At 64.0% G+C, this 52,333-nt stretch carries 67 protein-coding genes, 1 tRNA gene and 2 pseudogenes (2 of these 70 only partly in view); 36 read left to right on the forward strand and 34 right to left on the reverse strand.

Translation table 11 applies throughout. The features are described from left to right. The 17 genes from ACTTAI_RS19265 to ACTTAI_RS19345 form a co-directional block, all read right to left on the reverse strand. Window positions 1–243 carry the beginning of an N-acetylmuramoyl-L-alanine amidase gene (locus ACTTAI_RS19265; RefSeq protein ID WP_444453155.1) on the reverse strand. The gene continues 636 nt to the left of window position 1, outside the view, so only the first 243 of its 879 coding nucleotides appear in the window; its start codon is at window positions 241–243; the stop codon falls past the left edge of the window. 73 nt (window positions 244–316) lie between these two features. Continuing rightward, window positions 317–706 carry a hypothetical protein gene (locus ACTTAI_RS19270; protein ID WP_444453156.1) on the reverse strand — a complete coding sequence of 130 codons (390 nt, stop codon included), beginning with the start codon at window positions 704–706 and terminating at the stop codon, window positions 317–319. Further along, window positions 703–1,341: a regulatory protein GemA gene (locus ACTTAI_RS19275; RefSeq protein WP_444453157.1), complete on the reverse strand. Its 639-nt coding sequence runs from the start codon at window positions 1,339–1,341 to the stop codon at window positions 703–705. The genes ACTTAI_RS19270 and ACTTAI_RS19275 overlap by 4 nt, the downstream gene beginning before the upstream one ends. Then, window positions 1,341–1,496: a hypothetical protein gene (locus ACTTAI_RS19280; RefSeq protein WP_444453158.1), complete on the reverse strand. Its 156-nt coding sequence runs from the start codon at window positions 1,494–1,496 to the stop codon at window positions 1,341–1,343. Before ACTTAI_RS19280 ends, ACTTAI_RS19275 begins: the two co-directional genes overlap by 1 nt. Beyond that, window positions 1,493–1,738, reverse strand: coding sequence for a hypothetical protein (locus ACTTAI_RS19285; RefSeq protein WP_444453160.1), 246 nt, complete (start codon window positions 1,736–1,738; stop codon window positions 1,493–1,495). Before ACTTAI_RS19285 ends, ACTTAI_RS19280 begins: the two co-directional genes overlap by 4 nt. After that, window positions 1,738–1,983: a hypothetical protein gene (locus tag ACTTAI_RS19290; RefSeq protein WP_444453161.1), complete on the reverse strand. Its 246-nt coding sequence runs from the start codon at window positions 1,981–1,983 to the stop codon at window positions 1,738–1,740. The genes ACTTAI_RS19285 and ACTTAI_RS19290 overlap by 1 nt, the downstream gene beginning before the upstream one ends. After that, window positions 1,983–2,198, reverse strand: coding sequence for a hypothetical protein (locus ACTTAI_RS19295; RefSeq protein ID WP_444453163.1), 216 nt, complete (start codon window positions 2,196–2,198; stop codon window positions 1,983–1,985). Before ACTTAI_RS19295 ends, ACTTAI_RS19290 begins: the two co-directional genes overlap by 1 nt. After that, window positions 2,198–2,734, reverse strand: coding sequence for a host-nuclease inhibitor Gam family protein (locus ACTTAI_RS19300; RefSeq protein WP_444453165.1), 537 nt, complete (start codon window positions 2,732–2,734; stop codon window positions 2,198–2,200). Before ACTTAI_RS19300 ends, ACTTAI_RS19295 begins: the two co-directional genes overlap by 1 nt. Beyond that, window positions 2,724–3,179 (reverse strand): hypothetical protein, encoded by a 456-nt coding sequence (locus ACTTAI_RS19305; protein WP_444453167.1) that lies wholly within the window; start codon window positions 3,177–3,179, stop codon window positions 2,724–2,726. Before ACTTAI_RS19305 ends, ACTTAI_RS19300 begins: the two co-directional genes overlap by 11 nt. Continuing rightward, window positions 3,176–4,183 carry an AAA family ATPase gene (locus tag ACTTAI_RS19310; protein ID WP_444453168.1) on the reverse strand — a complete coding sequence of 336 codons (1,008 nt, stop codon included), beginning with the start codon at window positions 4,181–4,183 and terminating at the stop codon, window positions 3,176–3,178. The genes ACTTAI_RS19305 and ACTTAI_RS19310 overlap by 4 nt, the downstream gene beginning before the upstream one ends. A gap of 34 nt (window positions 4,184–4,217) precedes the next feature. Then, on the reverse strand, window positions 4,218–6,164 hold the full coding sequence (locus ACTTAI_RS19315) for a transposase domain-containing protein (protein ID WP_444453169.1): 1,947 nt from the start codon (window positions 6,162–6,164) through the stop codon (window positions 4,218–4,220). After that, the gene (locus ACTTAI_RS19320; RefSeq protein WP_444453171.1) at window positions 6,164–7,042 is read right to left on the reverse strand and encodes a ParB N-terminal domain-containing protein; all 879 of its coding nucleotides are present in this window, start codon (window positions 7,040–7,042) and stop codon (window positions 6,164–6,166) included. The genes ACTTAI_RS19315 and ACTTAI_RS19320 overlap by 1 nt, the downstream gene beginning before the upstream one ends. 45 nt (window positions 7,043–7,087) lie before the next feature. Then, window positions 7,088–7,366, reverse strand: a complete 279-nt coding sequence (locus ACTTAI_RS19325; protein ID WP_444453173.1) for a hypothetical protein — start codon at window positions 7,364–7,366, stop codon at window positions 7,088–7,090. Window positions 7,367–7,448: 82 nt separating this feature from the next. After that, complete coding sequence (locus ACTTAI_RS19330) at window positions 7,449–7,652, reverse strand: hypothetical protein (protein ID WP_444453174.1); 204 nt, start codon at window positions 7,650–7,652, stop codon at window positions 7,449–7,451. Next, window positions 7,645–7,926 (reverse strand): hypothetical protein, encoded by a 282-nt coding sequence (locus ACTTAI_RS19335; protein ID WP_444453176.1) that lies wholly within the window; start codon window positions 7,924–7,926, stop codon window positions 7,645–7,647. The genes ACTTAI_RS19330 and ACTTAI_RS19335 overlap by 8 nt, the downstream gene beginning before the upstream one ends. A gap of 1 nt (window position 7,927) precedes the next feature. Next, window positions 7,928–8,800 carry a BRO-N domain-containing protein gene (locus tag ACTTAI_RS19340; RefSeq protein ID WP_444453177.1) on the reverse strand — a complete coding sequence of 291 codons (873 nt, stop codon included), beginning with the start codon at window positions 8,798–8,800 and terminating at the stop codon, window positions 7,928–7,930. Continuing rightward, on the reverse strand, window positions 8,797–9,054 hold the full coding sequence (locus tag ACTTAI_RS19345; RefSeq protein ID WP_444453179.1) for a hypothetical protein: 258 nt from the start codon (window positions 9,052–9,054) through the stop codon (window positions 8,797–8,799). The genes ACTTAI_RS19340 and ACTTAI_RS19345 overlap by 4 nt, the downstream gene beginning before the upstream one ends. A gap of 110 nt (window positions 9,055–9,164) precedes the next feature. On the opposite strand from ACTTAI_RS19345, the gene ACTTAI_RS19350 reads away from it, so the two are divergent. Together ACTTAI_RS19350 and ACTTAI_RS19355 are read left to right on the forward strand one after the other, a co-directional pair. Then, complete coding sequence (locus ACTTAI_RS19350; protein WP_444453181.1) at window positions 9,165–9,872, forward strand: XRE family transcriptional regulator; 708 nt, start codon at window positions 9,165–9,167, stop codon at window positions 9,870–9,872. Window positions 9,873–10,424: 552 nt separating this feature from the next. Further along, window positions 10,425–11,657 carry an acetate/propionate family kinase gene (locus tag ACTTAI_RS19355; RefSeq protein WP_444453183.1) on the forward strand — a complete coding sequence of 411 codons (1,233 nt, stop codon included), beginning with the start codon at window positions 10,425–10,427 and terminating at the stop codon, window positions 11,655–11,657. A gap of 147 nt (window positions 11,658–11,804) precedes the next feature. Here the strand turns inward: ACTTAI_RS19355 and ACTTAI_RS19360 are convergent, their stop codons facing one another. Both ACTTAI_RS19360 and ACTTAI_RS19365 read right to left on the reverse strand, forming a co-directional pair. After that, window positions 11,805–12,725, reverse strand: a complete 921-nt coding sequence (locus ACTTAI_RS19360; RefSeq protein WP_444453185.1) for a hypothetical protein — start codon at window positions 12,723–12,725, stop codon at window positions 11,805–11,807. 153 nt (window positions 12,726–12,878) lie between these two features. After that, the gene (locus ACTTAI_RS19365; protein ID WP_444453186.1) at window positions 12,879–13,196 is read right to left on the reverse strand and encodes a hypothetical protein; all 318 of its coding nucleotides are present in this window, start codon (window positions 13,194–13,196) and stop codon (window positions 12,879–12,881) included. Window positions 13,197–13,431: 235 nt separating this feature from the next. Between ACTTAI_RS19365 and ACTTAI_RS19370 the strand changes: the two genes are divergently transcribed. From ACTTAI_RS19370 to rpmG, 3 genes are all read left to right on the forward strand, one after another. Then, window positions 13,432–13,818: a DUF302 domain-containing protein gene (locus ACTTAI_RS19370; protein WP_444453188.1), complete on the forward strand. Its 387-nt coding sequence runs from the start codon at window positions 13,432–13,434 to the stop codon at window positions 13,816–13,818. A gap of 61 nt (window positions 13,819–13,879) precedes the next feature. Next, window positions 13,880–14,590: a DUF533 domain-containing protein gene (locus ACTTAI_RS19375; protein ID WP_444453190.1), complete on the forward strand. Its 711-nt coding sequence runs from the start codon at window positions 13,880–13,882 to the stop codon at window positions 14,588–14,590. A gap of 131 nt (window positions 14,591–14,721) precedes the next feature. Next, entirely contained in the window at window positions 14,722–14,889 is a 168-nt protein-coding gene (gene rpmG, locus ACTTAI_RS19380) for a 50S ribosomal protein L33 (RefSeq protein ID WP_011750518.1), read from the forward strand. A 66-nt stretch (window positions 14,890–14,955) separates the two neighbouring features. Here rpmG and ACTTAI_RS19385 read toward each other — a convergent pair whose 3' ends face one another. The 6 genes from ACTTAI_RS19385 to ACTTAI_RS19410 all read right to left on the reverse strand — a co-directional run bounded on the left by ACTTAI_RS19385 (window position 14,956) and on the right by ACTTAI_RS19410 (window position 22,373). Further along, the gene (locus tag ACTTAI_RS19385) at window positions 14,956–15,693 is read right to left on the reverse strand and encodes a hypothetical protein (RefSeq protein ID WP_444453192.1); all 738 of its coding nucleotides are present in this window, start codon (window positions 15,691–15,693) and stop codon (window positions 14,956–14,958) included. A 57-nt stretch (window positions 15,694–15,750) separates the two neighbouring features. Next, window positions 15,751–18,825, reverse strand: a complete 3,075-nt coding sequence (locus tag ACTTAI_RS19390) for an efflux RND transporter permease subunit (RefSeq protein WP_444453193.1) — start codon at window positions 18,823–18,825, stop codon at window positions 15,751–15,753. After that, window positions 18,822–19,862: an efflux RND transporter periplasmic adaptor subunit gene (locus ACTTAI_RS19395; RefSeq protein WP_444453195.1), complete on the reverse strand. Its 1,041-nt coding sequence runs from the start codon at window positions 19,860–19,862 to the stop codon at window positions 18,822–18,824. The genes ACTTAI_RS19390 and ACTTAI_RS19395 overlap by 4 nt, the downstream gene beginning before the upstream one ends. After that, on the reverse strand, window positions 19,859–20,941 hold the full coding sequence (locus ACTTAI_RS19400; RefSeq protein WP_444453196.1) for an efflux RND transporter periplasmic adaptor subunit: 1,083 nt from the start codon (window positions 20,939–20,941) through the stop codon (window positions 19,859–19,861). The genes ACTTAI_RS19395 and ACTTAI_RS19400 overlap by 4 nt, the downstream gene beginning before the upstream one ends. A gap of 175 nt (window positions 20,942–21,116) precedes the next feature. Next, window positions 21,117–22,232, reverse strand: a complete 1,116-nt coding sequence (locus ACTTAI_RS19405) for a sulfate ABC transporter substrate-binding protein (protein WP_444453198.1) — start codon at window positions 22,230–22,232, stop codon at window positions 21,117–21,119. Window positions 22,233–22,244: 12 nt separating this feature from the next. Further along, window positions 22,245–22,373: a hypothetical protein gene (locus tag ACTTAI_RS19410; protein WP_444453200.1), complete on the reverse strand. Its 129-nt coding sequence runs from the start codon at window positions 22,371–22,373 to the stop codon at window positions 22,245–22,247. Between the two features lie 763 nt (window positions 22,374–23,136). Between ACTTAI_RS19410 and ACTTAI_RS19415 the strand changes: the two genes are divergently transcribed. Beyond that, a tRNA-Phe gene (locus ACTTAI_RS19415) sits at window positions 23,137–23,212 on the forward strand. Window positions 23,213–23,413: 201 nt separating this feature from the next. On the opposite strand, the gene ACTTAI_RS19420 is transcribed toward ACTTAI_RS19415, so the two are convergent. Next, window positions 23,414–23,929: a hypothetical protein gene (locus ACTTAI_RS19420; RefSeq protein WP_444453201.1), complete on the reverse strand. Its 516-nt coding sequence runs from the start codon at window positions 23,927–23,929 to the stop codon at window positions 23,414–23,416. 8 nt (window positions 23,930–23,937) lie between these two features. Between ACTTAI_RS19420 and ACTTAI_RS19425 the strand changes: the two genes are divergently transcribed. Continuing rightward, window positions 23,938–24,177, forward strand: a complete 240-nt coding sequence (locus ACTTAI_RS19425) for a hypothetical protein (RefSeq protein ID WP_444453203.1) — start codon at window positions 23,938–23,940, stop codon at window positions 24,175–24,177. A gap of 159 nt (window positions 24,178–24,336) precedes the next feature. On the opposite strand, the gene ACTTAI_RS19430 is transcribed toward ACTTAI_RS19425, so the two are convergent. Then, a complete protein-coding gene (locus tag ACTTAI_RS19430) occupies window positions 24,337–24,861 on the reverse strand; it encodes a transposase (RefSeq protein ID WP_444453205.1) in 525 nt (174 codons plus the stop codon). Window positions 24,862–24,885: 24 nt separating this feature from the next. On the opposite strand from ACTTAI_RS19430, the gene ACTTAI_RS19435 reads away from it, so the two are divergent. Beyond that, window positions 24,886–25,740: a DNA-binding protein gene (locus ACTTAI_RS19435; RefSeq protein WP_444453207.1), complete on the forward strand. Its 855-nt coding sequence runs from the start codon at window positions 24,886–24,888 to the stop codon at window positions 25,738–25,740. A gap of 296 nt (window positions 25,741–26,036) precedes the next feature. Here the strand turns inward: ACTTAI_RS19435 and ACTTAI_RS19440 are convergent, their stop codons facing one another. Next, window positions 26,037–27,236 (reverse strand): Fic family protein, encoded by a 1,200-nt coding sequence (locus tag ACTTAI_RS19440; RefSeq protein ID WP_444453209.1) that lies wholly within the window; start codon window positions 27,234–27,236, stop codon window positions 26,037–26,039. Window positions 27,237–27,370: 134 nt separating this feature from the next. Here ACTTAI_RS19440 and ACTTAI_RS19445 point away from each other — a divergent pair, with 134 nt between their 5' ends. Further along, window positions 27,371–27,640, forward strand: a complete 270-nt coding sequence (locus tag ACTTAI_RS19445) for a hypothetical protein (protein ID WP_444453211.1) — start codon at window positions 27,371–27,373, stop codon at window positions 27,638–27,640. Between the two features lie 329 nt (window positions 27,641–27,969). On the opposite strand, the gene ACTTAI_RS19450 is transcribed toward ACTTAI_RS19445, so the two are convergent. Further along, window positions 27,970–28,221 carry a transposase domain-containing protein gene (locus ACTTAI_RS19450; protein WP_444453212.1) on the reverse strand — a complete coding sequence of 84 codons (252 nt, stop codon included), beginning with the start codon at window positions 28,219–28,221 and terminating at the stop codon, window positions 27,970–27,972. Between ACTTAI_RS19450 and ACTTAI_RS19455 the strand changes: the two are divergent. The 5 genes and pseudogenes from ACTTAI_RS19455 to ACTTAI_RS19475 form a co-directional block, all read left to right on the forward strand. Continuing rightward, window positions 28,193–28,626 (forward strand): annotated as a pseudogene (locus tag ACTTAI_RS19455) (transposase); the annotation flags it as partial. The gene ACTTAI_RS19450 and the pseudogene ACTTAI_RS19455 sit on opposite strands and share 29 nt — an antisense overlap. Before the next feature lie 252 nt (window positions 28,627–28,878). After that, window positions 28,879–29,085 (forward strand): cold-shock protein, encoded by a 207-nt coding sequence (locus ACTTAI_RS19460; protein ID WP_444453214.1) that lies wholly within the window; start codon window positions 28,879–28,881, stop codon window positions 29,083–29,085. Window positions 29,086–29,111: 26 nt separating this feature from the next. Continuing rightward, window positions 29,112–29,321: a hypothetical protein gene (locus tag ACTTAI_RS19465; protein ID WP_444453215.1), complete on the forward strand. Its 210-nt coding sequence runs from the start codon at window positions 29,112–29,114 to the stop codon at window positions 29,319–29,321. 41 nt (window positions 29,322–29,362) lie between these two features. Continuing rightward, window positions 29,363–29,569, forward strand: a complete 207-nt coding sequence (locus ACTTAI_RS19470) for a hypothetical protein (protein ID WP_444453216.1) — start codon at window positions 29,363–29,365, stop codon at window positions 29,567–29,569. 118 nt (window positions 29,570–29,687) lie between these two features. Next, complete coding sequence (locus ACTTAI_RS19475; protein ID WP_444453218.1) at window positions 29,688–29,864, forward strand: hypothetical protein; 177 nt, start codon at window positions 29,688–29,690, stop codon at window positions 29,862–29,864. Window positions 29,865–30,148: 284 nt separating this feature from the next. Here ACTTAI_RS19475 and ACTTAI_RS19480 read toward each other — a convergent pair whose 3' ends face one another. After that, window positions 30,149–30,370, reverse strand: coding sequence for a hypothetical protein (locus ACTTAI_RS19480; RefSeq protein WP_444453220.1), 222 nt, complete (start codon window positions 30,368–30,370; stop codon window positions 30,149–30,151). A gap of 304 nt (window positions 30,371–30,674) precedes the next feature. Here ACTTAI_RS19480 and ACTTAI_RS19485 point away from each other — a divergent pair, with 304 nt between their 5' ends. Genes ACTTAI_RS19485 through ACTTAI_RS19520 form a run of 8 tightly spaced genes read left to right on the forward strand, consistent with a single transcriptional unit; the run spans window position 30,675 to window position 38,608 of the window. Then, the gene (locus ACTTAI_RS19485) at window positions 30,675–30,968 is read left to right on the forward strand and encodes a hypothetical protein (RefSeq protein WP_444453221.1); all 294 of its coding nucleotides are present in this window, start codon (window positions 30,675–30,677) and stop codon (window positions 30,966–30,968) included. An 8-nt stretch (window positions 30,969–30,976) separates the two neighbouring features. Beyond that, a complete protein-coding gene (locus ACTTAI_RS19490) occupies window positions 30,977–31,558 on the forward strand; it encodes an AMP-binding protein (RefSeq protein WP_444453222.1) in 582 nt (193 codons plus the stop codon). Beyond that, window positions 31,444–32,769: a fatty acyl-AMP ligase gene (locus ACTTAI_RS19495; protein ID WP_444453224.1), complete on the forward strand. Its 1,326-nt coding sequence runs from the start codon at window positions 31,444–31,446 to the stop codon at window positions 32,767–32,769. Before ACTTAI_RS19490 ends, ACTTAI_RS19495 begins: the two co-directional genes overlap by 115 nt. Beyond that, entirely contained in the window at window positions 32,762–33,970 is a 1,209-nt protein-coding gene (locus ACTTAI_RS19500; protein WP_444453226.1) for a cytochrome P450, read from the forward strand. The genes ACTTAI_RS19495 and ACTTAI_RS19500 overlap by 8 nt, the downstream gene beginning before the upstream one ends. Before the next feature lie 40 nt (window positions 33,971–34,010). Beyond that, entirely contained in the window at window positions 34,011–34,259 is a 249-nt protein-coding gene (locus ACTTAI_RS19505; protein ID WP_444453228.1) for an acyl carrier protein, read from the forward strand. Next, window positions 34,256–36,028: a TylF/MycF/NovP-related O-methyltransferase gene (locus ACTTAI_RS19510; RefSeq protein WP_444453230.1), complete on the forward strand. Its 1,773-nt coding sequence runs from the start codon at window positions 34,256–34,258 to the stop codon at window positions 36,026–36,028. Before ACTTAI_RS19505 ends, ACTTAI_RS19510 begins: the two co-directional genes overlap by 4 nt. A gap of 22 nt (window positions 36,029–36,050) precedes the next feature. Then, window positions 36,051–37,505, forward strand: coding sequence for a CmcI family methyltransferase (locus tag ACTTAI_RS19515; protein WP_444453232.1), 1,455 nt, complete (start codon window positions 36,051–36,053; stop codon window positions 37,503–37,505). Continuing rightward, window positions 37,502–38,608 carry a hypothetical protein gene (locus ACTTAI_RS19520; RefSeq protein WP_444453233.1) on the forward strand — a complete coding sequence of 369 codons (1,107 nt, stop codon included), beginning with the start codon at window positions 37,502–37,504 and terminating at the stop codon, window positions 38,606–38,608. The genes ACTTAI_RS19515 and ACTTAI_RS19520 overlap by 4 nt, the downstream gene beginning before the upstream one ends. A 433-nt stretch (window positions 38,609–39,041) precedes the next feature. Here the strand turns inward: ACTTAI_RS19520 and ACTTAI_RS19525 are convergent. After that, window positions 39,042–39,350, reverse strand: a pseudogene (locus ACTTAI_RS19525) (transposase); the annotation flags it as partial. A 274-nt stretch (window positions 39,351–39,624) separates the two neighbouring features. On the opposite strand from ACTTAI_RS19525, the gene ACTTAI_RS19530 reads away from it, so the two are divergent. The 3 genes from ACTTAI_RS19530 to ACTTAI_RS19540 are packed head-to-tail and all read left to right on the forward strand — an operon-like array spanning window position 39,625 to window position 42,508. Then, complete coding sequence (locus tag ACTTAI_RS19530) at window positions 39,625–40,134, forward strand: DNA-binding protein (RefSeq protein WP_444453234.1); 510 nt, start codon at window positions 39,625–39,627, stop codon at window positions 40,132–40,134. A 60-nt stretch (window positions 40,135–40,194) separates the two neighbouring features. Continuing rightward, window positions 40,195–40,665 carry a hypothetical protein gene (locus tag ACTTAI_RS19535; RefSeq protein WP_444453236.1) on the forward strand — a complete coding sequence of 157 codons (471 nt, stop codon included), beginning with the start codon at window positions 40,195–40,197 and terminating at the stop codon, window positions 40,663–40,665. 13 nt (window positions 40,666–40,678) lie between these two features. Continuing rightward, window positions 40,679–42,508, forward strand: coding sequence for a P-loop NTPase fold protein (locus ACTTAI_RS19540; RefSeq protein WP_444453238.1), 1,830 nt, complete (start codon window positions 40,679–40,681; stop codon window positions 42,506–42,508). A 271-nt stretch (window positions 42,509–42,779) separates the two neighbouring features. On the opposite strand, the gene ACTTAI_RS19545 is transcribed toward ACTTAI_RS19540, so the two are convergent. Beyond that, window positions 42,780–43,972 (reverse strand): IS3 family transposase gene (locus ACTTAI_RS19545; RefSeq protein ID WP_444453239.1). Its coding sequence is split into 2 segments (ribosomal slippage): window positions 42,780–43,732 and window positions 43,732–43,972, totalling 1,194 coding nucleotides; the frame shifts between segments, so codons are not numbered across the junction. 157 nt (window positions 43,973–44,129) lie between these two features. Here ACTTAI_RS19545 and ACTTAI_RS19550 point away from each other — a divergent pair. From ACTTAI_RS19550 to ACTTAI_RS19575, 6 genes are all read left to right on the forward strand, one after another. After that, complete coding sequence (locus ACTTAI_RS19550; protein ID WP_444453241.1) at window positions 44,130–44,342, forward strand: hypothetical protein; 213 nt, start codon at window positions 44,130–44,132, stop codon at window positions 44,340–44,342. 469 nt (window positions 44,343–44,811) lie between these two features. After that, window positions 44,812–45,234 carry an acyl-CoA transferase gene (locus ACTTAI_RS19555; RefSeq protein WP_444453243.1) on the forward strand — a complete coding sequence of 141 codons (423 nt, stop codon included), beginning with the start codon at window positions 44,812–44,814 and terminating at the stop codon, window positions 45,232–45,234. A gap of 24 nt (window positions 45,235–45,258) precedes the next feature. Next, window positions 45,259–46,197, forward strand: coding sequence for a phage tail tube protein (locus ACTTAI_RS19560; protein WP_444453244.1), 939 nt, complete (start codon window positions 45,259–45,261; stop codon window positions 46,195–46,197). A 75-nt stretch (window positions 46,198–46,272) separates the two neighbouring features. Then, on the forward strand, window positions 46,273–47,172 hold the full coding sequence (locus ACTTAI_RS19565) for a DUF1186 domain-containing protein (protein ID WP_444453245.1): 900 nt from the start codon (window positions 46,273–46,275) through the stop codon (window positions 47,170–47,172). An 83-nt stretch (window positions 47,173–47,255) separates the two neighbouring features. Next, window positions 47,256–47,693: a hypothetical protein gene (locus tag ACTTAI_RS19570; protein WP_444453246.1), complete on the forward strand. Its 438-nt coding sequence runs from the start codon at window positions 47,256–47,258 to the stop codon at window positions 47,691–47,693. Window positions 47,694–47,734: 41 nt separating this feature from the next. Next, the gene (locus ACTTAI_RS19575) at window positions 47,735–47,932 is read left to right on the forward strand and encodes a DUF7697 family protein (protein WP_444453247.1); all 198 of its coding nucleotides are present in this window, start codon (window positions 47,735–47,737) and stop codon (window positions 47,930–47,932) included. On the opposite strand, the gene ACTTAI_RS19580 is transcribed toward ACTTAI_RS19575, so the two are convergent. After that, window positions 47,922–48,302, reverse strand: a complete 381-nt coding sequence (locus ACTTAI_RS19580) for a type II toxin-antitoxin system VapC family toxin (RefSeq protein WP_444453249.1) — start codon at window positions 48,300–48,302, stop codon at window positions 47,922–47,924. The genes ACTTAI_RS19575 and ACTTAI_RS19580 overlap by 11 nt on opposite strands. Continuing rightward, window positions 48,302–48,514 (reverse strand): AbrB/MazE/SpoVT family DNA-binding domain-containing protein, encoded by a 213-nt coding sequence (locus ACTTAI_RS19585; protein ID WP_444453251.1) that lies wholly within the window; start codon window positions 48,512–48,514, stop codon window positions 48,302–48,304. The genes ACTTAI_RS19580 and ACTTAI_RS19585 overlap by 1 nt, the downstream gene beginning before the upstream one ends. Window positions 48,515–48,583: 69 nt before the next feature. On the opposite strand from ACTTAI_RS19585, the gene ACTTAI_RS19590 reads away from it, so the two are divergent. The 5 genes from ACTTAI_RS19590 to ACTTAI_RS19610 form a co-directional block, all read left to right on the forward strand. Next, window positions 48,584–51,025 carry a phage tail tape measure C-terminal domain-containing protein gene (locus ACTTAI_RS19590; RefSeq protein WP_444453253.1) on the forward strand — a complete coding sequence of 814 codons (2,442 nt, stop codon included), beginning with the start codon at window positions 48,584–48,586 and terminating at the stop codon, window positions 51,023–51,025. After that, entirely contained in the window at window positions 51,025–51,651 is a 627-nt protein-coding gene (locus ACTTAI_RS19595; protein ID WP_444453254.1) for a phage distal tail protein, Rcc01695 family, read from the forward strand. Before ACTTAI_RS19590 ends, ACTTAI_RS19595 begins: the two co-directional genes overlap by 1 nt. Further along, a complete protein-coding gene (locus ACTTAI_RS19600) occupies window positions 51,648–51,839 on the forward strand; it encodes a hypothetical protein (protein ID WP_444453256.1) in 192 nt (63 codons plus the stop codon). Before ACTTAI_RS19595 ends, ACTTAI_RS19600 begins: the two co-directional genes overlap by 4 nt. Window positions 51,840–51,989: 150 nt before the next feature. After that, window positions 51,990–52,121, forward strand: coding sequence for a hypothetical protein (locus ACTTAI_RS19605; protein ID WP_444453258.1), 132 nt, complete (start codon window positions 51,990–51,992; stop codon window positions 52,119–52,121). A 4-nt stretch (window positions 52,122–52,125) separates the two neighbouring features. Beyond that, window positions 52,126–52,333, forward strand: partial view of a lysozyme gene (locus ACTTAI_RS19610; RefSeq protein WP_444453259.1) — the beginning only. The gene runs 353 nt beyond the window's last position; the window shows 208 of its 561 coding nt (coding positions 1–208); the start codon lies at window positions 52,126–52,128; its stop codon lies off the right edge, out of view.

Below are 52,333 nucleotides of genomic sequence, written 5' to 3' on the forward strand. Positions count from 1 at the left end.
CTTGCCCGCGTGGTTCGCCATGCGGTTTGTCGGCACGAGCTGCGTCACCGTGCCATCGCGCTCGATCACGAAATGAACGCTGGCTTTGGCCACGTTGGCGGACGCGAGATAGGCAGCCGAATTGCCCTTGTCGAGCCGCCCGGCCGTGTCGTGCACGACGACGATTTCGGGGGTAATCTCACCCCCGGTGAAGGCCGCGGCCAGAAACGGCACGCCTTCGATCTTGTGGTTTTTCAGGCGCAAATCCGGCCCCTCCGATCCATGTCGGGGGCACCTTAGGCGCGGTCTTTCAACTGGGGTTTGGTAGCCGTGCTACCTAGTCGAAGAGCGATCCCTGGCGGGGGTCGATAAACTTGCCCTGCCGGGCTTGTTGCCGGAACACGGTGGTGCGGTGCACCTGCAGTTCTACGGCGATCTTGTCTGCTGATACCCCGCGGGCCAGCAATTCGTCAATGCGCTTGCGCTTGAGCGCGGCCGCGCCCACCGGCAGCTCGATCAGCGCGCCGCTGTTTCCGCCGCGGAAGTGCTCGGCCAGCGCCTGGGCGTGCGCCATGCCGATTGTACGGGCGATCCAGTGATCCTCGGTCATCCGCGCAGGAATGGAAATGCGGCTGCCCCCACGCTTTTCGGCCAGCGCGAGCGCTGCATCGAGGCTGGTCACCTCGGCGATCTCTGCCAGCAGGGGGGGCAGCCAGTCGTATTTCACGCCCGGGCCTCCGATTGCTCGGACATGGCCGACCGCTCGCGCACCCGGGGGCCGAGCGCGTTCATCAGCGGGATCCAGTCCTCATAGTCCATCGCACCCACGGTCTTCCCGGCCTGCGCCGCGACCCAGCCGAAGAAATCCAGACCGCCATGGACGATGCGAAACTGCGCCAGCGTGATCTGGAAGCCGGGCAGACGCACATGCGGGGGCTCGAACTTCGCGAACGACCAGCGCACACCGCGCCGCTCCATCATCGCCTTCAGCGCCTCGATCACCTTGCGCGCATCCTCGGCGTCCCGCATCCAGCCCGGGTTGTCGATCCCGGTCTGCCGTTTGACGAAGGCCGTCAGCGCCGCATCCGACGACGACGCCACAAGACCAAGGTTCCAGGCACCGATCCAGAGCGCGCGGATCTTCGAAACATAAGGCCCTTCAAGCCCCTTTCGAACCGGCTTCGAAGCCCCCTTGGAGCCCAGCGTTTCGGACAGCTTGTCCAGCACCGCCGCCTGTTCCCGCGGGGTCATTTCGGTCAGACGCCGCTTCGCCGTCTGCAAGAACAGGAAGTCGCGCCAGTCATCGTCATCGACCAGACCCGCTTGGCGTCGCTTCGCCTGAATGGCTTTGATCATGCTCATCACCGGGAAACCTCCTCAGTGCACTCGTGCTGTCTGACGACGGTCCGGCAGAGTTCCGCCGCCATGTCACCCAGTGCGAGGCGGAACATCATCCCCAAGGCCGCGATAGTCAGAATGGCCATGATGAAACTGTAGACGTTCTGACGGTCCGTCATGCGGCACCGCCTTTCGGGGGCAGCGACGCCTTCGCCTTGCGCAGCCACGCCTTGACGGCAGCAAGCTCCCCTTCGGTGCAGCTCGCGGTGATCCGGCACAGCCGCGCCGTATAGGTGCCGCTGGAGAACCTGACGCTGCCGCCATAGCCCTGAAACACGTTGAGCAGGCACTCGTCCGGCGCACCGGCCAAGCCGACGGTCACAGTCTCAAGCACCTTTTCCCTGCTGTCATCCAAGCGCATCATCCCCTCCCTTCGACGGCGTAGAGTTCCGCCGACACGACGCCATCTGGCACGAACAGGCGCGCGGGAAGCTTGGTCTGGCCGGGCTGGATCGCGACGACGCCAAGGCAAGCCAGCGTCAGCGCCATCGCCTCGATCTCATCCATGCTCGCCAGCGTGATCCCGCGTCGACCAAGCAGATCGACCTTGCCGACGCCGCGCGCCGCGCGTTCCAACATCTCGCGAGTGGTAATGGCGTCGGTCATCACGCACCGCCTTTCTCGATGGTCTCGGCCATGGCGCGCAGAGAGGCAGCGACAATGTCGTGTCCGAACGGCAGGAAACCGGCGACCTTGGCACCCAGTTCCTCGCCGTCCCACTCGCTGATTTCGGCCAGCGCATAGGCCAGTTCTTCCGGATTTTTCGCCAGCGCCGCACCGACCTCTTCGCCGCCCAGTTCGGCCTTGAAAGTGATCGGCATCACACACCCTCCGGAAGTTCGGTCTCGAACGGTTCGATCTGGAAATCTTCCCCCTCGCTGCCGATGGTCACTCCGGGCACCGTGCGCGCCTTCGCAGGATCGGCCAGCATGGCTTCCTTGTTGACCTCTTCCTTCGAGCGCAGAAACTTCTTGGACAGCCCGAGACGCTTGATCTCAGCGATCACGTCCTCGACCTTGCGCAAGGCCACCTTGGCCGGGCGCAGCCGCCAACTGACCTCGCCAGTGGTCCAGCGGACGGTCTTGGTCTTGCCACCATTGGTCAGCCGGTCCCGGTTAACCTCGCAGAACATTTGCACGCCCTGCGTCAACTCCAGCACGCGCGCCTGCAGCGGCTCGACCCTGTGGCCGACCTCCTCCTGAAGGGCCGCGATCGCGTCGTTCAGATCCGCCTCTTCCCGCGCGATCTGGCGGTTCAGATCGCCGATCTCGCGGATGGCGCTGCGCGCCTCGCTATCATCTTTCGGGATCGGCAAGGCGCTTGCCTTGGCCTTGGTTTTCTTCGGCTTAGTGGACATGGCGGTCCCCTTCCTTGGCGCTTGTTTTGTTGCTGATCTGGCTGAAGAGGTGGCGGATGGAGCTGCTGTCGCGGGCCAGCGCGCGCCCGATCTGAGCGCTGGAAAAGCCTGCAGCCATCATCTCGCCCACCGCATCGCGGCGGGCGTCGACCAGGTGTGGCGCCTTCAATCGCCCCACCAGCTCCGCGAACGTGATGCCGTGCCGGACGGCAACCCGCTCCGCGATCGCACGCAAGGTCGTCGGCTGCCGCGCGGCCGCGATCAGCCGTACGATGGCGGCGGGCGTCGGCGCGGCGTCATTGCTGCGCACCCATTCGGCCAGGGCCATTTCCGCGTTGGCTCCGAAGGGCTCCAGCGCCAGAACCCACAACGACACCTCGGCAGCCGTCGGTTCGCGGTAAATCGCAAGGCAGGCCCGCACGATATCTTCAAGGGTCCGGCTCATTTCAGCACCCCGGCACCGCGGTTCGCCCAGGCAGCGCGCAGATCGGCCGCGGTGATCTCGCGATCATTCCCGGCGGCGATGATCCCCGCGACCATGATCGTTTCCGACAGCGTCCCGAACGCGCCGGGCATGCGCCCGATCTTGTGCGCCAGCGCCACCGCCTCGGGATCGGACAGGCCCCAGGCATCGACGAATTGCGCGATGTCCTCGTCATAGGGCTTCATCACGCTCAGCCGGTGCCCGATGCGGCGCGCCACCTGGGCGCTGGAATGGCGCGGGTCGCGCGACGCATAGGGCGTGCGGCCTTCTTCATTGCCCAGAAGCACCAACCCGCAGCCCGCCACATCGCGGAAATGACGCAGCTCGTTGATGCTCGGCTCGGACAGGTTCTGCGCCTCGTCCACGATCAGAAGCGCATGGTGGCCATCCCGGCGCAGCGCGGCGGCGATCATGCCCTTCAGCTTGCCGCCGTCCTTGCACTCGATGCCCATCGCTTCCGCGATCTCGTATTTCATCGTGTGCGGGCTGGCCGAAGACGGGCTCAGCTCGACATGCACCACATGCGGCCGGGTGGCAGCATAAGTCCGAGCTGTCATCGACTTGCCAAGCCCGGACGCGACGGTGATCACCGCCATCGTGGGCACCATCTGGGCATAGGTGAACGCCGTCACCAGCTCGCGCGCAATCCGCGTCTGCATCCAGTCGGGCGCCACCGGCAACCCGCGCATCGTTTCGATCGCGGCCGCCCGCGACGACAGGAAGTTCTCGACCCGCTGCGTCGTGGTGTCGTAGCGCCCGGCATAGGTGCCGTCATACCATGCCGACAGCGTGCCCAGCGGCATTTCCGCCCGCCGCGCCACCTCTGACTTGCTCCATCCTTCCGTGGTCGCAACCTCGCGCAACCCGCGCGTCGCCGCCTCCCAGCGCGCCCGAAGGTCCGCATCGGCAATATTCGGGGTGCCCTTGGGGTCTTCCCAGACCGGTTGCTTAACCTGCGCATTCATGGCAACTTCTCCTCAGCTTGAACTGCGGGGGCGACTATTCGCCCCTCTTTTTTTCGGGAAATCCGACAATCTCTCCGCTCAGCCGCGCGACACCGCGCGCAAACGCGTCTGCGTCGGCGTCTGCGTCGGCCTCGGCTTCGATCTTGCGAACGGTGTTTCCGACCAGAAGCCGCGTAACGCCCGCCTCAATCTGTTCGTATTCTTCAGGTGCCGAAGTCGCGCTTCGTGCCAGCTGCTCTGGGGATAGCCGCTTGGCGATAGACGCCAGCTCTCGTTGCGCACGAAGGAATGCGCGCCAATTTCTGGCATGTTCCCGAGCCGCGTCCGCATCCATGAAGCCAACGGCATGCACGCATTGCGCTGTGCAGATTTTCGCCCCGTCGACCGTATAAACCTGAATATCCGCGTGCATGTTTTGCGGATCGAACTTCACCACAACGCGCTTTCCGGCGTAGGCAATGAGGTCTTCGTGCCAGAACATGTTGTCGGCCAGATGGATCTGGGCGCTGTTGCGGTGCACCGTGATATTCTCCGCCGCAAGCAGGCAGTACTCTCGTTGCTCGGCGGTGGCGCGGGTCACCAATGTAGTTGGGGCTTCGTAGCTTTCGCGGAAGGTTTCCCAAAGGGACCGCCCCTTCGCCGTGTGCGACGTCCGGCCTTCGCGCAAGTTGTGATGTCGGATTTCATCGGCAACCAATGCCCGCAACTCTGCGATTGGGATCGCCTTCGACCCATAGTTCTCCGGCTTGGAGGATGTGTCTTTGCCGGTATAAGCGCCTTCGCACTTCGGATGCTTGGCGACGTATTCTGCAAGATCACGCCACGCGCGTTCGATCGGTTTTGATTGTCCATGGAAGGGCTTCACCGCCCGAACATTGATGCCCAAATTGACCAACACGCCAATCGGGTCTTCCGGCCGGATCGTGAAGCGATGCCGGAACTTCATGCGTCCGGTCAGCATTTTCGACATGAAGGCCTTGCCGTTGTCGAAGAAGCATGTCTGCGGAATGCCCCAGCTTTCGACCATATCTGCCGTGGCCAAGCGGATGACTTCCTGACATTCCGAGCGCGCGAGCCGATGCGACAAGATCATCCCGGAATAGACGTCCTGGAACCCGACAAGCACTGCCCGACCTACGCTGCCGTCTTCCCAGAGCACATGCACATCGAGAACGTGGCCGTCAGCGTTCACCGCTTCCATGGCCTGCATTCCATCGCGGCTGCGGCGTTGCGCAGGATAGAACCGCTCAAGGGCTTTCGGCCCCTTGCGCAACAGTATCTTGGAAATCGGAGAGATTTCTTCGTCGATCCGCCGCTTCAGCGTTTTCGCGCTGGGGATTGGCTCCCAACCGTGTTCCTTCGCTTCACGCATCATGCGCTCGTGGCATGCCTGAAAGCAGGGCTCGGATTGCCGCATGTAGTCCGCCACAAGCCAATCCCACGCACGGGGATCACAATCGACGCGGCGCAAGCCGCCGGTGTGGTGTGGCACCAACGCAGCCAGCCAGTCAGACCGGTCATGGCCCTCGACCGCCTTGCAGTAGCGGGTGATCGAGGCGGCGGAAGCACCATCGCGCCGCGCAACAACATCGATTGCGGCGGTTTTCGACATTACCGGCAGGAGGTCATCTACCGCCCGGACAAATGCCAGGCGCCGAGCGGCCTCATCCTTCTGCTTTTGCGACTTGTGCTGATAGGCATTCCACAAGGTTTCGCGTTTGGCCTGCGCAGCCTGCGCCGCTTCTTTGGCCGCAAGCCCGTCGGCATAGTCCGCAAGCGCCAAATCGCGCTGCACTGTGTGCGGCAGCAGGCGCAGATGGTATTCCATGCCGCCACCTTGGCCGTCGCGCTGCCGACACCATCTAGGATCTCCGTCCCAACCACAGGCCTTCGCCAAATCCAACAGGCCCCGCCGCGAGGACGGAAGATCCGGATGGCGCAGATCCAGCAAGTCAGAAACGGAGAACCATTCGCGCTCCATCAGATGGTTTCTCCATCCTTCAGATCGCGCAGCCACTCTTTGCGCCACGCCTTCGGCGCGGTCGCCCAAAGCGCCGTCATCTTGCGCAGCCAGATTTCCTTGTCGCTCGCGGGCGGCGGCGCGGAAGGATCGACGCCCTTCATCAGGCGGACACCATCAAGAACCTTGACCTTGCTATGTTCCTTCATCAGGCGGACGATCTGCAGCCGTTCCGACCGCGGTTGCGCAACCAACTTCAAGAGTTGCGCCTGATTGTCTGCCAGCGGAGTGCCGCCGATTTCGGCCCGAAGTTCCGAGGTGATAGCCTCACCAATCTGCACAAGACGTTTGACCGCCTTCTCGTTAAGGCCCCGTTTTTCGGCTTCTGCCTTGGTGAAGCGCACGCCCTTTCCAAGCGCCTCCGCGCCGGTGGTGGGCAAAGGGACATTATTGTCCCTTTGATCCGACTTACGGTCTCCGCCACGCGCAGTTTCGGGATGGGTGCGCAGGTAAATAGCCTTCAACCCGGCCAGACTTGCCGCATGTTCCATCACCGTCAGGTTGCCACGCTGCAGGTTCTCTTCGATCTCGGCACACTCGGCTTCGTCGTCAGTCATTTCACTGACAAGCGCGGGGATCATCTCCCAACCCAACATCCGAACCGCCGCCAACCGATGCCGCCCGGCCACAAGCCGCAGCCGGGGGCCGCAAAGCGTGTGCAACACTGGCCGATGGCCGTGAATAAGCCGCAGTTGGATCGGGGTTTTCAGGCCGATCGCCTCAATGCTGTCGGCAATCGACTTGGCTCGATCTTCCTCGAAAAAATGCATTCTCTCACCGACTTCAACGGCGGAGACCGGAACCTGATAGAGGGTGATTTCGTGGCTATTGACGGTCATTTTCCGGCAGCTTCATACTGGTGCAGGGGATTTCAACGACAGAGGTCATTCGTCGTCACCCATCACACGGGCGAGGGCGATGAGTTTCGCCGCGGCGCCGCAGTCGATCAGCTTGTCAACCAAACTCAGGACACGCCCCGCCGCAGCCAGTTCGTTTTCCGTCAGGATGTCCGAGGCGGGCTCGCCGAAGATGACCTGCTGATCGAGGTCCGACTCTTCCGCGCGGATGCTCATCCAGCGCACAAGGCTTTCCAGCAGCACTGCCGTTTCCGGCGGCAAGCTGCGGACGATGCTCATGATGTTTTTACGTTCCTCGAAGGTCATCAGATCACTCCAAACAGATGAAAAATCGCCATCCATGCGACGGTCCCGGCCGGCGGGCAGGGCAGGATCCACCAACCGCGCGTCATCCGAACACCCCGTAGGCCAGCCACAGACCGCTGATCATCGTCACCAGCAGCGACACCGCGCCCAGCACGTCGCCCGCCACGCTGTCATCCAGCGCATCGCTCGCCTTCCGCAGACGCCGGAGCGCAGCACGGGCCGCGCTCCGGCGCGCGCCGCGCCGGGTCAAGGTGGGGACTTCGGTGGCGCGGTATCTCTTACGCATGGCTGTCACCGTTGGCCTTTGCCGCGGCGACCAGCCCCTGAATGGCGCGGATAATCTGGCAATGCTCGGTGACCTCGATTGCAATCAAGTTTTCGCAACCAGCCATCAAGGCATCGACCGCGCCCGGATCAGCCTCGCCGACCAGCGCAATCGCGCGCGCCAGCATCAACGAAAGACCCTCCACGATCTCGGCCTTCATTTCATCGTCGCCCTGCTCGCGTGCGCGCACCAGATCGCTCACCACCACGTCGCAAAGCCGCTCGAAAAACGACATCTCATTCCCTCCCGATCAGTTTGGGGGCACTCAGGCCCGCCGCCGTGCGGCAGTTCCGCGTCATCGTTTTCTCGCAGGGGATGGGCGACCAGCCCTGCCGCACGGCCTCTTCCTGCGTCCGCTGATACGCCACCGAGGGGCGCACTCCGGCGCGGAACTGATCGGCACAATAGGCCAGCGCCTCGGGGTGGCACGGGGCCTGCATCCCGCGCGGGCCGATGCCCTTGTTCGCCAGCGCCGCCGCCATGTCGGGGCCAGCCACCATGCGGGTGGTGGCGATCCACCGGGCAAGCGGGGCCGACGTGACGCCAAGAACAAGGCAAACCTCGTCCTTCGCCGCGCCCTTGCGCATGCCCCCGGCCACCAGCCGCTCGTACATCATCACCGCCGCCACGCGATCTTCGGCGTCGTCCTTGGTCTTCTGCGGTGCCGCCGCATAGGCAGCCCGCCCTTTGACCAGCCGGTCATCGCCCAGCGTGAAGCTGCCGTATTTGCGCAGGGACGGCAGCAGGACATCGAACACCCAGTTCGCAAACCGGTGCTGCACCGTGCCCGGCGTCACCGCCAGTTTCGAGCGGGTGACCAGCTTGTAAAGCCCACCTTCGGAAATGATCGTGACGTTCGGGTTGCCGCGTCTGGCGCCCCCGATGGTGTCGGCAATTCCGACACCATCGGCCTGAATACCCGAACTTGAAGTTAGGGTATTCAGGTCGAATTCGCGCCGCTGGTGGGCATCCAGAACCTTCACGGCCTTCGTCGGGTTGGTATGCTCCAGCACCCGGCACACATCGGCGGCGACGAACCACGGTTCGCCGTCGATCTCGACCACGCGCACGGCGTTGCTCTCGAAGTCGAACGGGATAAGCGCACTCATGCTTTCACCTCTTTCTTGGATTTGTGGCCAGCCGTGCCCTGACGTTCGAAGTCTCCGGGCTCGACCGTGATGCCCCGCTCGCTGGCCATCGCCAGCATCTGGATCACCGCGAAGCCGGGGATGCTTTCGCGGCAAATCCATTGGTTGATGGTCTTGCGCGAAACCTCTGTGGCGCGGCCCTTGTGGGTGCGCCGGAGGGCCTCCGCCACAGCGGCCTTGCCGCCAAGTTTGGTGATGATCGGGATCTGATACATGACCCCATAATTCCAAAACGGAGCCATTAGTCAACCCAAAACGGATGCTTCGTCAGAAAAAATTCCATTATGGGATTGCCCGAATCGAACGCCGCAATGAAAAGGAAGGGATGGAAACCGTTGGATCACGCCTCAAGCGCTGTGCGGCTGCGAAAAAAATGACCGAAGCAGACATTGCGGCTGCCATCGGAATGTCAAAACCTGCCGTAAATCACTACCTGAACGACCGACGGCAAATGGCTTTCGAGCACCTTGTCACGCTTGCTGACATCTTCGGCGTGACCACCGACTTTCTGCTCACCGGCAACACCGCGCCGCCGCCGAACTGGATCGACGAAGACGAGCTGGTGCGGGCGCAGGTTGCCGGGATCAATGGGCCAAAGCTGACCGATGCGGATTACGCTCTGGTCTGTCTCAGCCGCGCCCATGTCAGCGCAGGGCCGGGCCATGTCCCGCCAGAGGAACACTTCTACGGCTCGCTCGCCTTCAACCGCGCCTGGCTGAAACGCGAAGGGGTCAACCCGGCTGCCGCCTCGCTTGTCCGGGTCAAAGGCGACAGCATGGAACCGACCCTGCACGACGGCTCAACCGTCCTGGTCGATCACCAGCGCCGCGACCCCGCTGTGCGCCGTGGCATCTATGCCCTGCGCATCGGCGAAGAGGTTTTCGTCAAACGCCTCGAAAAGGTGGGCGACGTGCTGGTGATCACCTCCGACAACCCCACCCATTCCAGCCGCGCTCTGGGCGGTCGCGAGCTCGCCGATGTCGAGGTGATTGGCCGCGTCGTCTGGCAGGGCTATACGTTCCGGGATAGTTGAAGTGACGGTATTCAAGCGCGGCGGGGCGGGCGCAGAGGTAGGGCGAAGTAAGGCGCCGAAACACGGAAAATTCACTTCATTCTTCTCCGCCCGACTTCGGCTCCGCAAATGCGCCGCAACCCATTGCAGATCAATAATTATTTTCTGTTTTGGCGGCTTGTCGGCGAAGAATGAAGCAACTTCACACTTCCGCTTTCAGGCTTCGCGTAACCGCGGCAGTTGCCATCATAGCTAGCGCCCTTTATTCATTGGCCTCGAAGGCGTTTCGAAGGGTCTTTGAAGGGGCATTCAGAAAAGGCGCGCGACTCTCAAATCTGCTGTCCGACGCGCGCCCCACTATCAACTCTGCTGTCCGACAGTCCGTTCGGCCTCGAACCCTCGACAGCGCAGCAACGTGCTGATTTATCGCGACGATTTCGCCTGTAACGGGCTGATCTCGGGCAATCCCAGAAATGTCAGTTCAGATGTCCGGTAACAGCGACGCCCCCGTCGCGTCGCTGATTTCCCGGCGGTCCCCCCGGGGGCTGCCCTTGCAACCAAGGACAACCGACCATGATCCTGACCATCAACTGCGGCAGTTCCAGCCTGAAATATCAACTTCATGCCCCCGATCTGAACCATGTGATCGCCTCCGGCCTGATCGCCCGTATCGGCGAGCCCGAGGGCACGACCGATCATTGGGTCGGCCACCGCGGCGAGCATCACCGCCGCGAAATCCCCGATCACCGCGCCGCCTTCGCGCTGATGATGGAAAACCTTCTGAACCCCGAATATGACGTGATCGAATGCCCCGGCGCGATCACCGCCATCGGCCACCGCGCCGTGCATGGCGGCGCGGTCTTCTTCGGCTCGGTGCTGGTCGACGATGCGGTGATGGCGGCCCTGCGCGCCTGCGCCACCTACGCGCCGCTGCACAATCCTTGCAACATCATCGGCATCGAGGAAGCGCAGCGAATGTTCCCCGGCGTCCCGAATGTCGTCGTCTTCGACACCGCTTTCCACCAGACCATTCCCGAACGCGCGCATCTTTACGCCCTGCCCTACGAGCTGACGCAGAAACACGGCATCCGCCGCTACGGCTTTCACGGCACCTCCTGCCGTTATGTCTCGCGCGCCGCAGCCGAGGTGCTGAACCGCCCGCTCGACAGCCTGTCGATGGTGGTCTGCCATCTGGGCAATGGCGTCACCATCGACGCGGTGAAGGGCGGTCAATCGATCGACACCTCGATCGGCTTCGGCACCTTCGGCGGCGTGCCGATGGGCACCCGCACCGGCGATTTCGACCCCGCGATCATCTTCCATCTGGTGCGTGAGGCCGGGCTGAGCCTGACCGAGGTCGAAGACATCTGCTATACGAAAAGCGGGCTTCTCGGCTTGTCGGGCCTGTCGAACGACATGCGCGAGGTGATGGCGGCGGCCGATGCAGGCAACGAACGCTGCCAGCTCGCCATCGACGTCTTCGTCTATCAGATCCGCAAGACGGTCGGTGCCTATGCGGCGGCCATGGGCGGGATCGACGCGCTCGTCTTCACCGCGGGCATCGGCGAGAACAGCGCCCGGGTGCGGTCGCTCGTCTGCGAGGATCTGGGGTTCCTTGGCATCTCGATCGACACGCGGGCGAATGCGATCGCGCGTGGCGGCCATCCGAACATCAGCGCGGCGGGATCACGGGTGGCAACGCTCGTCGTGCCGACCGACGAGGAACGGATGATCGCGCTCGACACGATGGCCCTGACCACCGCAAGCCCGGATCATTCCCTGCCCTTCGCGATGGCGGCACAATGATCGGGCCTCGACCCTGAGCCCGCTTTTCTTCCGTGCCGGTCCCCTCGCAACGGGGGTCGGCATGGCCGCTTCCACGTCAGACCGGAGGCGGCTTTACAAATGTCACCGGACCACGCGCCGATCAGCGCGCAGGATGGCCTGCGGCGCTCACAGCACAGGCTTCCAGAAATCCCCCAGTGTTCCCCAGGATCTGTGTCCCATGCCCCGCGCATGCGGCACCTGCGCAAGCGCCCGATATTCTCTGACCTGAGGCGCATTCAGCAACCCCAGAAGCTCGGGCAAAATGTGGGACTTGAGGTCTTCGGCCGTCACCGCTTCAAAAACCGGACGGAAATCCCTCAGAAAATCGAGAACACCCCGCCGCACATCCATGATGGCAAGATTGCGCGACATGTCCATCAGGCCCTCGGTATCCGATCTCAACGCCAGCTTGCCGCTCTGCACATCCAGCCGAGAGAACGCGGGCCGCGTGTCGGAGAAGACCAACTCCAGAAGTTCGAGCCCGCCCTTCAGGCGCGCTTCGGTGTCCTGTGCGTCGTCATGATCGAAAATATACCCCCGCAGCCCGGGCCGATGATATCCCGTGACCTGCTTTCCAAGAAAATAGCCTTTGAAATCATCGCCGATCAGAAGATCGATGGCCCGAATCGTGGTCAGCCCCCAGCCAATGTCCACAAGCGCGGTCCTGCCTTTCGGCTGACCGATCCAACGCTGCAGATCGTGCAGGAAAACGGTCCTTTCCGCGGCCGCCGCCAAGGCAAGATGGCTTTGATAGGCGACGATGAAATCGATCTTGTTCATCGGCTGATCGAACTCGGGCGCATTTTGGAAAACGCGCGCATCGATGGACCGCCGCTCGAAATACTGTCTGGGTTTCAGCCCGTTCTCGAGCGCGCAAAGCAGGCCGCGGACCGCAAAGTCATGACTGTCGACCATCATTGGAATCAGAGCCATGCGCCGCGAAATCGGCATGACGCAAAATGCCGGAGCATCGACCACAATCCCGTGTGCGGTCAGCAGATCGTTGACCTGCGCGCCTGACAGATAGATGTCGCTGACCGCGATCACTCGCTTGCCCCTGGCACGCGCAATTTTCAGGATCAGGCCGACGGCGGGATCGGCAAAGGTGAACTCCGTTTCCGCCCGCATTTCATCCTTTGCGGTCAGGGGCACATGCGGGGCAATCTCTTTCAGCACGGCGTAGATTTGCGCAAGGCTCGTTTATGGCTTTTGCGGCGATGAAAACTGCTGCCGCGCCAGCGCCTCGGCCTTGACCCGCAGCGCACAAAATCCCGCCACCTTGCTGACCCGCTCCATATAGGAAAAAACGCCTGTCGGCTGTGCGGTCTTCCGGGCGAGAAAGGTGTCGAACACATCGAACGAGACGACCTTGTGGCGGTCGATCATCTCGGTCAGCGCGTCCACAGTGATGCCACAACGCACGACGAGCTGAGCCTCGGCATGGGTGCAGGGGAAATCGCCCTCCTCGCCTTGGATCGCCTCGACGGCCTGGCGCGCTTGGCTTGTGTTGTTGCTCACTCTGACCTGCCTGCTGCCTCGCTGATGATCCGGACGAGATCGCTTTCGAAACATGTTCGACGAAAATTGCATCCGCAGTCATGGTTAGGGTTAATGTCTTGAATATTGATTGCTCCCCCCCCGAACCGGCCGTGTCATCCTTGACTGGCGCGTCGGGGAAGGATCGGCACCGTTTCTCCCTTGAACCGAAGGGCATCCGGTCCGAAATTAAAGATGACCCAGAGTGGAGGACATCATGGGCTATACGATCGACCGCCTGTTGCCGGGCGTCAGTTTTGAAGAGGCCGAGGCGCGGACCCGCGCGGCGCTGGCCGAAAACGGCTTTGGCGTCATCACCGAAATCGATGTCGCCGCAACGATGAAGAAAAAGCTCGACCGTGACATGACGGCCTACAAGATCCTTGGCGCTTGTCATCCGGGCCATGCCTTCGCCGCCATCGAAGCCTCGCCGCGAATCGGGGCGATGCTGCCCTGCAACGTCATGCTGCGCGCGGTGGAAGGTGGCGTCGAAGTTTCGGCCGTCGATCCCGTCGCCTCTTTCGCGGCGGTCGAGGAAGAGGGTGCGCGCAAGGTCGCGACCGAGGTCCGCGCGATTTATGCGGCGATGATGGAAAAGCTCTGAGCGGTTCGGGCAAGGCAGGCCCGGGCCATATTCGACACCACACCAGATCGGGGGGAATGGGATGAGTTTCGTCAAGACACTGGCCACGCTGGCCGTGGGCTTTGCCGCCGCCAAGGGCGTGCAGAAGTTCCAGCAGATGGGCGGCCTTGAGGGCATGAAGGGCGCGCTGCGCGATGCGGGCAAACCCGGCGGCATGGCCGAACAGATGGGCGACTGGGCGGCCAAGATGGGCGTGCCGGGCGGCAAGGAGACGGTCAGCCAGATGCTGGTCAATTTCGGCACCCAGGCCGCGGCGGCGACCGATGCGGCGCAATCGAACCTTGGGGCGATGTTCACCTCGATGAGCGCTGCCGCCGGGGTTGGGGCGAAAGGGCTCGGCGAGATGATGACGACGGCGCTTGCCGATCCAGCCGTGGCCGCGGGCGCCGAGGCACATGCCAAGCTGATGATCCGCGCGATGATTCAGGCGGCCAAGGCCGATGGCACCATTGACGAAGCGGAAAAGGCGCAGATTCTGGCGCAACTGGGCGAAGCGACCGAGGAGGAAGTGGCTTTCGTGCAGGCAGAGCTCGACGCCCCGATCGATATCGCGGGGCTTGTGGCCGACGTGCATGAAGCGGCACGGGTGCAGGTCTATTCCGCGGCACTGATGGCGATCACCGTCGACACCGAGGCGGAAAAGCTCTATTTGCGCAACCTTTCCACAGCTTTGGCGCTAGATCCGGCGACGGTGGCGCAGGTGCATCTGGGCATGGGCAAACCGCAGCTTTGATCTTACAGCGCGGGGGTGCGAAAAAACGCGCATCCCCGCGCCTTTGCGGTTGACTCCGCGCGATGGCTGACTAAAAGGCAGGCTTCAAGGATTTCGCGGATGCAGGCGCATCCGACTCTGGGAGACTGAGAATGGCGAAGCCGACGACGATCAAGATCCGTCTGAACTCGACGGCGGGCACCGGGCACTTCTATGTGACCAAGAAGAATGCCCGTACCATGACCGAGAAGATGACGGTGAACAAATACGACCCGGTTGTGCGCAAGCATGTCGAGTACAAGGAAGGCAAGATCAAGTAAGATCTTGTCCGCCTGCACGGGTTCAGGGCCGTCCTTCGGGGCGGCCTTTTGCTTTGCCGGGCGACCTCAGATCAGCAGCAGTGTCACCACGAAGACGGTGGTGAAGATCGCCCCCGCAATGGTCCAGAGTGTTGGGCGCCGCGTCAGGTCGGCGAAGGGCGTGGGCACGGGCAGGTCGTGTCTGTGCGGCGGATCCGTGCCGCTCTCTCGTGCGCGTTTTCGATCTTTTGGGGCGGCCGTCGTTTCCGGGATCTCGCTCTCGGGCGTGGGGCGCGCGCCATGGGAATTGGGCAGAACCGGCGGCGGATGCGGGGCGTGGGGGTCAAAGCCGTCATCCGGCGCCGACAGCAGCGGCGCGGGCGGATCATCGTGATGCGGCTCCGCGCGCCGATGCGCGCCGGGCAAAGCGCGCGTTGCGGCCTGTTGCGCCAGAACCGACTGCAGGGCCGTCGTGTCGACGCCCAGCATCTGCGCCGCAACAAGCGACATCGGCGTTGCCGCGCTGCCCTGTGCGCTGGGCGTTGCGGTCCCGGCCAACGCCTCGGCGGTGAGGGTTGCGGCCTTGGCCAGAGCCTCGGCGGCGCCGCGCTCGGGCGTGGCCCCCGGCAAGGGCAGCGATCCCGCCGCCTGCGGCTGCGCGGTCTGGGGTTGCGTGCTTGCCTCCGGACGCTGCGCGCCCTGCGGCAGCTCCGCAAGCAGGTTTTGCATTTGCCGCTGCGGCTGGGCGCCTTGCGGCAGGGACAGGGAATGCACGCCCGCGGGCAACGGGCTCGGGGTGGTGGGCGAAGGCAGGGGCGTCAGCATGTGCAGGCCTCGGACAACGACGATGCCCGAGGATGACAGAATTTGGTGAACGGCGAGTTAAACCCTGCCGGGCAGAGCCTCGGGCTCGGGACGCGGCGGCCGGGGCGGGGCTTTCACCCCGAAGACGGCGCAATAAAGCGCGGGCGCGAAAACCAGCGTGATCAGCGTTCCGGCAATGATCCCCCCCATCATCGCGAAGGCCATCGGCGCCCAGAACACCTCGCGCGAGATCGGGATCAGCGCCAGCGACGCCGCCGCGGCCGTCAGCAAGATCGGCCGGGCCCGGCTGTCCGAGGCCTCGAACACCGCGTCCCAATGGCTGCGCCCGGCTTCAATCAGCTCCTCGACCTCGGCCATCAGGATCAGCGAATTGCGGATCAGGATGCCGACGAGCGCCAGCACGCCCAGAATCGCGACGAAGCCGAGCGGCTGGCCCGAGGGCAGCATGGCCGCGACGACGCCAATCAGGCCCAAGGGCGCGACAGCCAGCACGATGAACATCAGCCGGAAGCTTTGCATCTGCACCATGACAAGGGTGAGGATGATCAGCACCATCAAGGGCACGACGGCGACGATCGGGGCCTGACTTTCACCACTACTTTCAGCGACGCCCCCCGGCTCGATCGTCGTGCCAGCAGGCAGGGCAGCCATCTGCTTGGCAATCGCCGGGGCAAGGTCCTTGGTCACGGTCGCGGGCTGGTTCGCCCCCACCACCGCAGCCTTGACCGTGATCGTCGGCACCCGGTTGCGGGCATGCAGCACCGGCGGCTCCATCTGCCAATCGAGCGTCGCGAAGCTCAGCAGAGGCACCGGCACGCCCGAGGGCGAAGGCAGTTGCAACGACCCGAGCGAGGCAATGGACGACCGGTCCACCTCGGCGCCACGAGCGACCACATCGACCAGCGTCTGGCCGTCGCGCAATTCGGTGACGGTGACGCCTTCGAAGAGCGTTTGCAGCGCCTGCGCCACGTCCTTTTGCGTCAGGCCAAGCTGCCGCAGCCGTTCCTGATCCAGAACCACCCGCGCCACCCGCACCGGCTCACCCTCGTCGATGGTGATGTTCGACAGCCGCGAATCCTCGGCCAACCGCTCGGCCAGTGCCTGCGCCTCGCTCAGAAGCAGCCCACGGTCGGGGCCCATCAGGCGGTATTGCACCGGCTTGCCGACCGGCGGCCCCAGCTCGATCAGTTTCGAGAACACATCGACCCCGGGAAGTTTCGCGGCATGCTCTGCCAGGGCTGCGCGCAGGGCGTTGCGATCTTCGAGCCCCTTCGTCATCACGACGATCTGGCCGATGAAGGGCACCGGCGTCGGCGCATCAAGCGACAGCAGGAACCTCGGCGAGGACCGCCCGACATAGGTCGTCCAATAGGCGGCCTCGGGTCGGGTGGCGAGCCACTGATCCAGCTCGGCCATCGCGGCATCGGTCGCGGCAATCGCCGAATTCTGCCGCATCGTCACGTCGATCAGCAACTCGGGCCGGTCGGAGGCGGGGAAGAACTGCTGCTCGATATGGCGCATGCCGTAAAGCGAGGTGCCGAACAGCGTCACGGTCAGCACGATGGTCAGCCACTTCGCCCGCATCGCCCCGCGCAACAGCCCGTGGAAGGCGCGGCGCAACAGACCCGGGGTCGGATCGTGATGCGGCATTGTCTTGGGCAGGAAGGTGGCCCCGATCAGCGGCGCGAAAAGGACGGCGACGACCCAGCTCAGCATCAGCGAAATCGCGATCACGTAGAAGAGCGAGAGCGTGTATTCCCCCGCCTGCGACGAGTTCAGCCCGATCGGGATGAAGCCCGCAACGGTGACGAGCGTGCCCGAAAGCATCGGGAAGGCGATCGAGGTCCAGGCATGCGAGGCGGCCTTGGCGATCGAATCCCCGGCCTCAAGCCGCGCGATCATCGTTTCGATGGCAATCATCGCATCATCGACCAGAAGCCCGAGAGCGATGATCAGCGCGCCAAGCGAGATCCGTTGCAGCGTCACCCCCATGCCGTCGAGAATGACGAAGGTCAGCGCCAGCACAAGCGGGATCGACATCGTGACAACGAGCCCCGCGCGCCAACCAAGCGACACGAAGGAGACGATCAGCACGATCGCCACCGCCTCGGCCAGCGAGCGCAGGAAGTGGTTGACCGACTCCTCGACCACCCGCGGCTGATCGGCGACCTTGTGCAGCTCGATCCCCACCGGCAATTCGGTGGCGATCCGGTCCATCAGCGCCGTCAGTTCTGTCCCGAACTCGAGGATATTGGCGCCCTGTTTCATGCCGATGATCAGCCCCACGGCGGGCTTGCCGTTGTAGCGAAAAAGATCGCCCGGCGGGTCTTCGAACCCGGCGCGGACGGTGGCGACATCGGAGAGGCGGAAGAAGATCTCGCCCACGCGCAAGGGCGCGGCGGCCAGTTCCTCGGCATCGGCAAAGCGGCCCGACATCCGCACGGCCACCAGCTCATCCTCGGTTCGGATCACGCCTGAGGGCACGATGGCGTTCTGGGCGGCGAGCGTGCCCAGCACCTGCGCCTGATCGAGCCCCAGCGCGGCGAGCTTGCGGGCGGAAAATTCCACATGCACGACGGGATCTTGCGTGCCAATGAGCTCAACCTTGCCCGCCGCCTTCAGCGTCAGCACCGCCGAGCGGACCTTCTCGACCCGGTCCTTGACCTCTTGCGGGGAAAAGCCGTCGGCGGTGAAGGCATAGATCGAGCCATAGACGTCGCCAAAGCTGTCGTTGAAGTAAAAGCCCGCGAATTCGGCCGGGAAATCGGGGCGGATGTCGGCCATCATGTTGCGGACCTTCTGCCAGGTCCGGGTGACGGCCTCGCCCCGCGTTTCGGGGGTCAGCTCGATCTGCACCACGGCGCGGCCCGGGAAGGTTTCCGAGCGGGTGAATTTCAGGTTCGGCAGTTCCTGCAGCTTCTTCTCGATCCGGTCGGTGACCTGTTCGCGCGTCTCCTCGGCGGTGGCGCCGGGCAGGACCGCGGTCACGATCATGATCTTGATGGTGAAGGAGGGGTCTTCCTCGCGGCCAAGGTTGCGATAGGCCATCACCCCCGCCAGAAGCGAGACGATGATCAGATACCAGACCATCGAGCGATGCCGCAAAGCCCAGTCGGACAGGTTGAACTTCATGGCGATACCCTTGGTCCGAGGAGTTGGCCCGGCGTGAGCGAGCGGATGCCGCGGATCACCACCTCGTCGCCGGGGGCGAGGCCGGAGGTGATCACGACGCGGTCGTCAAGTCTTTGGCCCAGCGTCACCGGCACGGCCTCGGCGCGGCGGTCGGGGCCGAGGCGCCACACTCTAGCCGGATCGCCGTCGGTCAGGATGGCGGAAGCGGGCAGGGTCAGCAGCGGGGCTTCGGGCAGATCGAGCCTTGCCGTCACAAGCGTGCCAAGGCGGAAGGCGTGCCCTCCCCCCTCGAGCGAGATCCGCAACCGATGCGCCCGGGTCGAGGCATCGGCGACGGGTTCGATCAGCCGCAAGTGACCCGCCGTGCTCAGCGTACCGTCGCCGCGGGTCTCGATGGTGAAACGGGCGTCTTTCGGCAGCACCGACAGCATCTCATCAGGCACGTCGATCACCGCCTCGCGCCCGGCGGCGGTGGCCAGACGCAGAACCGGCGTGCCGGGGGTAACGACCGTGCCCGGCTCGGCGAGGATCAGGCTGACGACGCCTGCGGCGGGCGCGGTGAGACGGCCAAAACGCTCGGCATCCTGCGCCCGGGTCAGATCTGCGCGTGCCGAGGCGACACTGGCCTTGGCGGCTGCGGCCTTGGCCTCTGCGGCTTCGAGCGTGGCCTGCGGCGCGACCCCGCGGCGGTTGAGTTCCTGCGCCCGCACAAGACTTTGGGCAGCGAAATCGGCACTCGCCCGGGCTGCGCGCAAACCGGCCTCGGCGGCGGCGACATCCTCGGCCAAGGTCACCTGATCGAGCGTGGCCAGCACCTGCCCCGCAGTGACCGCATCCCCGAGCGCAACGGGTCGGGTCTCGATCCGGCCCGCGGTCTGAAAGCCGAGCGTGGTTTCGACCTCGGCCGCGATCACGCCCGGAAAATCACGCGAGGCGATGGCGGAGCCGGTAACGATTTCCGAAACGACCGGGCGGGCAGGCTCTTCGGCACAGGCCGGGGTCAGGGTCAGCAGCAGGGCCAGCAGCGGGCGGATCATGGCGTCGTCTCCGTCGCGGTGACGGCGCGGCCGGGGTAAAGCAGATGCGCGCCGCGGGACACGACCAGCGCGCCCTCGGAGATCCCCTCGGCCACATCGACGCCGCGGTCGGTGTAGCGCGAAACCCGCACAGGGCGCAGCTCGGCCCGCTGGCTGTCGGGGTCGATGGTCCAGACCGCCGGTCCGCCGTCTTTCGTGACCAGAACCGTCCAGGGCAAGGCCATCGCCGAGCCAAGCGGCAGATCGATCACGGCGACAATCGCGGTGCCAAGGCCAGGGGCGGTGGCGCCCTCGCGCAGCTTGCCCTTGACCCGGACGGTACCGGTGTCGCCCGCGACAAGGGGGGCAATCTCTGTCACCACCGCTTCAAGCGGGGAACCGGAGCCCTCGACCGGGCGCAGCGTCACGGTCCGATCGCGAAACCGTTCGAGGACGGGGAGATCGGGCACATAAAAGACTGCCTCACGCGCGCCATCGCGGGCGATGGTCAGCACCGTCTGGGCCGCGCCGACGATCTGGCCGGGTTCGGCAGAACGCGCGGTGACGATGCCCGCGGCGGGGGCGGTCAGGGTACAATCAGTCAGCGTCTGGCGGGCTTTGGCAAGTGCCGCCTGCGCCTGATCTTGCGCCGAGCGGGCAGAGAGCGCAGATTCCGTCGCGGCATCAAGCGCCGCCTGCGTCGCCGCCCCGCGCTGGGTCAGTTCGGCCGCGCGCGCCAGCGCCTGTTCCGCCTGCGTCAGCATCGCCGCCGCGGCATCGGCCTGCGCCTTGGCGCCGCGCAGCGCCGCGGCGGCCTGCGTCGGGTCAAGCTGTGCCAGCACCTGCCCCGCCTCGACCTTTGCGCCAACCTGCACCGAGAGGGTGACAATCCGCCCCCCCGCGCGAAACCCCACCGGCACGGCCTCGGCCGCCTCGATGCTGCCCGAAAGCTCGTAATGCAGGAAGACCGGCGCGGTATGGGCGGTGACAAGTTCGACGGCCAGGGGGGTCTCGGCCGCAAGCGGTGGTGCCAGCGCGGTAAAGCCAGCCAGCACGGCGGCTGGCAGGCCAAGGCCTTGCAGCACGGTCTTGCGCATCATCTCTCCCTTCGCGGCGGGCCGGAGTCTTCCGATTCGCGAAACTCTCTCCGGTCGTTCCCGCGATAATAGGACAGGAAAGCTGCCAAGGAAGGGTTGATGCGCGCGTGCCGCCGTGTCGTTGCGGCAAAACGAACGGCGCCCCCGAAGGGGCGCCGGGATTTGTGTCGGGCGGGGCTTATTTCGCCGTGTAGATCTGGTCGAAGATGCCGCCGTCGCCGAAATGCTCGGGTTGCGCTTTCGCCCAGCCGCCGAAATGGGCGATGTCCACAAGCTCCAGTTTCGGGAACCGCGCCACATCGGCCGGATCGGCTTTCGACGTGTCCCAGGCGCGGTAGAAGTTCTTGTAGGCGATCGCCTGCCCCTCGGGGCTGTAGAGGAAGTTCAGATAGGCCGTCGCCAGTTCCTTCTGCCCGTCATTGGCGATGTTGCCCTCGACCAGCGCGACCGGCGGCTCGGCCAGAACCGAGACCGAGGGCACGACGATATCGAACTGATCTTCGCCCAGCTCTTTCAGCGACAGATAAGCCTCGTTTTCCCAGGCCAGCAGCACGTCGCCGATGCCGCGCTGGGCAAAGGTCGTCGTCGCCCCGCGGGCGCCGCTGTCAAGGACCGGCACATGGGCAAAAAGCTCATGTTCGAAGTCCTTCGGGTCCTTGCCGTTCTTCTCGGCCCAGGCCCAGGCGGCCAGATAGTTCCACCGCGCCCCGCCCGAGGTCTTCGGGTTCGGCGTGATCACCTCGACCCCGTCCTTGACCAGATCGCCCCAGTCCTTGATCCCCTTCGGGTTGCCTTCGCGGACAAGAAAAACGATCGTCGAGGTATAGGGCGAGGAATTGTGCGGCAGCCTGCCCTGCCAGTCCTTCGGCAGCTTGCCCGCCTTGGCGATCTTGTCGATGTCGGAGGCCAGCGCGAGGGTGACGACCTGCGCATTCAGCCCCTCGATCACCGCACGCGCCTGCGCCCCCGAGCCGCCGTGCGAAGTTTCGATCTGCGGCGCGTCATGACCCTGCGCGGTCCACCATTCGGTGAAGGCGGCGTTGATGTCGCGATACAGTTCGCGTGTCGGATCGTAGCTGACATTGAGCAGCGACTCGGCCCGGGCCTGCGGGGCGGCGATGAAGCCTGCCAGCACAAGCGCCAGAAGCGCCGTGGTGTTGCGCGCGATGCGGGTGATCGGCCAGCCGGTCAGGCGGCGGGCGCCATCGACGATGGTGACGCGACCATCGGAATGATCGGCGGTTTTCACGCCTTGAGCGGTGATGTGGCGGGACAGCGAAATCGTGGTCAGCATGGTGTCTCTCGATCAGGAAAAGGGGTGCGAAAGCGGATGCGCCGGGAGGTGGCCCAGATGGCGCGGTCCAAGGCAGATCATTTGTCCCCGCATCGGCGCGCGCAGGCTTGCGGCGGGAACGGTCTGAGCGTGGCGGATCATCAGCGTCTCCTTTCCGGCGGGTGATCAACGTGATGATTTAAATATCCACCGGTTTAGTCGAGATTGGCAAGAGAATAAACTCGCCTTTGCAGATCGTGATTATAGAATTTTATTCCCTCTCTCCCGACACGATTCGGGCACAGAATCGGCGGGCCGCGGCACGGACCGCGACGTCAGGATGGCTTGACGCCAGACCGGCTGCGGGCGGAGGCTTCGGGCGTTGTCGTGCCGCGCGAAAGCCCGGATGCGGGCCCGGCAGAAGGCTCGGACACGTGTTTCCGAAGGGAAATTGCACATGACGATTCGCGCCCCTGTCCCCTGAACCTCCACCGCCGTCGCGTCGTCGGGGGCGTCGGTCGCGCGCAGCTGGACAGGGCGCGTTTCACCGGGTTTGGAGACGACGGAAGGGCCGGGCTCCACCCGCACCCCTTGTCCTTGACCCTATCCGGGCAAAAAAAGGCGGTGCGGTGCATCACCGGGACGTTGCTCCCTGACGACCGACAAGATCGCCGCCCGCGCGGCACGTCTCACCGTGTTTAAGGCCTCTCCCTCATATCGTCTGCCCCGGCTGACGGGCCACTCCTCACGACGATGAGACGCTTTCAAAGGCAGGTGAAACACGACCGTCTTGCCGGTCGTCCATGAGGTCTTGCAGAACAGAATTTTTCCGCACCAAACACACAATAGTCTCTGGACAGTCCCTGCGCCCTCGTCTACTAACCGCCCACCAACATCGGATCGACCCTACTGTCGAACGACCGGTGCCCAGATAGCTCAGTTGGTAGAGCAGCGGATTGAAAATCCGCGTGTCGCTGGTTCGATTCCGGCTCTGGGCACCACTTATAACCCCATGAAGTTCAAAAGATTTTTCTGAGATGCCTGATCATACTTATCGTGATCATCTCCCGATTTTCCCGTTTCGGGGTCACAACGGGGTCACAAACCGCTCCGGATGGGTGGCGAGGGCCGCTCAGATAAAAATGCCCGTGTCAAGTGGGAACCACGGTCCCCGGCTGCAGAGCCTCGATTTACGCCGCACGTTACGAATCGTAGGTCTCTGACGGCGGATGCGCAAGGTTCGGGACGATGGCGGCGTCATCGACTTCGGGCAGGAACTCTCCGATCTCCGCCGTGACGAGGTGCCCCATTTCAGCAAGCCGTCGCGCGAGACGTTCAAGATGCACGCGGTGCCGTGCCAAAAGCCGCACCGCACGGGCGCATTGCTCGTCCAGACGCTTGGACACGGCCGCGCGCTCGCCCGCAGACATTTGTCGAGCGGCAATGCCCTCGACCGCTTCCCAGATTAGACCGTTCTGCCCAAGCCCGACGCAGCGTTCCAGCCCGAGAGCCAGATGCGTTGCAATAGCGAGATCGCTTTCGGTGCTGCCGCCCGATCCCCCGCTCGGAGCGCCGAACACCACGATCTCCGCTGCCCGGCCGCCGAGCGCATGGGCGATCTGATCCTCGTAATCTCCGCGCAATCCCGCCGTCGGTGCGCGCAACATCTTCGCCTCACCGCCGTCGCCGGTCAGCGACAGGTCGGTGATTTCGCCCACAGTATGCCGTGGCGCGGATCCTCGCGCCGCAGCGGCAAGGGGGCTTCCGGGGCGGATGGCGACAGGATGTGGCCAGTGCGCTCGGCGACGCGACGCGGTCTCTGGATGAGATCGCACGAGGGCTCGACGGCGCAGCACCGATGGAGGCGCTGACCATCGCGACCTGTTTGCTGAGTGTCGAGCGCGCCCTGATTGCCGTCGTCGATCCGGAAACTCTGGGCGGATCCGGAGGCGAGGCGGAAACATGATTTTCGGGTTCTCTTCGCATCACGGTGTCAGCGACGAAGGGGCGGCGGGCGTGATTGATTACCTGCTGTCGCCGCAACCCGGGCGGGGTGGTGCCGCGCGGGCGCGGCCAATGCGGGATCCAGTGCCCGAACTGCTCGTCGGCAATCCGCTCGTCTTCGTCAAATCGGTCGACGCGCTGCCATGGCAGAACCGATACCGCTCTTCAGTCCTGTCGTTTGCCGTACGGGCGTGCCGAAGATCTCGGTGAAGAGATCCAGCTCCGACATGCCGAGGCGCTTCGAGAAAGCCTTGCGGCTCTCGATCACTTTGCGGTCGGCGACCGAGTGGCCGATGAAGCCCGGGCAGGTGGCAAGGTCACGCTGGAAGGTGCCGATGGCACGCTCGACGTTGCCCTTGCTCTTCGGCTCGTAAGGGGCGGAAAGCTCGTGTTCGATCTGCATCGCTGCGAAGAGGCGGCTGATCGACTTGGCCTTGAAATCGCTGCCTTTTTCGGTTTTGACGCGCCGCGGCACGCCCCAGGCGAGGATGCAGGCGCGCAGCAGCATCGCCACCGCTTCGGCGCGGGGCGAGCGGGTGACCAGCACCAGCACCCGCACCCGGCGGCTCCAGATGTCGATCGCCAGATAGATCGAGTGGCGGCGCTTGCCCGCCAGCATCCCTTCCGTCGCGAGACCTTCAAGCATCGTTGAACGATCATGAAACGCTGGATGACCATCGCCGAAATTGCCGAGGCCAAGCTGCCCGGCCTGCCACCGTCGCCCCGAGGAGTGGCGAAACGGGTGCAGTCCGAGGGCTGGGCGGCGCGAACGACCCAGGTGCGCAAGCGCAAGGGCCGCGGCGGTGGTCTGGAGTTCTCGATCGAACTGCTGCCGGACGAGGCCCGCGCCGAGCTGATCCGGCGCGAGGCGAACCCGGGCGAGCCGGTCAACGTGATCACGCTGCGCGAGAATGACCCGCTGATCGGTGTCGAGCGGGATCGGCGCGATGCGCGGCTTCATGTTTTGGGGGCGCTCGACGAATTTCGCATTGCAAACGGTCTGACCATTTCCGATGCCGCAGCTATGTTTCCGGATGCTTGGTCAGGGCGTTTGATCGCTGCCCCGGACGACATTCGGCTGCAAATCCCGTCCGTCAGCACGCGTACTCTCTACGAATGGCGCACGATCCGCCGCCGGGACGGTGACGACGCCTTGGGCATCGACCGCCGCGGGCGCCCGGCTAAGATCGAGGCTGCGGCCGACGGTGCGGTGGTCACGGCGCTCTTGGGGGCGATCGCGAAGCAATCCTTCCTATCTGCGGACCAGCTTGGTGCCTATCTGCGCGACCGCTTCGGCGATGCGCTGCCCGAGATCAGCGAACGGACCATCCAGCGCGCCCGGAGCAAGTACGAGGCGGAACACCGCAACGCGCTGCTTGCCATCCGCGACCCGGACAAGTTCCGATCGACGGTCGAGCACAGCGCGACCAACTCGACCTTTGCCGCAGGCCTCAATGACCTCTGGCAGATCGACGCCTCCCCTGCCGACGTGATCGGCTCGAGAAAATCGGCGCATTGGCGATAGTCGCGGCGCGTGGCGGGCGCGAGATTGGCGAAATGCTCCGTCTCGAAATAGGACAGAAGCAACCCGCCCTGCGTGCCGACCTTGGGTGCCGGTTTTCACGTCGTCGATCCACAGATCGAGGTCGCGTTTGTCCCAAGCGTAGCTGCCCCTTCAGTTTTTCACTGCGCCCCGCACGAAGGTCACATTTGAATGCGCAGGCCTATCGCTGCGCCGTGCTTGAACGGCTGGTTTGGCGGCCTGCGCCGGGAGCGCCGACCGGCAGCAACGGGCCGCCTCGTGCCACTGACTGTTCAAATCTACTGCCCAGGAAACAGCCCCGGCATCCAGTCGCTCGTCAGCCTCGCCGGGAAACTCAGCCGCAAGGGTGCGCGTTGGGTGTCTGATTTCAGCGCCCCCCCCACCAGCAGTTCCGCCGTGACCTTTCGCGCCTGACGGTCGCTGACGCCGAGAAGGCTGGGCAAGGCCCCGCGCTCAACCTCGCCCGACATCAGCGCCTCACGCATGACGATATCAGCGCCCTTGGCAAGCGCGCCCTTGGCCATTTCGCCTTTGCACCAGGTCATGATCCGCTCGCGCAGGCGTTGCGGTTGCATCAGGGTTTCTATGAAGCGGACCTGGTCGATGCAGGATTCAAGGAAGAAAGTCGCGAACTCAGCCAAGCGCTGTTCGGAGAGGTTGCCTCGGCCATCAGCGCCGCCGTGGCGAGGTTCGTCGGCGGCCATGAGGCGTTGCTTGTATTCGGCGTCGCGTCGCGCAAGGCCCCGCGCAGCGGACCAGAGGCCATCAGATCCGACGGTGTCGCGCAGCATGGCATGGGCGACCATGCGCGAGACGCGGCCGTTCAGGTCAACGAACGGGTGAACCCAGACAAGGCGATGGTGGGCGCAGGCCGTGGCGATGATCGCGCCGCTGCGGCCCTGCAGCCCGTACATCTTGCACATGTGTGCCAGAAGGCGTGGCACGGCGCCGGGGCTGGGGGCGACATGCTTGCCGACCTGGACAAAGTCCGTTCGGAATTCGCCGGGGATGACCGGAAGCTCTGTGCCGTCCGGCCTGCGCACGACAAGCAAGTCCGGGGGCAGGTTCTGGCAGAAGCGGCGGTGGATTTCGCGCAAGCTTTCCGGGGCAAGCGGGTGGTCGGTCAGGCCGCCCGCATCGATCCAGCGCTGCACCTCGATATGCGCGACGGCCTCGAGTTGCAGGTTTCGTTTCTCGATATCGGCGCTGAAATCCTTGTTCAGGGCGCGCTCGATGTCGATCGGGTGGGTGTTGTGGCCCTCGATCAGGTTCGAATAGTAGCAGTTCATCGACCGGACGAGATCGGCGAGCGGCGCGCGGATGCCTTCAGGCAGAGACGACCGCAGCCCGGCCGACAGGCTTGCCAATTCGACGGCCAAGTCGTTCAGCGGAGCCCGATATTTTGAGGCTTCCTCAGGGATCAGCGGTTCGACGATGCTGATCGCTTCGCCCTTGTCTGCTATGGTGTCGGTCGACATGATGCCCCTTGATGCAAGGCTTGTTGGTCCTGTTGGAGTTCCGGTTTGTATTCCGAATTAAACAAGGAGGTTAGCGCACTTAACGCCAACAAAATAGCTTAAAAGCTGCGTCCTGACCTCAGGCGAAGCCCGTTATGTTCCGCTGCAAGTACCGTTTCAAGTTCCGTTTCATGCCCCCGCTACAACTCCCGCCCCCAATCCCTTCCCCTCAGCGCCGCTTCAGCCTTTCTTCTGCGGCTTTCGCTTTTTCCAAGCTCTCGCTCAAGGCCGTCTCCAACCTGTCGCAACGCCCGGCTTCGTTCAAGGGTACGGAGGCGCTTGCCGACGGCGACGGCAGGATCATCGCGCCGAGACCGGAAGGCGTTGGCAAGGCATCAGACGCGCTGGAAATGGGCCGACCATAGCACGACGCAGGAGGACTGGGGGAATGCGCGGTCCCCAAAGGGATGTCTGACGCGTCGCTTCCCCGCCCTCGACGCAGGCAATGGCCTGCATGAGATCGCCGCGCCGCGCTTGGCGGGGCCATCGAAGGCAAATGCTTCAGGGAATGAGCGCGTCGCCCGGAAGGTGCGTCCTGACCCCATACGACCGAACGACTGACGCGTCGGGCGCGGGTCTGGTGCTCGGACATGACTCTGGGCCGGAACCCCGATGTGCGGGGCCCGGCTGAACAAGGTCGTGCGCGCGGGGCGCGGAAAGGGATCGCCGCGCGGCAGGCGGCGATCCCGGCGGATCAGGCCGCCTTTTTCGGCGGGTTTGCGAGCGCCGGAGCCACAGCCTTGTAATCCCAGGGCATCAGGCGGCTGTAATCGGTCAATTCGCGGCCCTTTTCGATCTCGCCCACGACCCAGCGCACGTATTTGAACGGATCGACATCGTTCAGGCGCGCGGTCTCGATCAGGGTGTAGAAGATGGCCCAGTTCTCGGCCGCCGCATGGCTCCCGGCGAACAGCGAGTTATTGCGGGTCCCCGAGGGCGAGGACATCGGCACGGTGACTGCGGATGGTGCCTACGACACCCGCCGTTGCCACGGCGCCGTCATCGCACGCGGCGGCACGGCAATCATACCGATCCGGAGCAACGGTCGGGCTTGGAAAGAGGACTGCCCGGCTGCCAAGGCGCGCAACGAAACTCTGCGAGCCACGCGTCACTACGGTCGGGCATTTTGGAAGCGGTGGACCGAGTACCACGCCCGCAGTCGCGTGGAGGCCAAGATGCCCTCGCCAGTTCGCTCGAACCGGTGGCGCTGAACCTGCTCGACCTGAAGGCTTTCGGTGAGCGCATCGCCGTGAGGGATCCCGATCGCCAAACCGTCGAAATCCACATTCGGGTCGCCCTCATCAATCGCTTCAACGCGCTCGGCACTGCCGAGGTCGTCCGCGTGGCATGAACCTGAACGGGAAAGGGAAAGGGAAAGGGAAAGGGAAAGGGAAACTCACACCTCAGGCCACCTTTCTGCAACAACGCCTTTTGAAAACCCCAAAAGACTCGTTGCAAAATCTGCAAAATCCGCTAGAGGGGTTGTAGCGAAGTTTTTCTCGACCGCACCCTGTCTCCTTCATCGGCTTCAGTCTGCTCTCTCGTCTGACCAAGCCGAGCTGTCGCATTCTGCGGGCAGCATTCCCCTGAAGGAGTTAACACGATGGCCAATGGCACCGTGAAGTTTTTCAACCAGAACAAAGGCTTCGGCTTCATCGAACCGGAAGGCGGCGCGCAGGACGTGTTCGTTCACATCTCGGCCGTTGAACGCGCGGGCATCGCGCGTCTGGCCGATGGCGCCAAAGTGACTTTCGAAGTCGAGTCCGGCCGCGATGGCCGCAAGTCGGCCTGCAATCTGGCGCTGGCCTGATCCTGACCGATCGCGGACGACAACCGATGTCGCGCCCACGCACCAATCCATCTCCCGGCCTGTTCCGGGGAGATCCCCCTCTTGCCCCGCAGACGCCACACGACAAGACGGCCGCTGCGGCAAAACTGATCACCGAAACGGAAGCCTCCAAGCGCGCCGATCGCAGCGCCGCCCTCAAGGCGGCACGGCTGGCACGCGACGCGCTGGCAAAGCCTCTCAAGCGCCCGGCACGATGATCGCCATGCCGTCCCGAAACCGGGCTGGCGGAAAGATCCAGATGACGACCCACAAAACTGCCCTGGGCACCTCGCCCAAGGCCCGCTTCCCGCATACGCGCCCGGCGCAGACCGGTCTTGGCTGGCGGGAGTTCTTCGAGCGACTTGGCCAAGGCACATTGCCGCAAGGACCGCGCCGCCAAAACCGTCCGGCACTGGACCCGATCCGGTCCTTCAACGGACATGCAACACAATCCGAGTTCCGGTGACGGCGTAAAGGCTGACGGCGGCGGCATGTGCTGCCCCTCTTCCCCGAACGCATCATCGGGAGGGAAGCGGCGCGGTCCTCACCGCCGCTTCCGCCCTTTCATCGCAAGGAGTGACGCCATGGGCTATTCGACCCCGAAGAAACAGCTCGATCTGAAAGAATTTTTGGCACAACCCGCGTCGAAACCGGGTTTTCGAACCGGATTGTCCTTTCGCAAACCGGGTGGGCGTGGCGCTGGCAGCACGGTGCCCAAGGCGACGACGCCGACCAAGTCCGACGCACCGAAAGACGTTTGAGCTGTCGACGGCCTGATCACAGGGCGGTCTCAACACGGCATGTCCCGCGCGCCCCGCAAGCGCGGACTGAAAGCCCTGCGCGGCGCGCCCTCTCAAGCGACATCAGCTTGGGAAATAGTCGACGCGGGTTTCGCCGGAGCGACCGAAACAGACGACGCGTTGGCCGAGAAACGACACGAGATAGCCCGCACAACCGGCGGGCCCGCGCCTTTTCACTGAAGGCGGCTGTAATCTTCCGGGCTTGCCTGTGCCCAGGAGACGAGGCGCCCCCCCCTGCATCGAAATCAGCCGCGACCGGACCGCAGGTTTGCGGCATGGTCCGCGTCAGCCATCACCATCCGACAGGTAGAAGGTCTGCGTGGTCCTGCGGTAGTCGACCGCATACCCCTCGAACCCGCCCCGATCAGCCTGCCCACGATCTCGGGGAAGCTCAGACTGTCGTCCTCGGACAGAACGCCGAAATAGGCCGCGTCATTCGCATCGGCCATGGCGGCGCAGAGTGCCACCATACCCTTGACGCACGCAGCTTCGCCCTCGGAGCTCGGTTGATCCGGCTGACCACGGCAGCCTCCGAACGCCGCCAATAAGCTCTTGACCCGCTGGTTCTGCGATGCTCTTTTGCAGCCACGCGATGGCATGTCGCGTCTGGTTCTGCTGCCAACTGGCGACCTGAAATCAAACGAAAATCCAGTCGAACTGTCCCAACTTGGCATATTTCACCGCAAAGCCATGCGAAATGCTCTGCTTGTGTAGTCGCGCCAAATTGGCGCAACCGAAGGTTGTGTCACTTTTGAACAGGTGCGAAAGCTCATGACCCTCCCTCCGCCGCCCCGAACGAAGCCTTCCGAGCGGCGGCAATCGCTTTCGATGGTTCGCTTCGACGCTGTGCGCGGGCGTGGGATCGCCTCCGACCCCGCCAAGCATTACGTCGATCATCGCGGCAACATCGTGCCCTGCGGTTTTCATCCAGACGCCGACGTCCTTGCGGCTCTCGCCACGCGCCGGGCCGACATGCCGATCTGCAATCGCGGCGACGTGGGCGCAGATCCGATGCTCAGCCCGTCCACCGAAGCCGTGACCCGGTTTCAGCAGAAAGGTCCGTAACGGTGCCAATGAGCCAGCGGGACACCCCTCCGCCACCGACCCGCCCAACGGGGAACCGCGTCACTCTGGCGCAGGTGCTGCACCAGCACGCCCAGAATCTGCCCGACAAGATTGCCGTGCGTTTTCTCGACCGTGGCGAGGGCGAGGGCCGCGCCCTGACCTATGCCGAGCTGGACCTGCAGGTCCGCGCCCTGGCCGCCCGTCTGGAGGAGTTGGGCGCCCGCGGGCAGACGGTGCTTCTGGTCTATCCGGCGGGTCTGCCGTTCATCATCGGCTTCTGGGCCTGCCTTTACGCGGGCGCCATCGCCGTGCCGACGCCGTTCATCACGCCCGCCCGCTCGGCGCCGCGGATCGCGGCCATTGCCGCCGATGCCCGCCCCTGTCTGGTGCTGAGCTGTGCCGCGCTGGCCGGGGACGCGACGATCCGCGGCGCCTTTCCGGCGGATCTGGCCGGGCTGCAAATGGATCGAGACCGATGCCATCGCGCCAGAGACGCAGACCGCCCCGCCGATGCCAAAGGGCCCGGCGGCCACGGACCCGGCGTTTTTTGCAATATACCTCCGGCTCGACCGCGGACCCGCGCGGCGTGATCGTGACTCATGCCAATCTGATGGCCAATATGGAGATGATCCGCATCGCCTTTCGCCACGACAGCGAGACGCGAATGGTCAGCTGGCTGCCGCTCTTTCACGACATGGGTCTGGTCGGCGGGATGCTGCAGCCGCTCTATCTGGGCGCCGAAACGGTGCTGATGTCGCCGATGGATTTCATCCAGCGGCCGCTGCGTTGGCTGCGGGCGATTGCCCGGTATCGCGGCACCAGCAGCGGCGGCCCGAATTTCGCCTATGCGCTTTGCGCAGACCGAATCCGGCCCGAGCAGCTGGAGGGACTTGACCTGAGTTCGTGGCGTGTCGCCTTTTGCGGGGCCGAACCTGTCCGGGCTGCGGATCTGCGCCGCTTCGCTGCGGGTCTTGCCCCGGCGGGCTTCGATCCGAAGGCGCTTTTCCCCTGCTACGGCATGGCCGAAACGACGCTTTTCGTGTCCGGCGGGCCTGCGGGCAGCGGTCTGACCTGCGCCGCCACCCCCGCGGCGCCGGGGCGCGTGGACAGGGTGGAGCGGGTGATTTGCGGGCGCGGCGCAGAGGGGCAGGACCTTGCGATTGTCGATCCCGAGACCTGCCACCGCCTGCCCGATGGTCAGGTGGGCGAGGTCTGGGTGGCCGGTCCGCATGTGGGCGCCGGGTATTGGCAGCAAGCGGATCACAGCCGCGCGACCTTTCAGGCCCGGATTGACGGCGAAGACATTCACAAGACCTTTTTGCGCACCGGGGATCTCGGTCTGATGCAGGCGGGCGGTCTGGTGATTGTCGGTCGCCTGAAAGAGGTGGTCATCGTCCGCGGCGCGAAGCATCATCCCGAAGATATCGAAGCCGCCGCCGCCCGCGCCCATCCTGCTTTGTCCAGCACGGTCGCCGCCTTTGCCATCGAGCGCGAGGGCGCGGAGGCGCTGATCATCCTGCAGGAGGTCAAACGCGGTCATCAGGCCGGTCCGGATCTGGAACCGGCGGCACAGGCGGTTTCCGCCGTGGTCTGCGAGGGCTTCGGCGTGCGGCCTTCAGAGGTCGTGCTGGTGCGCCCCGGAACCTTGCCGCGCACCACCAGCAACAAGATCCGCCGCAGCGCCTGCCGCACCGCCTATCTGACGGGCGCGCTGACCCGCTGCCATCCGGACGGGGCGGAGCCCCCCGCTTCGGTAGACCTTTCCGACGTCCCCGCAACACCAGGAGGAACCGATGGTTGATCTGGGTTCGTTCAATAGCCTCGCGCCGATCCTGCGCGATGACCCTTACCCCGTCTATGCCGTCTTGCGCGAGCAATCGCCGATTTTCTGGACCGATGCCGAACAGGCCTGGGTTCTGCTGCGCCATCGCGAAGTGAGCGAGGCGTTCACCAACCCGGCTTTGCTGACCCTTGATCTGGGGCAATACGTCAACGACGTGTCCCGCGCGCTTGGTGACAATCCGGTCGAGCTGCTGCGGCTGCTCGAAATGGCCTTGTTCTTCCGCAATCCGCCCGCGCATGGCCCGCTGCGCTCGCTGGTAGCACGGCTGCTGGCGCTGCGCTCTCAGGCCAGCTGCGCCGCCGCCGTCGAACAGATTGCCCGCCGTCTGATCACCCCGCTGGCCCGCGATGGCGGCATGGATCTGATGCGTGATTTTGCCGATCCCCTGCCGCCCCTGTTCATGGGCTGGCTCTACGGGATTTCCGATGCGGAGGCGCGCTGGCTTGCGACCACCCTGGCCGGGGTGCCGATCATCCTCAACCGGGGATGCTCGATCCGGGATTACCGATCCGCCAATCTGCGGCTGGAAGAAGCCCATGCCTTCTTGCGCGCGCAGATCGCCGCGCGCCGCCGGACGCCCGCGGAGGACGGGCTGTCGCTTCTGGTCACCCGCAATGACGAAGCCGAGGCGCCCTTCGACGACGACCGGCTGGCTGCGCTGGCAAGCTTCGTGTTCATGGCCGGTTTCGAGACCACCTCGGCGCTGATCGGCAACGGGCTGTGGCTGCTTCTGAGCCACCCTGATCAATGTGAACGCGTCGCGGCCGATCGCGCGCTGATCCCCGGCGCGGTGGACGAGTCGCTGCGCCTTGAACCGCCGATCCAGCAGGTACGGCGCCGGGCGATGACCGATCAGACCATCGCAGGCTGCGAGATCCGCGAAGGGCAGCACCTGATCCTGATGATCGCCGCGGCGAACAGGGATCCGCGCGCCTATCCCGATCCCGACCGGTTTCTGCCGGGCCGGGCCGGTCAGCCGGTGCACTCTTTCGGCGGTGGCCTGCATCATTGCCTCGGTGCCTGGGTCGCCCGCATGGAAGCGGAAATCGCCATGGGCGCCGTGCTTGACGGGCCGCGCCCGCGCGTCAGTTCCGACAAACCCGACTGGCGACCGCTTCACAACCAACGGCGCATGAACAGCCTTTCCGTTCAGGTCTGAGCCTCATGACCACCACAACTTATCTTGCAGCGAGGATCTCATGTTGAAAGCAGATGCCGTCAGAGCCTGGATCACCGAATTTCTGGTGTCGCTTCTGGGGGTCGAGGCGGCCACCATCAAGGGCGATGCGCGGTTTCACAACCTGGGGCTGGATTCGGTCGATGCCGTCGTGATGGCGGGCGCACTCGAAGAGCATTTCGGCACCGAAATCGAGGCGACGCTGTTCCTGCGCAACTCCACGATCGACGAGCTTCTGGCCGATCTGAAGGCCAACGGCATCATCGCATGAGCCGCAAGACACCCGATCTGAGCCTGATCGTCATAAGCTACGAGATGGCACGCGAACTGCCGCGGACGCTTTACAGCCTGTCGCCGCGCTACCAGCAGGGCATCGCGGCCGACGATTACGAGGTGATCGTCATCGACAACGGCTCCCGCGAGCCGCCCCGGGTCGAGGATTTCGCCGATCTCGGCCTGAACCTGCAGATCCATTCCTTTGCCGATCCCAGCCCCTCACCGGTGCGGGCGATCAACTACGGGCTGAGCCTTGCGGCGGCGCCGCTGGTGGGGGTGAGCATCGATGGCGCGCGGATGGCCAGCCCCGGCCTGCTGGACGCCTGTCGGCGCGCAGCCCGAACCGATCCGGCGCCGGTGGTGACAACGCTGTCGTTCCAGATCGGACCGGGGCCGCAATGGATCAGCCTGCAGCAGGGCTACGACACCGTCTGGGAAGATCGGCTTCTGGACGGAATCGACTGGAAAACCAACGGCTACCGGCTCTTCGACATCAGCCCCTTTGCCGAGAACATTTCGCGCGGCTGGTTCGGACCGCTGAGCGAAAGCAACCTTTTGTTCCTGCCGCGCCCGCTTTGGGACGCTCTGGGCGGGTTCGATCCGGCGTTTGAAAGCCCCGGCGGCGGCGCGGCCAATGCCGATCTTCTTTGGCGCGCGCTCGAACAACCGGGGACGCGGCAGCTGGTGATCCTGGGCGAAGGTGTGTTCCATCAGATCCACGGCGGCACCCATACCAATGCTGGAAGCGCCTCGCTCGAAGTGCACAAGCAGGCCGCCAAGGAATATTACCGCCTGCGCGGGCGGATCCGCATCATCGACAAGGAACGCAGCTATTTCGGCCCGATTTCGCGCCTTGCGGCCGAGGCCTACGCGCGCCAGCTCACTGTAAGTCAGGCGGCCCCGCGCGAGGCCGCAACCGCGATGCGGCCGGCCCCCGAAGCGGCGGATCGCTATCTCGATCTGTTGAAGGCGGTGCTGCTGAACGAAACCGGGCTGGAAATGGAGGTCGCCTTCGATGCCGTACGCGGCCTGAAGGAAATCCCGGCAAGCTTCTGGACAGACACGCTTTATGATGTGCCCGGCCAACTTGGCGGGCCGCTGGCGGAAAAGCGCCGGGTCCGGGCGATCGGCAGCGATACGCAAACCGCGCAGGCCGGTCCACCACTCGGCTACACGATGATCGGACGCAAGCGGCTCGATCATCTGCACGGATGCGTCAGCACCGCGCTGGCCGAGGGCGTGCCGGGCGATCTGATGGAATGCGGGGTCTGGCGCGGTGGCGCCTGCCTGCTGATGAAGGCAGTTCTGGATCTGAGCGGGGCGCAGGATCGCAACGTCTGGGTTGCGGATTCCTTTGCCGGGCTGCCGCCGCCGTCGCAGCCTGAAGATCAGGGTCTCGATCTGTCGCGAACCCATTTCCCCTCGCTTGCGGTGTCGCAGGCGCGGGTGGAACAGGCTTTCGCCGATTTCGGTCTGCTCGACGCGCGGGTGCGGTTTCTGCCCGGGTTCTTCGCCGACACGCTTGCGGGCTGCGCCGTCGAGAAACTCGCCGTACTGCGGCTTGATGGCGATCTTTACAGCTCCACCCTGCAGGCGCTCGAAGCGCTTTACGACCGCGTCTCGCCGGGGGGCTTCATCATCATCGACGATTACGGCGGCCTTGGCCAATGTGCGGAGGCGGTCGATGCATTCCGCGCCACCCGCAACATCACCGACCCCATCAGCATGATCGACTGGACGGGCGCCTTCTGGCGCAAGTCGTAAGCATTCCCCGGAGGCAACGCCCGTGTTCCAATTCTGGCCAAGTGTCGTCAAACCCATCCTGGAAGCGGTTGACGCACGCCGCGTGATCGAAATCGGCGCCGACAAGGGCCGCCATTCCCGCTTGCTTGCAGCCTGGGCCAAGGCGGCCGGGTCGCAGATCGACATCGTCGATCCCGAACTTGATGCAGACATGGAACGTCTGCGCGATCGCTTCGCCGGGGCTGTGGCGCTGCACCCTCGCCCCAGCCTTGAGGTGCTGGCCGATCTGCTACCGGCCGATGTGGTGCTGATCGACGGCGATCACAACTGGTATACCGTGCATCGGGAGTTGCAGGCGATCTACGGCACGGAAGGGCCGCTGGCCGCGACGGCGCCGATCACGCTCTGCCATGATGTTGAATGGCCCTACGGGCGTCGCGATCTTTACTACTGCCCCGAACGCATTCCGGCAGAGCATCGCCACGACTTCCGCATCGGTGGCTTGCGGCCGCAGGAAAAGGGGCTCTCGCCGGGCGGCTACAATGCGGCCTTCGCCCATGCGCTGCAGGAAGGCGGTCCGCGCAATGGCGTGCGCACGGCGATCGAGGATTTCCTGGCCGAGCGCGGTGGCGACTTCCGGGTGATCTGGCTGCCGCTGCTTTTCGGGCTGGCGGTGATCGTGCCACAAGCGCGGCTTGACGGCTGTGCGGCGCTTCAGGCTGTGCTCGACTCGCTCGAACTCAGCCGCCCGCTGCGCAATCTGTGCAAGATCGCGGAGCTGGAACGGATCGACGCCAATCGCCCGACGCTAACGCCTGCGGGCGCGGGGCCACGGCCCGGAGCCGCAGCCGCAGCCAGAAGCTTTTCCAGCGCACTTCCCGATGACGTGCTGACCGCGCTTCTCAAGGGCAGCCTCGACTATCGCTACAAAGGCCGCTCGATGCTGCTCAACCCTCTCGACATGGCCAATTACCTGACCCTGCTTGGAGAGTTGAAACCCGCGGCGGTGATCGAGATCGGCAGCCTCGAAGGCGGTCGGACCGAGTGGCTCGCCGATACGATGGCCGCCCTTGGCCTGCCGGTGCGCGTGATCAGCGTCGATCTTTTGCCACGCGCGCCCAGCACCAATGTCGGGATCGATGCGCGGGTGGGCGATGCCAGAAACCTCGCGCAAGTCTTGCCGCCCGAAGAGGTGCGCCGCCTCGGGCATCCGCTCCTCGTGATCGAGGATTCCGCCCATGATGAGGACACCTGCACCGCCGTGATGAACCATTTCGATCCGCTGCTGACCTCGGGAGATTACATGATCGTCGAGGATGGGGCGTTCCGCAACGAGGGAGATATCCAGCCCGGCGGTTCTGCGCTCTCGCCACCCTCGCGCGCGATCGACGCCTTTCTGGCGCGGCGCGCACAGGATTACGAGATCGATGCCGCGTTCTGCGACCGCTTCGGCTATAACGCGACGTTCAATTTCAACGGCTGGCTGAAACGGCGATGAGCGACGTGTCCCATCCCCTCGGACATGCGTCATCGGACGCCGTGCCACGCCGAAAAGCTTTGCTCGACATCGCGCTGCTGGATCATCTGCGCAAGACGGTCGCCTCGATCACCCGGCCGTGGTGGCGCGGTGAGGTGGTCAGCGAGAACGGGTTGATCTATGGCGTCAACCTCTCAGGCACGCGGCCGCCGCTTGTCTGGTGCTTTCAGGGTTATGCGGAATTTGCCGCCCTCGCTGCCGCACTGGGGCCGGATCAGCCCCTTTACGGCATGCGATCGGGGCATCTGGTCGTGGAAGCCAGCGCCGAAAACCATCTGCACATGGCGATGATCTGCGCGCAGGAAGTGCAATCCCTTGGCCTCGACGGCCCGCTTTTTCTGGGCGGCAACTGTCAGGGCGCCTTGCAGGCCCAGAAGATGGCCCAGATCCTGATGACCGCCGGCCAGCCCGTCGCCTTGTTCATCGGCTTGAACCCGTTTCTGTTCACGCCCTATGCGGGACGGGCAGCCTTGATCGTCGGCCGCCATGACATCACGAACCCGATGCAAAGGTTTCATGATGCCGAAACCGTCCTGCGCGCCAACATGCCGAATTGCACCGTCGACACCATTCCGTCGGAACATGGCAAATTGTTTGGCGGCCGTATTCTTGATCTGTGGAGCGACGTTGTCCGGCGCCGCATCGATGAGGCCGCGCGCCTCTTTGCGGGCTCTTTCCCGATCTGGTCCCTGAGCGCCGACCTGGCGCTGCCCGCGCGGCTCGCGATGGAACCGGGCAGCTTGTCGAAGATCACGATCACCTTGCGCAACACATCGGCGGGCGTCTGGGCACCGACCCGCCAAAGCGGTCTTTCGCTTGGCAATCACTGGCGACAGACCGATGGCCACGTCGTGCAATGGCTGGATGGGCAAGTGCTGCTGGATCAGCCGCTGCCGCCCGGCGGCTCGGTGGATCTGGAACTTCTGGTGCGCGCGCCCGATGCGGAAGGCACCTATCTGCTGGAGGCCGACCTCCAGCATGCCGGGATCCTGTGGCTGAGCGAACTGGGCGGCAAGCCCGTCACTTGCGAGGTCGACGTCCGCCAGAAGGCCGCCGAGACCTGAGCTGGGGTCGGAAAAGGCGCAGGCGCGACCGGGTTTTCGCCCGGTCGCGGACAAGACCTTTACGCTGGTTTCGATCCACGCCCCCGCGAAGGGGGCGGCTCCTATTCGATAACCATTCGTGCAGATTAAGTAAAATCGGACTCACCGTGCGAAAGACTTGCGGAACCCCGGCGCTCCGGCCTTGCCGACGCTGGCGACAAGACTTTTCTTAACATTTTCAAAGAGCAACAAAGTTGCGAACCAGGCAGGAAACTGCCGCACACTTGCGGTTCGCAGGTCAGATCACCAACAGGCCGTTCAGGTCCAGCGCGGGCTTTGCGCCGACATGTTCGACTTTGCGCTCCCAGTTCGCACCGAGATAGTCTGAGCTACTCCCCGACTCTTGGACAGATTTCCGGGAGATTTAAGCTACTGTCTGCACCTGCTGATCGGTTTATGTTGCGTTGAAGTAGACCCCGGCGGGCGTTTGACCGCCATGGGCGGCGTGAGGCCTTTGATGGTTGTAGAAGGTGATCCAACGCCCGATGCCCGCTTTCGCCTGTGATCCGGTTTCCCAAGCGTGCAGATAGACGCATTCATACTTCAGGGACCGCCAGAGCCGCTCGATGAAGATGTTGTCGAGGTATCGGGCTTTGCCGTCCATCGAGATCTTGACCTTGGCCCGTTTCAACCGGTCGGTCCAGTCAAAGGAGGTGAACTGCGATCCTTGGTCGGTATTCATGATCTCGGGCGGCCCGAACTTGTGGATTGGCGACGGGCCTCAGGTCACCAGTAAGGCGGATCTAGGTATGGGCGCGCCCTCTACCTCACGAGGGACATGAGGGAGGGCAGGCACGCGTCCAAATATCCGCCCCCCAACGGACGGGTGCAGCAAGCGAGCATTGGAGGTGAGGCCCGCCTTGGCTTCTTCAACTTTCGCAACTTGTTGCGGCGAACGGATCCGCAACGAAAGTTTCGGCTTTGAGCGGAACGCGAAGCGCTACTACTGCGCAAACGCCAAAGAAAAGGGCCAGTCGGTGTGTAAGTTCGAACATGAGTTCTGGAAAGCCTTCGAGGCCGCCGCGCCGAAGATCCTTGGCACGTTGCTGATCGCGGTCAGCGTGGCGATGGACCGGCTTTCCACCGTGACGCTGGCCGAGCGCCCACGGATGGCGGATTTTGCGCGTTGGATCACCGCGGCCGAGCCCGCGCTTGGCTGGGCCGAGGGCAGCTTTGCGCCGATCTATCGCGCGAACCGGAGCAACACCGAAACGGCGGCGATCGAGGGCAACCCGGTGGCCGAGGCGGTTCTGACGATAATGCAGGATCACCCCTCCTGGCGCGGCACGGCGACGGAACTTCTGAAACTGCTGCGGCAACGCTTCCCGTTGCTGTCGGAAGACAGCGACCTTCCCCGCCAACCCAACCACCTCACCAGCACGCTGCGCCGCGTCGCGCCTTTGCTGCGCCGTCGCGGGGTGAAGACGGGCTTCGACCGCGAGGGCAAGCTGGGGCTGCGGGTGATCACGCTGGATCTGGTGAAATGATCGTCAGCCATCGTCAGACCGTCAGCCAAAGGCCAGACACCAGGCGCCGAGCGGCTGACGATGCTGACGATGCTGACGATGCTGACGATGCTGACGATGCTGACGATGCTGACGATGCTGACGATGCTGACGATGAAACTACCCAGCGGCCGGGGAGCCGCCAGTGCGATTCGAGAGCTGCACCTGCGAAAAGTGACGAAACCGGATCTTTGCCATCGGCAGCACCTCGGCGCGCCTTATTCTCGAAGCCTCCGTTCAGGCGCGGCGCAGGGACTAGACCGAGAAGCCCTCTTAAGTCGGTCGCGCGAAGTGCAGCATGACACCCTGGACCGCGGAAGAGGGCAGAGAGTTTCTGTACGCTGCTCCTTGCACACAAGACCATTATGGGAGACGATTAGCAGAAACCCTGAAGACTCAGGGCGTATGAGGCTTAAAATAAATGTCGAAGGCCGACTAAAGGCTTATCGCCCTCAACCTGTGAAAGGGTTTATCACTCTCAACAGCTTAATACGAATAGACATGAAATTTTAGGCGGGAGTCAAATATGCCGAACACTTTAGCGAAAAATGTTCTCGCAGAATACTTGAGCACGCGAGAGCCGAGATACGCTCTTTTGATCAACGCTCCGTGGGGCGCCGGAAAAACAGAGTTTGTCAAAACACAAACCCAGTATGAAACGGATGGAAAGTTTCTATACTTGAGCTTGTATGGCATCGATTCAGCTGCAGCATTCAATGAGGCATTATTATCTGCGATTATTAATAAATCCGGAAATGAATTCGAAAAAAAGACTCGGTCGCTCGGCGAGAAATTAAAAAATATTGCATCAAACAGTCAATTCTTTGGGTTTTCTGTAAATTTGAGCAGCATCTCCCTTGTGGAGGGAGCCAGAAAATATTTGCCCCAATTTCTTATATTCGACGACCTAGAGCGAGCAGCCATGCCACAATCGAAAATTTCCGGCCTATTGAATGACTTTATAGAGCACGACAAGCGGCATGTCATTCTGATCGCCAACACCGAAAAGATCGAGGCGGATGAAAGACCGACCTTCGACACAACTCGTGAAAAGGCGATAGGGAGAACCATTCAGATACGCCCTGATGTCGATGCGGCGTTGCGGTCCTACTTGAAGGGCGTTCCTGCCGGACGCGGAAAGGATTATCTTCAAGAGAACCAAGCACTTATCAAAGCCATCTTCAATCAAGGCAAACACAAAAACCTGAGGCTGCTGCGATACGCGATACAAGCTGCAGCCAGTCTTCTCGACAAGGTTGATGAGGAAATATTCAAATTTGAAAAGCCGGTCGAAAAGTTGGTGTGCACTTTTCTTGCTTTGCATATGGCCTACGGAGGGGGACGCATCGGTGAAGAAGAGCTTGCCAAGCGTGCCGATAGCCGGGCCTTTGGAAAAATTATCGACGAGCAAGATGGTGGCAATCAGAAAATGCGTGCTTTAATAAAATTGGCAGAGGCGCATCCGGATTGTGACATTGGCATCCCATACGGGGGGTCGCCGCTGCCAGTTGATTTGACGAGATTTCTACTTGTCGACGGGTTTGCCAGTAAAGATACTATTAACGATCAACTTCGCAATACACATTATTTTAGCCCCAAAGAAGATCGACCAGATTGGGTCAAGCTATGGCATTGGGGAGAACTCAGCACCAACGAACTTGATGATATCTTGTGCCGCATCACTGCGCAGCTGTCTAATAGCGAAATCAGCAATCCTGGAGAGTTTATCCAGATCTACGGTGCGATGCATTGGATAGCTTGCTGTGGGGGGTTGCGCCAGACACAAGCAGAACTGTCGGAGGAATTTCTTCAGTATATCAGCAGCCTTTCAGCTGCCGGCAGAATTCCACTTCCGCTCCCGCCCGGAAATGGTCGCGAGCGCTTTATTTTCGAACATAATAATGACTACGTGAGCTATGGCGGCTATGTTTTCGAAGTAGACCAAACATCAGAAAAAGTCATTGAAGCTCTAAAAAGTGAGATGGAACTCAAGTATAATTCTGATCTCGCCGATATTGCATCATCACTATTGAGTAAATTTGAATTGGAATCCGCGCATTTCCTTGAGCAGATCAGCTATGATTTTAAGTCTCTGAATTATGGCACGGCCCCCATCCTACACTTAATGGATGGAGCGCGGTTTTCGAATCGCCTATTACAACTGATCAAGGATGATCGAGACTTGGCAAAAAAAATTGCCAACGCGATAAAATCAAGACGCCAAGATAGTTATGGCAGCCTATCCGAAGAGCATGCCTGGATTGACACCCTGAAGGCAGAGATTCGGTCAAGAGCCGCCGCTGAATCTCGTTTATTTGGCGCACAGGTTGATTTGTTTGTCAGGCGTGACTTATGAGCCCAAAAAGATTTGGCGAATTAAAATAACTTGCCTTATGGATGCCTCGCGTTGCACATTGCGCAGCTCCCCTTTGGGCAAGAAAACGGCAGCTATCGCTGATTGCTGCCGATGCAATGCTTTACCGTCACAATCCGCGTGCTCCTCTTCTGCGACGGCGCCAGGCTTCGCCCTTCACCTCGCACAGCTAACGGCAAAGGGGCGTCAACTCATCGTGCGTCCGGCGCCGCCTGGGCACTCAGGGGTGACCTGCCCCCGGTTCGTCCCTCGTTCATAACGAGAGTCCTTGGGGTTGATAGTTGTCGGTTTCGGGTTGGGCAAGCGCGCCGGGCGCGGAGCCCCCAGATTGCTCAAGCGCCCGGCGCGCTTCTGCCGGGGTTTGATTGCCCAGCGAGGAATGCGGCCTGACGTGGTTGTAGTCGTAGCGCCACAGGGCCAGGGTGCGGCGGGTATGAGGAGGATCAGAAAACAGCGCGGGGCGCTGTTTTCCCGACGATTGGGCGAGGCTGTCGAAGATCTCCTCGTTGAGGCATTCATCTCGCAGGCTGCCGTTGAAAGACTCGATGTAGCCATTCTGCTGCGGCTTGCCCGGATCGATGTAATGCCACTCGACCTTGTTGTCGTTCGCCCACTTCAGGATGGCCTTGCTGGTGAACTCGGTGCCATTGTCAGAGACGATGCAAGCCGGTTTGCCGTAGATCCAGACCAGCGCATCGAGTTCCCGCGCCACTCTGGCCCCCGAGATGCTGGTGTCGGCAATCAGGGCAAGGTTCTCGCGGCAGCAGTCGTCGCTGACTGCCAGGATGCGGAACTTCCGGCAGGCCCCGAACGTGTCGGACAGGAAGTCCAAGGACCACCGCTGGTTCGGGCGCAATGGCACCGGCATCGGGGTGCGGCTGCCCCGCGCGCGTTTGCGGCCACGGCGTCGGCGCACCGACAGGCCCTCTTCCCGGTAGATGCGGTAGAGCTTCTTCTCGTTCATGATCATGCCCTTGCGCTCCAGCAGGATGCCCACGCGCCGGTAGCCGAAGCGACGGCGCTTCTCGACGATCTCGTGCATCGCCTCACGGATTTCCGGGTTATCGGGCGGCCTCTCGCGCCGCACCGTCTTCGGATCGACACCGATCAGAACGCAGGCACGGCGTTGAGAGATCGGATGATCCTTCATCGCCCGCAGCACTGCATCCCGCCGTTGCACCGGCGTCGTCAGGGCTTTCCCAAGAGGTCCTTCAGAACCACGTTGTCCAGCATCGCATCCGCCAGCAGCCGCTTCAGCTTCGCGTTCTCGAGCTGCTTGAGCCGCTTGGCGTCCGACAGGTCCATCCCGCCATACTTGGCCTTGAGCTTGTAGAACGTCGCCGGGCTCAACCCGTGCTTCCGGCAAAGCTCGGAAGTCGGCAAACCCGACTCCTGCTCTTTGAGTATCCCGATAATCTGCGCCTCGGTGAAACGGCTTTTCCTCATGTCGTCTGCTCCTTCTCAGGTTGGGCAGACTCTACATCACAGCGAGGGATCTTCCGGGGGGCAGGTCACGACGAGGGAGAAATATGATCGTACTCCGACTTGATAGTGTTGATCTGACCACATATCCTTGCCATCTTTGTGTGGAGAATGCTGACCAATGGAATTCTACTTGCGAATCACGTTGCCAGAAGCACCAGGGGTCAATCTTGCTGAGAAGATTGAGATCACAGGTTTCATTTCGCGCGTTCGGACGCCGATCCCCCCTGAGACTGATATGGATGTTATTCGCAATGATATCGCCGATTATCTCGTTTCAGAAGGAATCGTGACGGCAGAAAGAAGGGGCGAACTTATGTTTGACTTCGGATAACAGCCCCGAACGCAAAGTCGGCAAGTGACTAACCATCTTCAGATTCGGAAAAATCACTATCGACCTAGACTACAATACATAGATGTGCCGAGGATGCATCCATCTGTGCATTGCACCGTGCCGATACTGTTTACGTCTGCCCCACCCCCAGGTACCGAGGAGCAATAAACTGTGCCAATGCTATCTCTGGCACATTGACCGGGGCCGCATTCTACTGTGCCGACGCCATTCTGCAGTGCCCCGCCAAAAGCTGGAGCGCAGTATACCGTGCCAGTGCTGTTCGTCGCACACGCTCCAAGGCTCCTGTCGAATGCTTCATTTGACAGTGCCGCGCTAGAAAGGCTTATAGCTAGTGCAGTTGAGATGGCGAATAACTTCATTTGGTGTCATTGCGTCCGAAATATTAGGTAACAAGTCTTCGATACTTCCCGTAAATGCAACATAGATTCTGACATCCTGAACTTTTACCATGCCCACCACCCGCGAAACCATCCTCGCCGCGCTGCATGCGCGGCTGCAGTCGCTTGCCGCCCTCACCCTGCGCGACGAGGTTCTGCCCGAACGGATCCCCGCGGCGGGGCTGGTCATCCTGCGCGATGGTGAGCCCGGCGAGCCCGAGGTGACGCTCTCGCCGCTGCGCTATCACTACCAGCACCGGGCCGAACTGGAGGTCGTCGTGCAGGCGGGCCCCGGCCGGGGCAGCGCGTTTGACGATCTGATCGCCGCCATCGGCGCGGCGCTGGCCACCGACCGGACGCTCGGTGGCCTTTGCGACTGGGTCGAACCGGAGGCCCCGAGCCCTGTCGATCTGCCCGTCGAGGGTGCCGCGGCGCTGAAGGCGGCGGTGATCGCTGTCGTTCTGCATTACACCACCGCCGATCCCCTCGGCTGACACCCCTCACCACAGGAGAACACGATGGCACGAGCCCAAGGGGCGCGGGCGCAGATGGCGCTTGCGTTCGAATCCGTCTATGGCACCGCCCCCGCCACCGGCTTTCGCACGGTGCCTTTCGCCAGCACTTCGCTTGGCTCCGAACAGCCGCTGCTTGCCTCGGAGTTGCTGGGGCAGGGACGCGACCCGGTGGCGCCGATCAAGGATGCGCTCACCGCCGATGGCGATGTCGTGGTGCCGATCGATGTCGAGAACTTCGGCCTTTGGCTGAAAGGCACCTTCGGGGCGCCGACCACCACCGGCACCACGCCCAAAACCCACACGTTTCAGTCGGGGACCTGGACCCTGCCCTCGATGGCGATCGAAGTGGCGATGCCCGAGGTGCCGCGCTACGCGATGTACACCGGCTGCATGGTCGATCAGCTGAGCTGGCAGATGAGCCGATCGGGGCTGCTCACCGCAACAGCCCGGCTCATCGCGCAGGGCGAGGCCATCGACACGGTCACGGCCGCGGGCACGCCGACCACGCTCGCGCTGCAGCGGTTTGGCCATTTCAACGGCGCGGTGAAGCGCAACGGGGCGGCGCTTGGCAATGTCGTCTCGGCCGAGGTCACCTATGCCAACCGCCTCGACCGGATCGAGACGATCCGCAACGACGGCAAGATCGAGGGCGCCGACCCCGGAATGGCGGCGCTGACCGGCAAGATCGAGGTGCGCTTTGCCGACAGCACGCTGGTGACCCAAGCGGTGGATGGCACGCCTTGCGAGCTCGAATTCGCATGGAGCCTTGGCGCAAACGCGAGTTTCACCTTCACCGCCCATGCCGTCTATCTGCCCCGGCCCCGCATCGAGATCCCGGGCCCGCAGGGAATTCAGGCGAGCTTCGAGTGGCAGGCAGCCAAGGCCACCAGCCCCGCGCGCATGTGCACCGCAACCCTTGTGAACACGGTCACCGGCTATTGAAGCGCATCGCGCGGTGGAGCCGGATAGAATTTGGCGCTATCCCTCCTGCTGAGTCCCGACCAAGAGGAGCTGCCGATGACACCCGCCGAAATCATGGCCACATTCGAGCGCCAGGGGCCTTTGCCGCGCGCGGCGATCGAGGCGGCGCGGCAAGAACGCGAGACCATGGTGCCGGTCTTTCTCGACTATATCGACCGGCTGCAGCAGGCGCGCGAGCGTGACCTCGACGGCATGGACGCGTTCCTCTTCGTCTTCTTTCTGCTCGCTGAATGGCGCGAGCCCCGCGCCTATCGGCCCTTGGCGCGGCTCTTGCGGCGCGAGCCGGATTTTCTGGAGGCGCTCCTCGGAGATTCGATCACCGAAGCCTCGGCGCGCGTCATGGCCGGGGTCTTCGATGGCGATCTGCAGCCGATCTTCGAGATCCTGCTCGACGATGCGAGCGACATTTACGTCCGCGGCGAGATGTTCGACACGCTGGTGATCCTGGCGCTTGAGGACCCGGGCCTGCGGCCACAGATCGAAGCGTTTCTGACGGAGTTCTTCGATCTGACCGCGACGGTGACGGGCGAGGAGATCTGGTGGCCCTGGGCGGAATGCATCGCCGCGCTTGGGCTGACCAAGATGGAAACGGCGGTGCGCGTGGTCTTCGACAGCGGGCTGATCACGCCCGATTATGCCCGCTACGAGGATTTCACCGAGTTTCTCGGCAAGACGATGGCCACCGGGCATCCCGGCTGGTTCACCCAGATGCCAAGCAACCAGCTGATCACCGATACCATCGCCGAACTGGCGTCGTGGTACTGTTTCTCGCCCGAGTTTCTGGCGCGGCAGGCAGATCAGGGGCTGAAGGTGGTGTCGTCGCTGATGCCGCGGGGCGACGATCCTTTCGAGGGCGTCGTCACCGGCAAGACCGGCCGCAACGACCCTTGCCCCTGCGGCAGCGGCAAGAAGTTCAAGAAATGCTGCCTGCAATGAGCTGACCCTAGGGCAGCATCCATACCCGTCCCGCAAGCGACGTGCCCCGGCACGTCGCTTTTCTTTTGGAGAAAGGCCGCCCCATGATCCGTCTGAACCTCTCGAGCCAGCCCGAATGGCTGGACCTTGCCCCGGGCCTGCGGCTGAAGCTCGCGCCGCTCACGACTGCGCTGATGGTGGCCGCGCGCGCCGATCGCGGCCTTGCCGCGCTGCCCGAGGGCGCCGCTCAGGAAGAACTGGCGCTGGCCATGGCGAAAGCCGTGGCGCGTCTGGCCATTCTCGACTGGGAGGGCGTCGGCGATGAAACAGGCACCCCGAGGACGGTGACCCCCGAGGGCATCGACGCCCTTCTCGACATCTGGCCGGTTTTCGAGGCGTTTCAGACCCGCTACGTCGCGCGCGGCCTGATTCTGGATGCGGAAAAAAACGGCTCTGCGCCCTCGCCGACTGGTCCTTCGGTGGGGGCGAAGGCTATTGCGCCGCCTGCCACGGCCCCTGCCCCGACTGCCCCGCAAGACTGAACCGACCGCAGACGGTCGAGGGCGCGCAGGTCTGGGATCTGGTGCAACGCCTTGGCGGGCAGCTGCGCCTCGTCCCCGGCGCGGTGATCGGCTGGGACATGGGCGCGGCGCTCGCCCTCGCCGAGGCGCTGGGCGTGAACAGGCTCATCGCCGCCGAAACCCTGCCAGAGATCGAGGCGGTGATGGTGCGAAGGCTCAACGAACAGATCGCCGCGCAGGCAGGGGACATCAGACTTTGATCTTCTCGATCAACGTGACGCCCGGCAGATCCTTGAAATGCGCGTCGCAGGTCAAAAGCCTCGCCCCCGCCGCGCGCGCGGTCGCAAAGACGATCGCGTCCGCCGTGGTGAGCTTGTGGGCACGACAAGCCTCGGCAGCGGCAAGGGCCGTTTCGGTATCGAGGGGCGCAAGCTGGCAGACCTGCGTGAAGGCGATCACCTGATCGGCCTTGTCCTCGCCCACCTCGCGCGTGAGCCATTTCGCAAGCTCAAGCTGCACGATCGTCGGCACCAACCAGTCCTGCTGCTCGGGCAGATGCTCGGCCACCTTGTCACCGGTGGCAGAGCCGATCAGCCATTCGATCCAGGCGGAAGTGTCGACGAGCACCATCAGAAGCGGTCTGCCCGGTCACGGTAATCGGTGGCGGACGCCCCGCGCGCGAGGCCTTTCAATGCGTCGCGCTTTGGGACCGGTACCAGCAGCACCCCCGTGCCCTTGGGGATAAAGGCGAAGGTGAGCCCGGCATCCCAGTTCTGCGCCGCCCGGATCGCCTTCGGGATCGAGATCTGGAACTTCGAGGACAGGGTTGCGGTCTCGGACATGGTCATACCTCAGACTGATCGATAGCCAAAACGTAAGACAATCCCACCCGAATTTCAAGGAGCCTCACTATGGCAGAGAAGCGTGTTTCCGTCCGCCTTGTGGCGGAGGGCGGCCGCCAGGTGCGCGCCGAGCTGGAAGGGATCGGCGCGGCGGGGGCCCGTGGCTTCGGGCGGCTCTCGTCGGAGATGGAGCTGGCCAACACGCGGCTCGCCGGGTTCGCGCGCAAGGCCGGGGTGGCGCTCGCGGCGGTGACAGCTGCGGCCGCGGCGGCGGGCGTGGCGATGGTGCGCTCGGGGCTTGAGACGATCGGCGCGCAGGCTGACATGGCCGCGTCGCTCCAGACCACGGTCGAGAGCCTGCAGGTTCTGACATGGGCGGGCGAGCTGGCCGGGGTCTCGATGGGCGAGATCGAGCAGGCGACGAAGAAGCTCACGACGCGGCTGTCCGAAGCGGCGGCAGGATCGGGCACGGCCGTCGGCGCGCTGGCGCGGCTGAACCTGACGGCGACCGCGTTGCAGGCGCTGCCGCTTGATCAACGCATCATCGCCATTCAGGACGCGCTCAATCGCTTCGTGCCCGAGGCCGAGCGCGCGGCGGTGGCCTCGGACCTCTTTGGCGACCGGGCGGCGATTGCCTTTCTGCGGATCGACAGCGCGACGCTGCGCGATGCCGCAACGGACGTGCGCGATTTCGGGGTGGCGGTGAGCGCGGCCGATGCGGCGCAGATCGAGCGCACCGGCGATGCGCTGGATCGGCTGAGCCTGATCTGGCTTGGCCTGACGAACCGGCTGACCGCCGCCGTTGCCCCGGCGCTGGAGACCGTGGCGAACGCGCTCGCCGATGCAGCGCGCGCCAGCGGCCCGCTCGGACGGGCGATCGACCTCGTCTTCGACAACCTCGGGCGGTTGGCGACCTATGCCGCGACCTTCGCCGCCTTCATGGGCGCGCGCTGGGTCGCGGGCCTTGCCGCGGCGGCGCTTTCGGTGCGCGGCCTTGCCACGGCGCTCGTCGTCCTGCGCGGCGCGCTGATCCGCACCGGCATCGGGGCGATGATCGTCGGCGTGGGCGAACTTGTCTATCAGTTCTCCGAATTCGCAGCCCGGGTCGGCGGCGTGGGTGAGGCGTTTCGACTGCTTGCCGATCTGGCGCGCGAGGTCTGGTCGCGCATCGGCCTCGCGCTCGATGCGGCGCTCGCCCGGATGGCGGCCGGTTGGCAGGGGCTGAAGGCCGATGCCCTTTCCGCGCTCGACGGGGTGATTTCCGGCGTCGTCAGCTTTGGCGACCGCGCGGCAGCGGTGTTTCAGGGCGCCTATGACGCGGCGGTGGCGATCTGGGGCAAGCTTCCGGGCGCGATCGGCGATTTTGCGTTTCAGGCGGCGAACGGGCTGATCTCGGGCGTCGAGGCGATGCTGAACGGCGTCGTCACCCGCATCAACCGCTTCATCACCGCGCTGAACGCCGCCCTGGACCTGCTGCCCGATTGGGCGGTGGGCGAAGGCGGGGTGAAGATCGGCACGCTCGATCCGGTGGAATTGGGGCGCATCGGCAATCCGTTCGAGGGCGCGGCATCCGCTGCGGGGACGGCGGCGGCCGATGCGTTTTCGGCAGCGCTCGCGCGGAGTTACATCGAACCTCCTGATCTTGGATTCGGGGCCATGGCCGATGAGGCCCGCTCCCGCGCCGAGGCCTATCGCGAGGCCTCGGGCATGCTCTCCGATGCGGCCGGGCGCCCGCTCGCTTCCTGGCAGGCGCTCAAGGATGCGGTGACGCGCACCGGCACCGATGCGGAAACGGCTCTGACCGGGGCAACGGGTGCCGCCGACGGCTTGGCCTCCGGCCTCGACGAGACCGCCGAGGCAGCGCGAGGCGCGGGCGGGGCCGCGCGCGCGGCAGGCACTGCCGCAGCTGAAGGGGCGGAACCGGCGGTGCCGCTCTGGCGTGCCGCGAGTGATGCGCTCGCCGACTATGCCGCCAAGGCGCGCGACATCGGTGGCGATATCGGCAACGCGCTCGTCGGCGCCTTCTCCTCGGCCGAGGAAGCCGTGGGCCGCTTCGTGAAGACCGGCAAGCTCGATTTCCGCGATCTGGTCACATCGATGATCGCCGATCTCGCCAAACTCGCGGCGCGGCGCTTCGTCCTCGGCCCGCTTGCCAACGTGCTTGCCGGTGCGCTGGGCGGTGCGGGCGGGATCTTCGCGAACATCCTGCATGCGGGCGGCACGGTCGGTGCCGCGGGCCCGGGCCGGATGATTCCGGCGCTGGCCTTCGCCAATGCCCCCCCCCTGCATTCCGGCGGCTGGGCCGGTCTGCGCCCTGACGAAGTGCCCGCGATCTTGCAGCGCGGCGAGCGGGTGCTGTCTCGGCGCGAGGCGGCGGCGACCGGCAACGCCACCGCACCAACCGTCAACGTCACGATCATGGCGCGCGACGCGGAGAGCTTCCGCCAATCGCGCACACAGGTCGCCGCCGATATCGCCCGGGCGGTCTCGCTCGGCCGAAGGGGGATGTGATGGCCTTTCACGATATCCGTTTCCCCGATGCGATCAGCCGCGGGGCGCGCGGCGGCCCCGAGCGGCGCACCCAGATCGTAGAACTTGCCTCAGGCGCCGAGGAGCGCAATGCCAGCTGGGCCAATTCGCGCCGCCGCTATGACGTCGCCTATGGCATCCGCCGCGCCGATGATCTGGCGGCGGTCGTCGCCTTCTTCGAAGCGCGGAACGGCCGTCTTTACGGCTTCCGCTTCAAGGACTGGGCCGATTTCAAATCCTGCCTGCCCTCGCAAATCCCGGGCCCGACCGATCAGGCGATCGGCACGGGCGATGGCAGCACGACGCAGTTTCAGCTGACGAAGCGCTACAGCTCCGGCGCGCAAAGCTGGACGCGCGCGATCACCAAGCCCGTCGCCGGGACCGTCACCATCGCCTTGAACGGGGTGCCGCAGCCTTCCAGCTGGTCGGTCTCGCCCACGACCGGCCTTGTCACCTTCGCCACCGCACCTGCCGCGGGCGCCGCGATCACCGCGGGCTTCGACTTCGACGTCCCCGTCCGCTTCGACACCGACACGCTCGACATCACACTCGATCTCGAACGCCTCGGCTCGATCCCCTCCATCCCCCTCACGGAGATCCGCCCATGAATGACGACACGCACTTTGTCGGCGCGGCGCTGCGCGATCTGCTCACCTCGACGGCGGTGATCCTCGCCGCCTGGGGGGCGCTCGGCGGTGCCACGAACGCGCTGACCACGCGCATGCGCCTGCGCGATGCGCTGCGCCACATCCTTCTGGGCGGGCTGATCGCAGCCGGAATGGGAAGCCCTCGATGACGCTCATCACCGCCTAGCTTGCCCTGCCGCCCGAGGCGATCCCGGCCGGGGGTGCGGCGGGTTCGGCCGCTTATCTCGTCGGCGTCTTCGGCCCGGCCTTCATCGAGGTCGCCCTCGCCCGGCTGCGCGCCCGGAAGGGAGACGACGCCGATGCATGAGCTATTGCGCCGCGCCCGCGTTCTTCGCTGCGATGCCCCCGATCCGGGCCAGGCCTTCCGCCACCGCCTGCGCATCGGCGTGATCGTCGCGGCGCTGATTTTCCTCGTCTCAACATTCGGGTGATCCCATGCACATGACGAACCGGGGGCTTCTGGCCCTCGCCCGGCACGAGGGCATCGTGCCCGGGCCCTATCTTGACGTCCGCAAGATCTGGACTTTCGGCATCGGCCACACCGCGGCGGCGGGCCCGCCCGACCCCGCACAGATGCCGCGTGGCCTGCCCGCGGATGTCACCGCCGCGATCCGCGAGGCGTTTCGGCTCTTTCGCACCGATA

It is taken from the genome of Rhodobacter capsulatus, assembly GCF_052363175.1.
In the GTDB taxonomy this organism is placed as follows: domain Bacteria; phylum Pseudomonadota; class Alphaproteobacteria; order Rhodobacterales; family Rhodobacteraceae; genus Rhodobacter; species Rhodobacter capsulatus_D.

Bases quoted from the DNA above. Each gene is read 5' to 3' on its own strand.
- ACTTAI_RS19275 (WP_444453157.1), bottom strand. From the start codon at position 1,341: ATGAGCATGATCAAAGCCATTCAGGCGAAGCGACGCCAAGCGGGTCTG.
- ACTTAI_RS19280 (WP_444453158.1), bottom strand. From the start codon at position 1,496: ATGACGGACCGTCAGAACGTCTACAGTTTCATCATGGCCATTCTGACT.
- ACTTAI_RS19285 (WP_444453160.1), bottom strand. From the start codon at position 1,738: ATGCGCTTGGATGACAGCAGGGAAAAGGTGCTTGAGACTGTGACCGTC.
- ACTTAI_RS19290 (WP_444453161.1), bottom strand. From the start codon at position 1,983: ATGACCGACGCCATTACCACTCGCGAGATGTTGGAACGCGCGGCGCGC.
- ACTTAI_RS19295 (WP_444453163.1), bottom strand. From the start codon at position 2,198: ATGCCGATCACTTTCAAGGCCGAACTGGGCGGCGAAGAGGTCGGTGCG.
- ACTTAI_RS19300 (WP_444453165.1), bottom strand. From the start codon at position 2,734: ATGTCCACTAAGCCGAAGAAAACCAAGGCCAAGGCAAGCGCCTTGCCG.
- ACTTAI_RS19305 (WP_444453167.1), bottom strand. From the start codon at position 3,179: ATGAGCCGGACCCTTGAAGATATCGTGCGGGCCTGCCTTGCGATTTAC.
- ACTTAI_RS19310 (WP_444453168.1), bottom strand. From the start codon at position 4,183: ATGAATGCGCAGGTTAAGCAACCGGTCTGGGAAGACCCCAAGGGCACC.
- ACTTAI_RS19315 (WP_444453169.1), bottom strand. From the start codon at position 6,164: ATGGAGCGCGAATGGTTCTCCGTTTCTGACTTGCTGGATCTGCGCCAT.
- ACTTAI_RS19320 (WP_444453171.1), bottom strand. From the start codon at position 7,042: ATGACCGTCAATAGCCACGAAATCACCCTCTATCAGGTTCCGGTCTCC.
- ACTTAI_RS19325 (WP_444453173.1), bottom strand. From the start codon at position 7,366: ATGACCTTCGAGGAACGTAAAAACATCATGAGCATCGTCCGCAGCTTG.
- ACTTAI_RS19330 (WP_444453174.1), bottom strand. From the start codon at position 7,652: ATGCGTAAGAGATACCGCGCCACCGAAGTCCCCACCTTGACCCGGCGC.
- ACTTAI_RS19335 (WP_444453176.1), bottom strand. From the start codon at position 7,926: ATGTCGTTTTTCGAGCGGCTTTGCGACGTGGTGGTGAGCGATCTGGTG.
- ACTTAI_RS19340 (WP_444453177.1), bottom strand. From the start codon at position 8,800: ATGAGTGCGCTTATCCCGTTCGACTTCGAGAGCAACGCCGTGCGCGTG.
- ACTTAI_RS19345 (WP_444453179.1), bottom strand. From the start codon at position 9,054: ATGTATCAGATCCCGATCATCACCAAACTTGGCGGCAAGGCCGCTGTG.
- ACTTAI_RS19350 (WP_444453181.1), top strand. From the start codon at position 9,165: ATGGAAACCGTTGGATCACGCCTCAAGCGCTGTGCGGCTGCGAAAAAA.
- ACTTAI_RS19355 (WP_444453183.1), top strand. From the start codon at position 10,425: ATGATCCTGACCATCAACTGCGGCAGTTCCAGCCTGAAATATCAACTT.
- ACTTAI_RS19370 (WP_444453188.1), top strand. From the start codon at position 13,432: ATGGGCTATACGATCGACCGCCTGTTGCCGGGCGTCAGTTTTGAAGAG.
- ACTTAI_RS19375 (WP_444453190.1), top strand. From the start codon at position 13,880: ATGAGTTTCGTCAAGACACTGGCCACGCTGGCCGTGGGCTTTGCCGCC.
- rpmG (WP_011750518.1), top strand. From the start codon at position 14,722: ATGGCGAAGCCGACGACGATCAAGATCCGTCTGAACTCGACGGCGGGC.
- ACTTAI_RS19385 (WP_444453192.1), bottom strand. From the start codon at position 15,693: ATGCTGACGCCCCTGCCTTCGCCCACCACCCCGAGCCCGTTGCCCGCG.
- ACTTAI_RS19390 (WP_444453193.1), bottom strand. From the start codon at position 18,825: ATGAAGTTCAACCTGTCCGACTGGGCTTTGCGGCATCGCTCGATGGTC.
- ACTTAI_RS19395 (WP_444453195.1), bottom strand. From the start codon at position 19,862: ATGATCCGCCCGCTGCTGGCCCTGCTGCTGACCCTGACCCCGGCCTGT.
- ACTTAI_RS19400 (WP_444453196.1), bottom strand. From the start codon at position 20,941: ATGATGCGCAAGACCGTGCTGCAAGGCCTTGGCCTGCCAGCCGCCGTG.
- ACTTAI_RS19405 (WP_444453198.1), bottom strand. From the start codon at position 22,232: ATGCTGACCACGATTTCGCTGTCCCGCCACATCACCGCTCAAGGCGTG.
- ACTTAI_RS19410 (WP_444453200.1), bottom strand. From the start codon at position 22,373: ATGATCCGCCACGCTCAGACCGTTCCCGCCGCAAGCCTGCGCGCGCCG.
- ACTTAI_RS19430 (WP_444453205.1), bottom strand. From the start codon at position 24,861: ATGCTTGAAGGTCTCGCGACGGAAGGGATGCTGGCGGGCAAGCGCCGC.
- ACTTAI_RS19435 (WP_444453207.1), top strand. From the start codon at position 24,886: ATGACCATCGCCGAAATTGCCGAGGCCAAGCTGCCCGGCCTGCCACCG.
- ACTTAI_RS19440 (WP_444453209.1), bottom strand. From the start codon at position 27,236: ATGTCGACCGACACCATAGCAGACAAGGGCGAAGCGATCAGCATCGTC.
- ACTTAI_RS19445 (WP_444453211.1), top strand. From the start codon at position 27,371: ATGTTCCGCTGCAAGTACCGTTTCAAGTTCCGTTTCATGCCCCCGCTA.
- ACTTAI_RS19450 (WP_444453212.1), bottom strand. From the start codon at position 28,221: ATGTCCTCGCCCTCGGGGACCCGCAATAACTCGCTGTTCGCCGGGAGC.
- ACTTAI_RS19460 (WP_444453214.1), top strand. From the start codon at position 28,879: ATGGCCAATGGCACCGTGAAGTTTTTCAACCAGAACAAAGGCTTCGGC.
- ACTTAI_RS19465 (WP_444453215.1), top strand. From the start codon at position 29,112: ATGTCGCGCCCACGCACCAATCCATCTCCCGGCCTGTTCCGGGGAGAT.
- ACTTAI_RS19470 (WP_444453216.1), top strand. From the start codon at position 29,363: ATGACGACCCACAAAACTGCCCTGGGCACCTCGCCCAAGGCCCGCTTC.
- ACTTAI_RS19475 (WP_444453218.1), top strand. From the start codon at position 29,688: ATGGGCTATTCGACCCCGAAGAAACAGCTCGATCTGAAAGAATTTTTG.
- ACTTAI_RS19485 (WP_444453221.1), top strand. From the start codon at position 30,675: ATGACCCTCCCTCCGCCGCCCCGAACGAAGCCTTCCGAGCGGCGGCAA.
- ACTTAI_RS19490 (WP_444453222.1), top strand. From the start codon at position 30,977: ATGAGCCAGCGGGACACCCCTCCGCCACCGACCCGCCCAACGGGGAAC.
- ACTTAI_RS19495 (WP_444453224.1), top strand. From the start codon at position 31,444: ATGCCATCGCGCCAGAGACGCAGACCGCCCCGCCGATGCCAAAGGGCC.
- ACTTAI_RS19500 (WP_444453226.1), top strand. From the start codon at position 32,762: ATGGTTGATCTGGGTTCGTTCAATAGCCTCGCGCCGATCCTGCGCGAT.
- ACTTAI_RS19505 (WP_444453228.1), top strand. From the start codon at position 34,011: ATGTTGAAAGCAGATGCCGTCAGAGCCTGGATCACCGAATTTCTGGTG.
- ACTTAI_RS19510 (WP_444453230.1), top strand. From the start codon at position 34,256: ATGAGCCGCAAGACACCCGATCTGAGCCTGATCGTCATAAGCTACGAG.
- ACTTAI_RS19520 (WP_444453233.1), top strand. From the start codon at position 37,502: ATGAGCGACGTGTCCCATCCCCTCGGACATGCGTCATCGGACGCCGTG.
- ACTTAI_RS19535 (WP_444453236.1), top strand. From the start codon at position 40,195: ATGCTGACGATGCTGACGATGCTGACGATGCTGACGATGCTGACGATG.
- ACTTAI_RS19540 (WP_444453238.1), top strand. From the start codon at position 40,679: ATGCCGAACACTTTAGCGAAAAATGTTCTCGCAGAATACTTGAGCACG.
- ACTTAI_RS19550 (WP_444453241.1), top strand. From the start codon at position 44,130: ATGGAATTCTACTTGCGAATCACGTTGCCAGAAGCACCAGGGGTCAAT.
- ACTTAI_RS19555 (WP_444453243.1), top strand. From the start codon at position 44,812: ATGCCCACCACCCGCGAAACCATCCTCGCCGCGCTGCATGCGCGGCTG.
- ACTTAI_RS19560 (WP_444453244.1), top strand. From the start codon at position 45,259: ATGGCACGAGCCCAAGGGGCGCGGGCGCAGATGGCGCTTGCGTTCGAA.
- ACTTAI_RS19565 (WP_444453245.1), top strand. From the start codon at position 46,273: ATGACACCCGCCGAAATCATGGCCACATTCGAGCGCCAGGGGCCTTTG.
- ACTTAI_RS19570 (WP_444453246.1), top strand. From the start codon at position 47,256: ATGATCCGTCTGAACCTCTCGAGCCAGCCCGAATGGCTGGACCTTGCC.
- ACTTAI_RS19580 (WP_444453249.1), bottom strand. From the start codon at position 48,302: ATGGTGCTCGTCGACACTTCCGCCTGGATCGAATGGCTGATCGGCTCT.
- ACTTAI_RS19585 (WP_444453251.1), bottom strand. From the start codon at position 48,514: ATGTCCGAGACCGCAACCCTGTCCTCGAAGTTCCAGATCTCGATCCCG.
- ACTTAI_RS19590 (WP_444453253.1), top strand. From the start codon at position 48,584: ATGGCAGAGAAGCGTGTTTCCGTCCGCCTTGTGGCGGAGGGCGGCCGC.
- ACTTAI_RS19595 (WP_444453254.1), top strand. From the start codon at position 51,025: ATGGCCTTTCACGATATCCGTTTCCCCGATGCGATCAGCCGCGGGGCG.
- ACTTAI_RS19600 (WP_444453256.1), top strand. From the start codon at position 51,648: ATGAATGACGACACGCACTTTGTCGGCGCGGCGCTGCGCGATCTGCTC.
- ACTTAI_RS19605 (WP_444453258.1), top strand. From the start codon at position 51,990: ATGCATGAGCTATTGCGCCGCGCCCGCGTTCTTCGCTGCGATGCCCCC.